Origin of the sequence: Roseburia hominis A2-183 (assembly GCF_000225345.1) — a bacterium.
Classification (GTDB): domain Bacteria; phylum Bacillota; class Clostridia; order Lachnospirales; family Lachnospiraceae; genus Roseburia; species Roseburia hominis.
Genome location: NC_015977.1, coordinates 1,152,843 through 1,210,513 on the forward strand (window position 1 = coordinate 1,152,843; position 57,671 = coordinate 1,210,513).

53 protein-coding genes and 1 riboswitch (2 of these 54 cut by a window edge) are annotated in these 57,671 nt (G+C 50.1%); of the genes, 50 read left to right on the forward strand and 3 right to left on the reverse strand.

Going from position 1 to position 57,671, the window contains the following annotated elements:
• From hisA to RHOM_RS05235, 10 genes are all read left to right on the forward strand, one after another.
• On the forward strand, positions 1–702 hold the 3' portion of the coding sequence (gene hisA / locus RHOM_RS05190; protein ID WP_014079220.1) for a phosphoribosylformimino-5-aminoimidazole carboxamide ribotide isomerase. 72 nt of this gene lie to the left of the window's left edge; 702 of the gene's 774 nt are visible here — the last part of the coding sequence; its start codon lies beyond the left edge, outside the window; the stop codon is at positions 700–702.
• 193 nt (positions 703–895) lie between these two features.
• Complete coding sequence (gene glnA / locus RHOM_RS05195) at positions 896–2,227, forward strand: type I glutamate--ammonia ligase (protein WP_014079221.1); 1,332 nt, start codon at positions 896–898, stop codon at positions 2,225–2,227.
• A gap of 24 nt (positions 2,228–2,251) precedes the next feature.
• A complete protein-coding gene (locus RHOM_RS05200) occupies positions 2,252–2,797 on the forward strand; it encodes an ANTAR domain-containing response regulator (protein ID WP_014079222.1) in 546 nt (181 codons plus the stop codon).
• Positions 2,798–3,069: 272 nt separating this feature from the next.
• Positions 3,070–4,284: an LL-diaminopimelate aminotransferase gene (locus tag RHOM_RS05205; RefSeq protein ID WP_014079223.1), complete on the forward strand. Its 1,215-nt coding sequence runs from the start codon at positions 3,070–3,072 to the stop codon at positions 4,282–4,284.
• A 163-nt stretch (positions 4,285–4,447) separates the two neighbouring features.
• Entirely contained in the window at positions 4,448–5,950 is a 1,503-nt protein-coding gene (locus RHOM_RS05210; RefSeq protein ID WP_014079224.1) for an MBOAT family O-acyltransferase, read from the forward strand.
• 9 nt (positions 5,951–5,959) lie between these two features.
• The gene (locus tag RHOM_RS05215) at positions 5,960–6,919 is read left to right on the forward strand and encodes a hypothetical protein (protein ID WP_014079225.1); all 960 of its coding nucleotides are present in this window, start codon (positions 5,960–5,962) and stop codon (positions 6,917–6,919) included.
• 271 nt (positions 6,920–7,190) lie between these two features.
• Positions 7,191–8,045, forward strand: a complete 855-nt coding sequence (locus RHOM_RS05220) for a putative manganese transporter (protein ID WP_014079226.1) — start codon at positions 7,191–7,193, stop codon at positions 8,043–8,045.
• Positions 8,046–8,351: 306 nt separating this feature from the next.
• A complete protein-coding gene (locus RHOM_RS05225; RefSeq protein WP_014079227.1) occupies positions 8,352–8,762 on the forward strand; it encodes a Fur family transcriptional regulator in 411 nt (136 codons plus the stop codon).
• A 71-nt stretch (positions 8,763–8,833) separates the two neighbouring features.
• Entirely contained in the window at positions 8,834–9,880 is a 1,047-nt protein-coding gene (locus tag RHOM_RS05230; RefSeq protein ID WP_014079228.1) for a M23 family metallopeptidase, read from the forward strand.
• Between the two features lie 67 nt (positions 9,881–9,947).
• Positions 9,948–11,633, forward strand: coding sequence for an ABC transporter substrate binding protein (locus RHOM_RS05235; protein ID WP_014079229.1), 1,686 nt, complete (start codon positions 9,948–9,950; stop codon positions 11,631–11,633).
• A gap of 42 nt (positions 11,634–11,675) precedes the next feature.
• Here the strand turns inward: RHOM_RS05235 and typA are convergent, their stop codons facing one another.
• Positions 11,676–13,514, reverse strand: a complete 1,839-nt coding sequence (typA, locus tag RHOM_RS05240) for a translational GTPase TypA (protein WP_014079230.1) — start codon at positions 13,512–13,514, stop codon at positions 11,676–11,678.
• Between the two features lie 256 nt (positions 13,515–13,770).
• Between typA and RHOM_RS05245 the strand changes: the two genes are divergently transcribed.
• The 13 genes from RHOM_RS05245 (at position 13,771) to RHOM_RS05305 (ending at position 28,636) form a co-directional block, all read left to right on the forward strand.
• Positions 13,771–14,400 (forward strand): single-stranded DNA-binding protein, encoded by a 630-nt coding sequence (locus RHOM_RS05245; protein ID WP_014079231.1) that lies wholly within the window; start codon positions 13,771–13,773, stop codon positions 14,398–14,400.
• A gap of 64 nt (positions 14,401–14,464) precedes the next feature.
• Positions 14,465–14,639, forward strand: a riboswitch (Lysine riboswitch).
• 145 nt (positions 14,640–14,784) lie between these two features.
• Positions 14,785–15,675, forward strand: coding sequence for a 4-hydroxy-tetrahydrodipicolinate synthase (gene dapA, locus RHOM_RS05250; RefSeq protein WP_014079232.1), 891 nt, complete (start codon positions 14,785–14,787; stop codon positions 15,673–15,675).
• A 119-nt stretch (positions 15,676–15,794) separates the two neighbouring features.
• A complete protein-coding gene (gene dapB, locus RHOM_RS05255) occupies positions 15,795–16,571 on the forward strand; it encodes a 4-hydroxy-tetrahydrodipicolinate reductase (RefSeq protein WP_014079234.1) in 777 nt (258 codons plus the stop codon).
• 188 nt (positions 16,572–16,759) lie between these two features.
• Entirely contained in the window at positions 16,760–18,724 is a 1,965-nt protein-coding gene (locus RHOM_RS05260; RefSeq protein ID WP_014079235.1) for a fructose-bisphosphatase class III, read from the forward strand.
• A 133-nt stretch (positions 18,725–18,857) separates the two neighbouring features.
• Positions 18,858–19,286, forward strand: a complete 429-nt coding sequence (gene tnpA, locus RHOM_RS05265; RefSeq protein ID WP_014079236.1) for an IS200/IS605 family transposase — start codon at positions 18,858–18,860, stop codon at positions 19,284–19,286.
• Between the two features lie 134 nt (positions 19,287–19,420).
• Entirely contained in the window at positions 19,421–20,248 is an 828-nt protein-coding gene (locus tag RHOM_RS05270) for a deoxyribonuclease IV (RefSeq protein WP_014079237.1), read from the forward strand.
• A gap of 607 nt (positions 20,249–20,855) precedes the next feature.
• A complete protein-coding gene (locus RHOM_RS05275) occupies positions 20,856–22,325 on the forward strand; it encodes an aminotransferase class I/II-fold pyridoxal phosphate-dependent enzyme (RefSeq protein WP_014079238.1) in 1,470 nt (489 codons plus the stop codon).
• Positions 22,326–22,429: 104 nt separating this feature from the next.
• The gene (gene speE, locus RHOM_RS05280) at positions 22,430–23,290 is read left to right on the forward strand and encodes a polyamine aminopropyltransferase (RefSeq protein ID WP_014079239.1); all 861 of its coding nucleotides are present in this window, start codon (positions 22,430–22,432) and stop codon (positions 23,288–23,290) included.
• A gap of 121 nt (positions 23,291–23,411) precedes the next feature.
• Positions 23,412–24,671, forward strand: coding sequence for a saccharopine dehydrogenase family protein (locus RHOM_RS05285; RefSeq protein WP_014079240.1), 1,260 nt, complete (start codon positions 23,412–23,414; stop codon positions 24,669–24,671).
• A 39-nt stretch (positions 24,672–24,710) separates the two neighbouring features.
• Positions 24,711–25,907: a carboxynorspermidine decarboxylase gene (nspC, locus tag RHOM_RS05290; RefSeq protein ID WP_014079241.1), complete on the forward strand. Its 1,197-nt coding sequence runs from the start codon at positions 24,711–24,713 to the stop codon at positions 25,905–25,907.
• Between the two features lie 56 nt (positions 25,908–25,963).
• Positions 25,964–27,157 (forward strand): agmatine deiminase, encoded by a 1,194-nt coding sequence (aguA, locus tag RHOM_RS05295; protein ID WP_044024861.1) that lies wholly within the window; start codon positions 25,964–25,966, stop codon positions 27,155–27,157.
• A 39-nt stretch (positions 27,158–27,196) separates the two neighbouring features.
• Positions 27,197–28,075, forward strand: coding sequence for an N-carbamoylputrescine amidase (aguB, locus tag RHOM_RS05300; protein ID WP_014079243.1), 879 nt, complete (start codon positions 27,197–27,199; stop codon positions 28,073–28,075).
• Positions 28,076–28,162: 87 nt separating this feature from the next.
• Positions 28,163–28,636 carry a MarR family transcriptional regulator gene (locus tag RHOM_RS05305; protein ID WP_014079244.1) on the forward strand — a complete coding sequence of 158 codons (474 nt, stop codon included), beginning with the start codon at positions 28,163–28,165 and terminating at the stop codon, positions 28,634–28,636.
• 91 nt (positions 28,637–28,727) lie between these two features.
• Here the strand turns inward: RHOM_RS05305 and RHOM_RS05310 are convergent, their stop codons facing one another.
• Positions 28,728–29,429: a lytic transglycosylase domain-containing protein gene (locus tag RHOM_RS05310; protein WP_014079245.1), complete on the reverse strand. Its 702-nt coding sequence runs from the start codon at positions 29,427–29,429 to the stop codon at positions 28,728–28,730.
• 82 nt (positions 29,430–29,511) lie between these two features.
• Here RHOM_RS05310 and RHOM_RS05315 point away from each other — a divergent pair, with 82 nt between their 5' ends.
• From RHOM_RS05315 to thiI, 10 genes are all read left to right on the forward strand, one after another.
• Positions 29,512–30,267: an AzlC family ABC transporter permease gene (locus RHOM_RS05315; RefSeq protein ID WP_014079246.1), complete on the forward strand. Its 756-nt coding sequence runs from the start codon at positions 29,512–29,514 to the stop codon at positions 30,265–30,267.
• Positions 30,258–30,590, forward strand: coding sequence for a branched-chain amino acid transporter permease (locus RHOM_RS05320; RefSeq protein ID WP_014079247.1), 333 nt, complete (start codon positions 30,258–30,260; stop codon positions 30,588–30,590). The genes RHOM_RS05315 and RHOM_RS05320 overlap by 10 nt, the downstream gene beginning before the upstream one ends.
• Positions 30,591–30,608: 18 nt before the next feature.
• On the forward strand, positions 30,609–31,886 hold the full coding sequence (locus tag RHOM_RS05325; RefSeq protein ID WP_014079248.1) for a diaminopimelate decarboxylase: 1,278 nt from the start codon (positions 30,609–30,611) through the stop codon (positions 31,884–31,886).
• A gap of 43 nt (positions 31,887–31,929) precedes the next feature.
• A complete protein-coding gene (locus tag RHOM_RS05330) occupies positions 31,930–32,679 on the forward strand; it encodes a hypothetical protein (protein WP_014079249.1) in 750 nt (249 codons plus the stop codon).
• A gap of 100 nt (positions 32,680–32,779) precedes the next feature.
• The gene (locus RHOM_RS05335) at positions 32,780–34,342 is read left to right on the forward strand and encodes an ABC transporter substrate-binding protein/permease (protein WP_014079250.1); all 1,563 of its coding nucleotides are present in this window, start codon (positions 32,780–32,782) and stop codon (positions 34,340–34,342) included.
• Positions 34,332–35,072 carry an amino acid ABC transporter ATP-binding protein gene (locus RHOM_RS05340; protein WP_014079251.1) on the forward strand — a complete coding sequence of 247 codons (741 nt, stop codon included), beginning with the start codon at positions 34,332–34,334 and terminating at the stop codon, positions 35,070–35,072. The genes RHOM_RS05335 and RHOM_RS05340 overlap by 11 nt, the downstream gene beginning before the upstream one ends.
• Before the next feature lie 208 nt (positions 35,073–35,280).
• Positions 35,281–36,267, forward strand: a complete 987-nt coding sequence (prmA, locus tag RHOM_RS05345; RefSeq protein WP_014079252.1) for a 50S ribosomal protein L11 methyltransferase — start codon at positions 35,281–35,283, stop codon at positions 36,265–36,267.
• Positions 36,268–36,373: 106 nt separating this feature from the next.
• Entirely contained in the window at positions 36,374–37,144 is a 771-nt protein-coding gene (locus RHOM_RS05350) for a 16S rRNA (uracil(1498)-N(3))-methyltransferase (RefSeq protein ID WP_044024863.1), read from the forward strand.
• A gap of 42 nt (positions 37,145–37,186) precedes the next feature.
• The gene (locus tag RHOM_RS05355) at positions 37,187–38,341 is read left to right on the forward strand and encodes a cysteine desulfurase family protein (RefSeq protein WP_044024864.1); all 1,155 of its coding nucleotides are present in this window, start codon (positions 37,187–37,189) and stop codon (positions 38,339–38,341) included.
• An 11-nt stretch (positions 38,342–38,352) separates the two neighbouring features.
• The gene (gene thiI, locus RHOM_RS05360) at positions 38,353–39,537 is read left to right on the forward strand and encodes a tRNA uracil 4-sulfurtransferase ThiI (RefSeq protein WP_014079255.1); all 1,185 of its coding nucleotides are present in this window, start codon (positions 38,353–38,355) and stop codon (positions 39,535–39,537) included.
• A 106-nt stretch (positions 39,538–39,643) separates the two neighbouring features.
• Here the strand turns inward: thiI and RHOM_RS05365 are convergent, their stop codons facing one another.
• Positions 39,644–39,874: an HPr family phosphocarrier protein gene (locus tag RHOM_RS05365; protein ID WP_014079256.1), complete on the reverse strand. Its 231-nt coding sequence runs from the start codon at positions 39,872–39,874 to the stop codon at positions 39,644–39,646.
• 137 nt (positions 39,875–40,011) lie between these two features.
• Between RHOM_RS05365 and mtaB the strand changes: the two genes are divergently transcribed.
• From mtaB to RHOM_RS05455, 17 genes are all read left to right on the forward strand, one after another.
• On the forward strand, positions 40,012–41,316 hold the full coding sequence (gene mtaB / locus RHOM_RS05370) for a tRNA (N(6)-L-threonylcarbamoyladenosine(37)-C(2))-methylthiotransferase MtaB (protein WP_014079257.1): 1,305 nt from the start codon (positions 40,012–40,014) through the stop codon (positions 41,314–41,316).
• 102 nt (positions 41,317–41,418) lie between these two features.
• Positions 41,419–41,682 (forward strand): IreB family regulatory phosphoprotein, encoded by a 264-nt coding sequence (locus tag RHOM_RS05375; RefSeq protein WP_014079258.1) that lies wholly within the window; start codon positions 41,419–41,421, stop codon positions 41,680–41,682.
• Positions 41,683–41,685: 3 nt separating this feature from the next.
• Positions 41,686–42,117, forward strand: coding sequence for a Holliday junction resolvase RuvX (gene ruvX, locus RHOM_RS05380; protein ID WP_044024618.1), 432 nt, complete (start codon positions 41,686–41,688; stop codon positions 42,115–42,117).
• A gap of 11 nt (positions 42,118–42,128) precedes the next feature.
• Entirely contained in the window at positions 42,129–42,386 is a 258-nt protein-coding gene (locus tag RHOM_RS05385) for a DUF1292 domain-containing protein (RefSeq protein WP_014079260.1), read from the forward strand.
• A 27-nt stretch (positions 42,387–42,413) separates the two neighbouring features.
• Positions 42,414–44,087: a ribonuclease J gene (locus RHOM_RS05390; RefSeq protein ID WP_014079261.1), complete on the forward strand. Its 1,674-nt coding sequence runs from the start codon at positions 42,414–42,416 to the stop codon at positions 44,085–44,087.
• 6 nt (positions 44,088–44,093) lie between these two features.
• Positions 44,094–44,588: an MltG/YceG/YrrL family protein gene (locus RHOM_RS05395; RefSeq protein ID WP_014079262.1), complete on the forward strand. Its 495-nt coding sequence runs from the start codon at positions 44,094–44,096 to the stop codon at positions 44,586–44,588.
• Positions 44,585–45,226, forward strand: coding sequence for an O-methyltransferase (locus RHOM_RS05400; RefSeq protein WP_014079263.1), 642 nt, complete (start codon positions 44,585–44,587; stop codon positions 45,224–45,226). Before RHOM_RS05395 ends, RHOM_RS05400 begins: the two co-directional genes overlap by 4 nt.
• Before the next feature lie 105 nt (positions 45,227–45,331).
• Positions 45,332–46,555 (forward strand): peptidase U32 family protein, encoded by a 1,224-nt coding sequence (locus RHOM_RS05405; protein ID WP_014079264.1) that lies wholly within the window; start codon positions 45,332–45,334, stop codon positions 46,553–46,555.
• 14 nt (positions 46,556–46,569) lie between these two features.
• The gene (locus RHOM_RS05410) at positions 46,570–47,631 is read left to right on the forward strand and encodes a lactonase family protein (protein ID WP_014079265.1); all 1,062 of its coding nucleotides are present in this window, start codon (positions 46,570–46,572) and stop codon (positions 47,629–47,631) included.
• A 682-nt stretch (positions 47,632–48,313) separates the two neighbouring features.
• Positions 48,314–49,444: a sporulation integral membrane protein YtvI gene (gene ytvI / locus RHOM_RS05420; protein WP_014079268.1), complete on the forward strand. Its 1,131-nt coding sequence runs from the start codon at positions 48,314–48,316 to the stop codon at positions 49,442–49,444.
• A 58-nt stretch (positions 49,445–49,502) separates the two neighbouring features.
• On the forward strand, positions 49,503–50,594 hold the full coding sequence (gene trpS / locus RHOM_RS05425; RefSeq protein WP_014079269.1) for a tryptophan--tRNA ligase: 1,092 nt from the start codon (positions 49,503–49,505) through the stop codon (positions 50,592–50,594).
• 45 nt (positions 50,595–50,639) lie between these two features.
• Positions 50,640–52,151 carry an amino acid adenylation domain-containing protein gene (locus tag RHOM_RS05430; RefSeq protein ID WP_330364894.1) on the forward strand — a complete coding sequence of 504 codons (1,512 nt, stop codon included), beginning with the start codon at positions 50,640–50,642 and terminating at the stop codon, positions 52,149–52,151.
• Positions 52,148–53,344 (forward strand): diaminopimelate decarboxylase family protein, encoded by a 1,197-nt coding sequence (locus tag RHOM_RS05435; protein ID WP_014079271.1) that lies wholly within the window; start codon positions 52,148–52,150, stop codon positions 53,342–53,344. The genes RHOM_RS05430 and RHOM_RS05435 overlap by 4 nt, the downstream gene beginning before the upstream one ends.
• Positions 53,345–53,361: 17 nt before the next feature.
• A complete protein-coding gene (locus tag RHOM_RS05440) occupies positions 53,362–53,592 on the forward strand; it encodes an acyl carrier protein (RefSeq protein ID WP_014079272.1) in 231 nt (76 codons plus the stop codon).
• Position 53,593: 1 nt separating this feature from the next.
• Positions 53,594–55,183: an MBOAT family O-acyltransferase gene (locus RHOM_RS05445; RefSeq protein ID WP_014079273.1), complete on the forward strand. Its 1,590-nt coding sequence runs from the start codon at positions 53,594–53,596 to the stop codon at positions 55,181–55,183.
• Positions 55,184–55,192: 9 nt separating this feature from the next.
• Complete coding sequence (locus RHOM_RS05450; RefSeq protein ID WP_014079274.1) at positions 55,193–56,143, forward strand: SGNH/GDSL hydrolase family protein; 951 nt, start codon at positions 55,193–55,195, stop codon at positions 56,141–56,143.
• A gap of 172 nt (positions 56,144–56,315) precedes the next feature.
• Positions 56,316–57,671: the 5' portion of a glutamine--tRNA ligase/YqeY domain fusion protein gene (locus tag RHOM_RS05455; protein ID WP_014079275.1), read on the forward strand. The gene runs 333 nt beyond the window's last position; 1,356 of the gene's 1,689 nt are visible here — the first part of the coding sequence; it begins with the start codon at positions 56,316–56,318; the stop codon falls past the right edge of the window.

The window sequence follows — 57,671 nt, forward strand, 5'->3', positions numbered from 1 at the left end:
GAGGGAGACCGGGCAGTGGAGAATTTTGTCGCCGGAGCGGATGCTGCGTATTATGCACATCTATATAAGGAAGCGGGACTTCGCGGCGGACATATCATTCTGTTGAATTCGCGAGACAGTGCGTACTATGAGGCGACAAAGGCACAGGCCCTGCAGGCGCTTGCGGAGTATCCGGGCGGACTTCAGATCGGAGGAGGCATTGATGCTGCGAACGCAAAGCAGTTTCTGGATGCGGGCGCAAGTCATGTGATTGTCACCTCCTATGTGTTTCGTGACGGAAAAATTGACTATGAACGGCTTGCAACATTGAGGAAAAATGTCGGAAAAGAACATCTGGTTCTGGATCTAAGCTGTGCAAAGCGGGCGGATGGTTATTATATTGTGACCGATCGCTGGCAGAAAGATACGAGGGAACGTGTGACAACAGAACTTTTGGAACGCCTCGGCAGTGAGTGTGACGAGTTTTTAGTACATGCGGTCGATGTGGAGGGTAAGGCAAACGGTATTGAGAGAGAACTTGCAAGTCTGCTTGGCTCCTGGGGCAGGATACCGGTTACCTATGCCGGCGGAGTGCGGGACTTTGATGACCTTGCACTTTTGAGAGAGCTTGGATGTGACAGGCTGAATGTGACGATCGGAAGTGCACTGGATTTGTTCGGAGGATCGATGCCTTTTGAAAAAGTTACAGAATATTGCAGATAGCAGGAGAAGAATCGCGACAGTGAGAAAAGATCACGGCAGTGAGGAAGGAACTTGACAGTGAGAAAAGATCACGACAGTGAGGAAAGACCGTGACAGTGAGAAAAGATCACGACAGTGAGGAAAGACCGCGACAGTGAGAAAAGATCACGGCAGTGAGGAAAGATCATGGCAGTGGAAGATGGAGGAGAAGAAAATGAGCAAGTACACAAAGCAGGATATTATCCGAATCGTGGAGGAAGAGGATGTGGAGTTCATCAGGCTCCAGTTTACCGATATGTTCGGGACACTCAAGAATGTGGCAATCACGTCCAGCCAGCTTGAGAAAGCATTGAACAATGAATGTATGTTTGACGGGTCCTCCATTGAGGGATTTGTGAGAATTGAAGAGTCGGACATGTATCTGTATCCGGATCTGGATACGTTTGTAATCTTTCCGTGGCGGCCACAGCAGGGAAAAGTTGCCAGAATCATCTGTGATATTTATACCGCAGACCGCAAACCGTTTGAGGGAGATCCGCGGTATGCTTTAAAGAAGGCGGTGGCAGATGCGGAATCTATGGGATACCGTTTTGATGTCGGGCCGGAATGTGAATTTTTCCTGTTTAATCAGGATGAGGATGGACAGCCGACAACGATGAGCACGGAGCGTGCCGGATATTTTGATCTGGGACCGGTTGATCTCGGGGAGAATGCAAGAAGAGATATGGTGCTGACATTAGAGGATATGGGCTATGAAATAGAGGCGTCCCATCACGAGGTAGCACCGGCGCAGCATGAGATTGACTTTAAATATGACGAGGCGTTAAAAACAGCGGACAATATCATGACATTCAAGCTTGCGGTAAAGACCATTGCAAAGCGGCACGGCATGTTTGCAAGCTTTATGCCAAAGCCGAAGTACGGGGTGAATGGTTCCGGAATGCATGTGAATATGTCGCTTTCCAAGAATGGTCGGAACATTTTTGACGATCCGGACGGGGAGAACGGACTGAGCAGGGAAGCTTACTGGTTTATCGGCGGCATTATGAACCATATGAGAGCCATGACTGCAATTACCAATCCGCTTGTCAATTCCTATAAGCGTCTTGTCCCGGGATATGAGGCGCCGATTTATATCGCATGGTCCATGACAAACCGCAGTCCGCTGATCCGGATTCCGGTATCGCGCGGCAGCAGAACCAGAGTGGAACTGCGCTGCCCGGATTCGGCAGCAAACCCGTATCTTACGCTCGCGGTGTGTCTGGAAGCCGGACTGGATGGAATCCGCCGGCAGATCGATCCGCCGGCTGCCGTGACTGAGAATATATTCGAGATGCGGCTGTCGCAGATTAAGAAGCAGGGAATCGAATCACTTCCGGCGGATCTGGGAGAAGCGGTCGAAGCATTTAAGGCAGATCCTTACATTCGGGAAGTACTTGGCGAACATATCAGCGAGAAGTACAGCGAGGCAAAGATGGCAGAGTGGGCAGATTATCGTGCGCAGGTGACAGGCTGGGAAATTGACAATTACCTTTATAAAATATAGAGCCTGGATGCAAAGGGGATAGAATTGACAAATATTATTGTTGCATTTCCCAAACAGGATAATGCCCGCAATATCAAAAAAATACTGATGCAGAACGGTCATCATGTCGATGCAGTCTGCAGCACCGGAGCGCAGGTGTTACAGAGCGCCGGTGAACTTGGCGGCGGGATTGTCGTGTGCGGGTATCGTTTTGTGGATATGATGTACACAGAACTGCACGAATATCTGCCGGTACAATTTGAAATGCTGTTGGTTGCGTCTCCTGCAAACTGTGGAAACCGGGATGTGGAGAATCTGGTCTGCCTTGCCACGCCGCTTAAGGTAAACGAGCTGTTAGATACGGTGGAGATGATGGAATATACCATCACCAGGCGCAGAAAAAAGTTGAAGCAGATTCCGAAGGAGCGCACGAAGGAGGAACAGGAGCTGATAAATGAGGCAAAAGCACTTCTGATGGAACGTAACAATCTGTCGGAGGAAGAGGCGCATCGGTACATACAGAAACGCAGCATGGATAATGGAACCGGTCTGACAGAAACAGCCCAGATGATTTTAAGTTTGCTTGCCTGATGAGTGAGAGAGAGGATTGCCGCAGATGCGGCGGTCCTTTTTTTGTAATAGGAAATATCGTTCCTGTTATACAAAAACGCTCCGCGGGGATGCATACCCGTGCGAATAGGAAAAGTCGCAGACAGGAGAATTTTGTTTACCAGGAATCAAAAAGTGCTTGCGGATTGGATTTAAGTATGAGATAATGGGTGACAGAGAGTGGCAATGCGTTGTGTCGTTGGCGACATTTTGAAAGAGAACGAATTCTGCATGGAAGGAATAAGGAGAGAGACATGTACAAGATCAATGATAATTATCAGAAACTTCCGGGAAGCTACCTTTTCAGTACGATTGCAAAGAAGGTAAATGCCTACAGCGAAGCAAATCCGGACAAAAAGATTATCCGCCTTGGCATCGGTGACGTGACACAGCCGATTGCACCGGCAATTATTGAAGCTATGCATAAAGCCGTCGATGAGATGGGGCATGCGGAGACTTTTCACGGATATGCACCGGATCTGGGATATGAATTTCTGCGCAGCGCAATCGTGAAGAACGATTATCAGGCAAGAGGATGCGATATTACGGTTGATGAAATTTTTGTATCGGACGGAGCAAAGAGCGATTCCGGTAATATTCAGGAGATTTTTGCACAGAATAACCGCATTGCAGTGTGTGATCCGGTCTACCCGGTATATGTGGATTCCAATGTTATGGCGGGACGTACCGGTACTTATGATCCGGAGACGGAGATGTGGAGCGATGTGATCTACATGCCGTGTACGATGGAGAATAATTTTGTGCCGGAGTTTCCGAAAGAGACACCGGATATCATCTATCTGTGTCTGCCGAACAATCCGACCGGTACCACCATCACAAAAGATCAGCTGCAGGGCTGGGTAGATTATGCAAATAAGAACAAAGCGGTCATTATTTACGATGCAGCGTATGAGGCTTATATTTCAGAGGAAAATGTGGCGCACTCCATCTATGAGTGTGAGGGTGCCAAGACCTGTGCGATTGAACTGAAGAGTTTCTCTAAGAATGCCGGTTTTACCGGGGTGCGTCTGGGTTATACGGTTGTTCCGAAGGAATTAAAGTGCGGTGAGGTATCGCTGAATGCTATGTGGGCAAGACGTCACGGAACCAAGTTCAACGGTGCGCCGTACATTGTGCAGCGGGCAGGAGAGGCTGTTTATTCCGAGGCAGGAAAGACACAGTTAAAAGAGCAGGTTGCTTACTATATGAAGAATGCGAAAGCGATCAAGCAGGGATTAAGGGATGCCGGTTACACGGTGTTCGGTGGTGTGAATGCGCCGTATATCTGGCTGAAGACACCAGGAGAGATGACATCCTGGGAATTCTTTGACGATCTGCTCGCACGCGCCAACGTGGTTGGAACACCTGGTTCCGGATTCGGACCGAGCGGTGAGGGATATTTCCGGTTGACGGCATTCGGAAGCTATGAGAATACACTGGCAGCGTTAGAGCGCATTAAGATGCTGTAGGAACATCACAACAAAAAGCATTAGACAGAGGAGACATGGCAAGTGAAGACCGTGTCTCCTTTTTGCAAATACAAAGAACGCCGGATTGAGAAAATTTGCTGACGGGTATTGCGTCAAAGGATTTTAGGAAAGGCATCTGTTGATTTCATGAGAGGAGAATTAAGTGCTGTTTCATTCGTTTTCATTCCTTTTGTTTTTCCCGCTGGTGACGGGAATGTATTTTCTGATACCAAAGAGGGCAAAACAGTTATGGCTGCTTGTGGCGAGCTATTATTTTTATATGAGCTGGAATGTGCAGTATGGCTGTCTGATTCTGCTTGTGACCGCAATCGGTTATGGGGGCGGACTTTTGCTGGCACAAAATAAAGTACGACAAGGGAAGAGACGTCTGGCGGTGCTGACCGGCAGCGTGCTTGTGTGTGTCGGAATCCTCTTTTTTTTCAAATATTCTGCTTTTGCAGTGCAGAATATCAACGAATTGCTCCGTGCGGTGGGAAGCGTGCGGGCGTTAAGGGTGCCGGATCTCATTCTTCCGGTCGGAATATCTTTTTACACGTTCCAGACCATCGGGTACCTGATCGATGTCTGGAAAGGGAAGACAGAAGCGGAAAAAAGTTTCCTGCGTTTTGCGCTGTTTGTGTCATTTTTCCCGCAGCTTGTTGCGGGGCCGATCGAGCGGAGCAGCAGTCTGCTTGCACAGCTGCGGGAGCCGGCAGAGTTTGACTATGACAGGGTAAAGGACGGACTGCTTCTGATGCTGTGGGGGTATTTTGAAAAAATGTGGATTGCGGATCGTGCTGCGATTCTGGTCGATCAGGTCTATCAGGATTACCGGAATTATTCCTCCGGCATGCTTGTGTTTGCCACGGTGCTGTTTGCGGTACAGATCTACTGTGATTTCGGCGGTTACAGCCATATTGCCATCGGGGCGGCGCAGGTGCTTGGCATCCGCCTGATGGATAATTTCCGACAGCCCTATTTTGCAGTGAATTGCCGGGAATTCTGGAGACGATGGCATATCAGTCTCTCGAGCTGGTTCCGCGACTATCTGTATTTCCCGCTGGGAGGAAGCCGCGGCAGCAGTGGGAGAACCGCTGTAAACCTGATGATAACATTTCTTGTCAGCGGGCTCTGGCATGGCGCAGGCTGGCACTATGTGGTGTGGGGAGCAATCCATGGAAGCTATCAGGTGGCTGGCAGAGGCATCAGATATGTAAGTGAGGCCGCGCAAAAGAGGCTGCCGGAGAAAAAGATACGTTTTTTTTCGGAAAAAATGCAGGGACTGACGCGCGCTGCCCGGATTTGTGTGACATTTATCCTCACGGATTTTGCGTGGCTTTTTTTCAGGGCAGATCATCTGGGACGAGCTGTGGCGATGCTTCGGCGGATTGTGCAAAACGGTAACTGGCTGGGACAGTTTACCGATGGCACATTATTTGGCATGGGGCTTTGCAGACTGGAGGTGTATCAGCTGGCATTTACCATCGGAGTTCTGCTTGTAGTGGATATCCTGCATGAATCCGGGATTTCCATACGTGCCTGGCTTGCAAAGCAGGTGCTTGTGATTCGCTGGAGTATTTACATGCTGGTTCTTCTGGGATTTGTCGTGCTGTTGCTGCAGAATTACGGAAGAGCGGCGGCGGAGTTTCTTTATTTTCAATTTTAGGAGGAAGGCATGAAGCGTTTTACAAAAAAGTTGATCGCCTTTTTAGGAATATTTGCGGTACTGCTTCTGACCTTTGATCTGTTGTCGGCGACGGAGAGATTTCGCGGTGTGTTTGCCGCGTTGACGGACAGCAGTGATTACGAGGAGGGAGCCGAGCGGGAAGTGGCTGCGTATCTTGCAAAGAGCAGAACGCCGGGCAGTTACACGAAGCTGTTGGTCGGTGACAGTGTCTGCGCACAGATGACGGAAGCGTTTTATGATTGTAATCAACAATACTGTCTGGTCGGAAATAATCGCGCGCTGACCATGGCGGGGGAATATCTTCTGGTAAAAGAATTTCTGGAGACGCATGAGAATGTCTCGGAAGTCTGGCTGATGGCGGGACCGGATCTGCTTCAGACGTCGATTGATGCCACATACAGCTATTCTTATGTGGTTCTTCCGTTTTTGCAGGCGGATCTGCTGGGCGAACTTGACGAGGAGACCGCAGAGGAAATGGAGGAGACGTTCGGAAGCTTTTTCCTGAAAAAGCCGGTGGCAGAACTGATCGCCGGTTCGGCGGTAAACCGCAAGCTGTATTTGAATTATGTGAAGGAGCGGGAGGAAGCGGCGAAGAAGGGGAAAAGCGGAGATGACCGGACAGACGGCATGTCTGATCTGGCAGAGCGCTATCTGCGGAAAATTTACGAATTGTGCGACACGCAGGGGGTGGCATGCTATCTGATCCCCGATCCGCTGGCAGATACACCGGCGCGCCGCAAGCAGGTGGAGCAGATCCGGCAGGATTTTGAAACACGGGGATTGGAGCGGCTTTTCCCGGATTATTTTTCTGAAATTACCTATTATCCGGCGGACCAGTTTTCGGACGGAATTCATTTTGGCAGACCGTACAATACAAAGGAAGTGTACCGCGAAAAATTAAGAGAACTGTATCTGGACAGAGGGTATCTGGATGGATTTCAAATATGAGCCTGAACGGAGTCTGCTTCCTGTTTTGTGTAGAATGCAGCACAAAGAATGGATGGAATTATAGCCGGGCAGCAGTGTGGTGCCAAATATGGCACTCGAAAGAAATACGATAAAAAGCTTGACAAAACACGATATCAATGTATAATACAAAATGCAAATGAGTTGCAAATGCATGCAGGTTGCAAAAACGAATGATTTGCAAAAGTGTGCATCATGCAGGGAAGACAGTATATCAGGCGGCGATGCTGCATCGCCAGGGAGGAATGATTTTATGCTGGATGTATTATTGGATACAGTGCTTGACAGCGTCAGGCTTTTGCCGTTTTTATTTTTGACCTATCTTTTTATGGAGGCATTGGAACATCATACGGGAAGCAGGCTGAGCCGGAAGATACAGTCCGCTGGAAAATGGGGACCTGTGTGGGGCGGTCTGCTCGGTGTGATTCCGCAGTGCGGGTTTTCGGCAGCGGCATCGAGTCTTTTTGCCGGAAGAGTCATTACAGTCGGAACGCTGGTCGCCATCTATTTGTCCACTTCGGATGAGATGCTCCCGATTCTGATTTCGGAGTCGGTGCCGGTGGCGACGATTGTGAAAATTCTTGGCAGTAAGGTGATCATTGCCGTGTTGTCCGGTCTGATCGTGGAACTGGTATATGTGAGACTTTTGAAGAAGCAGGAAAAAGAGATGGATATTCATGTCGTGTGTGAGGAGGAGCATTGTCATTGCGAGGATGGGATTGTGGTTTCCGCGTTTAAGCATACGGTAAAGATCTTTTGTTTTATTTTCCTGATTTCACTGGTATTAAACGGTGTGATCGGGCTGATCGGAGAGGAAACGCTGGCGGGACTGTTTTCCGGACTTCCGGTTGTGGGAGAGCTGATTGCTGCCCTCGTGGGGCTGATCCCGAACTGTGCGTCGTCCGTTGTAATCACACAGTTGTATCTGGATGGAATTATCCGGTCGGGCGCCATGATGGCAGGACTTTTGGTGAATGCCGGTGTGGGATTTCTGGTACTGTTCCGGCTGAACCGCGACTATAAGCAGAATGCGGCCATCATCGCTACCATGTATGTGCTCGGTGTGCTCTGGGGTGTCATGATTGAAGCATGTGGAATTGTATTTTAGGAGACAGGGATATGGTTTCACAGACTTTTGCCGAAGCGTAAAAATGTGATATAATGTTCGCGAAGGCAAAAGTGAGCATGGAGCAAAGACGGACGCGCATGCTTGCATGCGTCGGGCGGATATGTTCCATGTGAACATGCCCGCGAGTCCGGGAAAACGGAGTTTTTCCGGACTTTTGCCGAAGCGTAGTTGATATAATGAACTCTGACGAGTTCATATTAGAAGTTCCTGCGGAACTTCGGATGCGCAGAAGTCGGCGCAGAAAAGATGATATAATGAAAATAGATGCAGTTGCGGAGGGATGAGATGGCAGGAAGTGGATATGCGACAAACAGCCGCAGAAAGATTCTTGATTTTTTAAAAAGCAACAGTGACCGGACCGTGACAGCGGCGGATATCGATCAATATCTGAAGCGAAATGGCGATGCCGTCAATATCACGACGATTTACCGTTATCTGGATAAGCTTGCCACAGATGGTACCGTCATGAAATATGTGGCGGAGGCGGGAGGCAAGGCAGTGTATCAGTACGTGGAACTGGGACAGCACTGCGATGAGCATCTTCATCTGAAATGTGTCAAATGCGGATGTATCATTCATCTCGACTGCGGATTTATGGATGAGATTGCAGAGCACATTCAAAAGGATCACGGATTTCAGCTGCAGTGCAAAAATTCCATATTATACGGTATCTGTAAAGATTGCAGACAGGAATAGTCTGCAGTCTTTTTTTATATAATGAACAAAATGACCATGACAGTGAGGAATGGAAAACGGAGCAGAAAGGAATGGAGAAAAGCAGGCGGATACGCTCGGCAGTGATCCTTGAGGCGGCACTGCTTTTTCTGATGGGAGTAATCCTCTGGGAGAATGGAAAACTGCCGGAAAAATCAGTCGTGGAGACAACGGCGGACGGCTATATCAAATGGGTAGATTTTAACGTGTCCTATGAGGCATTGTCCAGGGCATATGATTATGACGTAAGTAGTTACGGAGAAAAGCAGCATCTTGACTGGATAGATCTTCTGGCGTACGCCGGGGCAAAGAACGGCGGAGATTTTGGAGCCGGAGCAACGGAGGACATGCGTACCGCTGCTGAAAAAATTCTCTGCGGGGAGGATACAATGGAGCATATGACCGCGGATATGAAGATGTTTTCCTACTACAGGGAGGCATACGGAGCGGTTTTTGGCGGTATGGTCGGTGAATATGAGATACAGGAAAAGGAGGGGGGAGCATATGTAAAAAAGTATGGTCTGAAAGCATTTTCACCGATCGCCAAAGGATTTGAGTACAGTGATTATGATGATTTCGGAGTGTCAAGAAGCTATGGGTATCAGAGGCAGCATCTGGGGCATGATATGATGGGGCAGGTCGGAACCCCAATCATCGCCGTAGAATCCGGCTACGTAGAAGCGATCGGCTGGAACCAGTACGGCGGATGGCGCATCGGCATCCGCAGCTTTGACGGGAAGCGTTACTATTATTATGCGCATCTGCGCCAGAACTATCCGTACCGGGAACAGTTGAAGGAGGGGGATGTCGTGACGGCAGGGGACGTGATCGGCTATATGGGGCATACCGGGTACAGCACGAAGGAAAATGTCAACAACATAGACACGGTTCATCTGCATTTCGGGCTGCAGCTGATCTTTGACGAGGCGCAGAAAGAGGGAAACAACGAGATCTGGGTGGACTGCTATAATCTGACGCGCTTTTTATATAAGAACCGTTCCGCGGTGCAGAAAGTGGGGGAAAGCAGGGAGTGGAAGAGGACGCTGCAGATGACGGATCCGGCGGTTGTAAAATATCAGAAAACCGTAAAAAAACAGTGAAAAAATATTGACAATAGAAGCGGGAGGGTGGAAAATTTTGATATACGGATAGGGAGGAGGAGTGTCTGTGATAGAACGTCGATGGATTCAAAAAGGGTACCGGATTTTTTTTGCTATTGCACTTCTTATCTGTGTGGGAGGCATTCCGGCATATGCAGAAGAACTGGTGCCGGACGCTGGGGAAATCACCGGCAGGGTATTATTTATCAGTTCCTATTCCTATGCATGGGAGACGGTTCCGGAACAGATTCGCGGTATAAAAGAAGCATTGGGCGCTGGTGTACAGCTGGATTATCAGTTTATGGATACCAAAAATGTCGAGACGGCGGAGAGTGAACAGCTATTTTACCAGACGCTAACATACTATCTGAAGATGGTTCCGGCGTATGATGTTGTGATTGTAGGAGATGATGCGGCGTTTCAGTTTGCAATGACGTATCGGGATGAGTTGTTTGCGCAGACGCCGGTTGTTTTTGAGGGAGTTAATAATAGGGAACTGGCGAAGAAAGCGGCAGCAGATCCGCTTGTGACGGGCGTGGTTGAGACGCTCTCTTATGAGAATACGATCACGCTGGCAAAGAAGCTGTATCCGGATGCAAGACAGGTGGTAGGAATACTGGATGATACGGTGACCGGAGAGGGCGAACGCAAGGAATTCCAGTATTACGATACTGTTTTTCCAGAGTTGGACTTTGTAGAGATCGACGCTTCAAAGCTCTCCCAGGAAGAATTAAAAAGACAGGTTGCTGCGCTGGGGGAGGAGAGCATTCTGGTCTATATTATGTGCAGCAGGGATGGCGACGGGAATGTGTACGCGGCGGCGGAAGCGATCCAGATGCTGAGTGATGTGGCGCAGATTCCGATGTTTTCAATTGTCTCGCACGGTATGGGAAAAGGATTTTTAGGCGGCGAGATTGTCTCGCAGGAACAGATGGGAAAAAGGGCAGGAGAAATGGCGGTGCAGATACTGGAGGGCACGGATTGTGCAGGGATCTCCATTGTGATGGAGCCGCCGAAGGTATATTGCTTTGATGAAAATGTGATGCGCAGGTTTGGAATCAGTGCATCAAAGCTTCCCGGGGATGCAGTCATCATCAATCACAGGGAGACCTTCTGGGAAAAGAACCGGGATACGATCAGGGCAACGCTGGTGATTGCTGCCGTGGCGTTGGCAATGGTGGCATGGCTGGCGGTGGACAATATGCGCCGACGCAAAATGAACGAAGTGATTACCAGGGCAAACGAAAAACTGTCTTACAGTGCACATTATGATGTACTGACACACCTTAAGAACCGTAGTGTCTTTATGGAAGATATCAGGCAGCGGATTGCCTCCGGGGAAGAATTTACGGTTTTTATGTATGATCTGGATAATTTTAAGCGGGTGAACGACACCTACGGACACAATACAGGGGACGAGGTGCTGCGCGAAGTGGCACTTCGGTCGCTGGCGGTGGAGGATGGCCATTTCACACCGTACCGCCTGGCAGGAGATGAGTTTGTAGCACTGATCGACTGCGGCGATTACAGGGTCATAGAGCGATATGCATCTGGTTTGATGGAACGTCTGCAAAAGCCGTGCAGAATGGGAGAGGCGGACGAGACACTGGGAGTCAGTCTCGGAATCGCGGTGTGGCCGGAACACGGAGCGGATGCAACGGAACTTCTGGCAGCGGCGGATGCTGCGATGTATACAGTGAAGAAAAACGGAAAAAATGGATATGCATTTTATAAGGAGCCATGTGCACCATAGGAAACGGTGCACATGGCTCCTTTTTAAGAGTAGAAATACGACTTATTTTTTCATGCCGGCGCGTTTTCTTAAGGTTGGATCAAGAATACGCTTGCGGATACGAAGACTCTCCGGTGTAACCTCCAGGAGCTCGTCGACATCGATGAAATCGAGTGCCTGCTCCAGACTTAAAATCTTAGGCGGAACCAGAGTCAGTGCCTCGTCCGCAGAAGAGGAACGCGTGTTGGTCAGGTGCTTTTTCTTGCAGACATTCAATTCGATATCCTCGGCTCTGGAAGATGAACCAATGACCATGCCGGCGTATACCTTTTCGCCAGGTCCAATAAAGAGCGTACCGCGATCCTGTGCGGAAAACAGACCGTAGGTTACGGACTCACCGGTCTCAAATGCGATCAGGGAACCGAGCTTGCGGTAAGCGATCTCGCCCTTGTACGGTGCATAGCCGTTGAAAATGGTGTTGATGATACCGTTACCCTTGGTATCCGTCATAAATTCACCACGGTAACCGATCAGGCCGCGGGACGGGATGTTGAACTCCAGACGTGTGTAACCGCCGGTAATCGGTTTCATGTTCAGCATTTCGCCCTTGCGCTGGCTTAACTTTTCGATGACGGCACCGGTAAATTCATCCGGTACATCGACATAAGCAAGCTCCATCGGCTCTAACTTCTTGCCGTTCTCATCCGTGTGGTAGAGAACTTCAGCTTTGCTGACGGCAAACTCATAACCCTCGCGGCGCATGTTCTCAATCAGTACGGACAGATGAAGCTCACCGCGGCCGGATACTTTGTAGGAATCCGGGCTGTCCGTTTCCTCGACACGCAGAGAAACATCGGTGTTTAATTCGCGGAACAGACGGTCTCTTAAATGACGGGAGGTAACGAATTTACCCTCCTGTCCGGCGAGCGGGCTGTCATTTACGATGAAATTCATGGACAGTGTCGGCTCGGAAATTTTCTGGAACGGAATGGCAACCGGATTCTCAGGTGCGCAGATGGTATCACCGATATGGATATCTGCAATACCGGAAATAGCTACGATGGAACCGATCTTTGCCTCTGTGACATCCACCTTGTTCAGACCGTCAAACTCGTAAAGCTTGCTGATGCGGACGCGTTTCTGCTTGTCAGGCTCGTGGTGGTTGACAACAACCGCCTCCTGATTGACTTTTAAGCAGCCGTTGTCGACCTTTCCGATACCGATACGTCCGACATATTCGTTGTAATCGATGGTGCTGATCAATACCTGGGTGTTGGCGTCCGGATCGCCCTCCGGTGCAGGGATATAGTCAAGGATCGTGTCGAACAGCGGAGTCATATCCTTTTTGTTGTTCACCAGATCGTCAAGCTCGCGGACTGCGTAGCCGTCTCTTGCAGAAGCAAAAAGGAACGGGCAGTCAAGCTGCTCCTCGGAAGCGTCCAGATCCATGAAAAGCTCAAGCACTTCGTCCACAACCTCGTTCGGACGTGCCTCCGGACGGTCGACTTTGTTGAGACACACGATAACCGGAAGAGAAAGCTCGAGCGCTTTCATCAGAACGAACTTGGTCTGCGGCATAACGCCCTCGAAAGCGTCAACGACCAGCACAACGCCGTTTACCATCTTAAGGACACGCTCAACCTCGCCGCCGAAATCAGCGTGGCCAGGGGTGTCGATGACGTTGATCTTAGTTCCTTTATAAGTAATCGCTGTATTTTTGGAAAGAATCGTGATACCACGCTCTCTCTCAATATCATTAGAGTCCATGACACGCTCCTGAACCTCCTGGTTCTCACGGAACACGCCGCTCTGTTTTAACAATTCATCGACCAGAGTGGTCTTGCCGTGATCGACATGGGCGATAATTGCAATGTTACGGACATCTTCACGTTTCATTTTCATATACAAAATCTCTCTTTCCTGTGTGAAACCTAGTCTAAAAAAGTAACCAATCTATTTTATCATATTTTCGGAGATGCGCAAGTGGTACTTGCGACAAAATCCGCCATTTCATTCCCTTTGTTATCGACATGTTGCATGAAAATTCTGGCACCGGACGTGATAAAAATAATGTGTCAGGCAGATCATACCAGCAGAACGGAACGAAAAAGAAGAACAACGCAAAAAAGAGTATGGTCGTAAGAAGGGAGAAAGATTCATGGCAGATAAAATTTTTGAAAACAACCAGGTGTCAATTATGGGAGAGATTGTATCCGATTTCCGGTTCAGTCACGAAGTGTACGGAGAGGGATTTTATATGGTGGATGTGGCAGTGAACCGCCTGAGCAATTATCTGGATTACATTCCGCTAATGATATCCGAACGGTTGATTGACGTAAATGCAGATTACATAGGACAGATCATTTATGTGAACGGGCAGTTCCGTTCGTTTAACCGGCATGAGGAGAAAAAGAACCGCCTTGTCTTATCGGTGTTCGTGCGGGAACTGGAGTTTTTGGAGGAGCTGCAGGAGGATATGAAGAGCAACCAGATTTTTCTGGACGGATATATCTGCAAGGAACCGATTTACCGGAAGACGCCGCTGGGACGGGAGATTGCGGATCTTCTGATCGCCGTCAACCGTTCCTACGGAAAATCAGACTATATTCCATGCATCTGCTGGGGTAGAAACGCCCGGTTTGCCTCCGGCTTTGAGGTGGGAGGACATGTGCAGGTATGGGGCAGAATCCAGAGCCGGGAATACGTCAAAAAGATCTCGGAGCTTGAGACGGAAAAACGGGTGGCTTACGAGGTGTCCGTCAGCAAGGTGGATTTTTTAGAGGAATAATCGAAAGTTCCGTTATTGACAACCGTTGTTGATAGTGCTATGTTAATTTTAACTATATGATACATATTTTGATAGAGGTTGCGTGCTTTAAGAGTAGTTTTCCGGATGTGACAGGCACAGGGGAAGGGAAGCAAAAGGAAAGCATGCCGAAAGAGCAAGGCACCTGCTGCCCTGGTTCTTGGGCATAAAGCTAAGAACTTTATGACTGTCATCTTTGCAGATGGGGCGCTATCGGTTCTGTATAATGGCATGCAGATATGCGGCAGAAGAATCAGACCGGCTCATCGAGCCGGCTTTTTTTTACTTTTTTATTCTGACTCTGATCTGACAGGGGCAAAATTGTACCATGGGCATATATTAACATAGGAGAAACGGAGGATTGACATGGCGATATTCAAGGGCGCTGGTGTAGCGATTGTTACACCCATGAAGGAAAATGAAGAGGTAAATTACGACAAGCTGGAGGAACTGGTCGAATGGCAGATTGAGCAGGGAACGGATGCGATTGTGATTGTGGGAACGACCGGAGAGAGTTCGACGCTCACTACGGAGGAGCATTCCGATGTGATCCGGGCAGCAGTGCGTTTTGCAAAGCATCGTGTTCCGGTCATTGCCGGCACCGGTTCCAACTGCACCAGAGAGGCGATTCACCTTTCCGAAGAGGCGGAAAAGGCAGGAGCAGACGGACTTTTGGCTGTGACCCCGTACTACAACAAAGCGACACAGGGCGGATTGATCCGTTACTATACAGAGATTGCCGAGGCGGTAAAGCTTCCGATTATCATGTACAACGTTCCTGGACGTACCGGCTGCAATATTCTGCCGGAGACCGCAGCCACACTCTTTAAGAACGTGGAGAACATTGTGGGTATCAAGGAGGCGACCGGCAGTCTGGCTCAGGCATCCAGGCTGATGTACTTAACGGACGGCAAGATTGATTTATATTCCGGCGAGGACGGCATCGTGGTGCCTCTGATGGCAATCGGTGCGATCGGTGTGATTTCCGTGTGGTCGAATGTGGCGCCGGCGGATGTGCACGATATGTGCGCGGCTTTCTCCGCGGGGGATCTTTTGCGCGCGAGAGAACTGCAGTTAAAGGCACAGCCGCTTGTGGATGCGCTGTTTTCCGAGGTAAACCCGATTCCGGTGAAGAAAGCATTGAATCTGATGGGACTGGAAGTGGGACCGCTTCGTTCCCCGCTCACGGAGATGACACCGGAGAATGCCGCGAAGCTTGCAGAAGCGATGAAAAATTACGGAATAAAGTTAGCATAAAAGAACAGATGACTCCGGCGGAAGGGAGCCGTAAGGCCATCCGCCGGAGTATGTGTCTGCACCGCTGGCTGCATGCGGCACGCGGAGCGGGCAGTACAGAGAAGAGAGGATAACGTACGATGATTAAGGCAATCATGAATGGATGCAATGGTAAAATGGGACAGGTCATCTCCGCAATCTGCAAGGAGGATCCGCAGATTGAGATCGTGGCGGGAGTGGATCTCTATGACGGGATCAAAAATGACTATCCGGTATTCCCGAATATTTCCGTCTGCGATGTGAAGGCGGATGTCATCATCGATTTTTCCAATGCGAAGGCCGTGGACGATCTTCTGGTCTATAGTGTGGATAAAAAGATTCCAGTGGTTCTGTGCACGACGGGATTGTCGGAGGAACAGATGGAGCAGGTAAAGGCGGCATCGGGGCAGGTAGCAGTATTAAAGTCCGCGAATATGTCGCTGGGAATCAATCTGCTGATGCAGCTTTTAGCGCAGGCGGCAACGATTCTTGCGCCGGCAGGATTTGACATGGAGATCGTGGAGAAGCATCACAACCAGAAGCTGGATGCACCGAGCGGCACAGCGCTGGCGCTGGCGGACTCCATGAATGATGCGCTGGGACATGTCTATGAATACAAATATGACAGAAGCAGCGAGCGCAAAAAGAGAGATCCGCACGAGATCGGAATCTCGGCAGTGCGCGGAGGCAGCATCGTCGGGGAGCATGAGGTCATCTTCGCGGGACTCGACGAGGTCATTGAGTTCAAGCATACCGCATATTCCCGCAGCGTCTTTGGAAAAGGGGCTGTGGAGGCGGCAAAGTTCCTCGCCGGGAAAGAGGCAGGATTTTATGATATGCAGGATGCGATCCGGGCAACGATGGAACAGGCAGACTGATTGGACAGGCAGACGGATAAGGCAGATTGAAAGCAGATACAGATGGATCGAATGGGAACAGGAGCGTGGAAACGTTTTCTGTTCCCATTTTTATACAGGGCAGAAAACGAACAAAATCTGGTCAGCAGTGCGCGGATATGTTACTATTTGAGAGGTATCTTCGATTTTGATATTCTGAGGGGGAACATATGGAAAAATATATGGAAACAGATCTGCGGTATTTAAAAAGTCTGGCAAATCAGTATCCGACCGTGGCTGCGGCAGCGACGGAGATCATTAACCTGCAGGCGATTTTAAGCCTGCCAAAGGGAACAGAACATTTCATTACAGATATTCACGGCGAGTACGATCAGTTCCAGCACGTGATCCGGAACGGTTCCGGAGCGATTAAGCGCAAGATCGAGGAAGAATTCGGGAATGCGATCAGTGCGGGAGAGAAGAAAGTGATTGCGACCCTGATCTATTATCCGGAGCAGAAGCTAGAGCAGGTGTTAAAGACAGAAGAAAATATGGAGGACTGGTATAAGGTCTCCCTATACCGGCTGATCCGCATCTGCAAGAGCGCTTCGTCAAAATATACCAGATCCAAGGTGCGAAAAGCGCTGCCGAAAGATTTTGCGTATGTGATCGAGGAACTGCTGACCGGCAGACCGGATGTCTCCGATCAGGAAGCTTATTATAATGAGATCATCCGGTCTGTGATCCGCACAGGCAGGGCGCCGGAGCTTGTGATTGCGTTCTGCAATCTGATCCGCAGGCTTGTGGTGGATCATCTGCATGTGGTGGGAGATATTTTCGACAGGGGACCGTACCCGAATCTGATTATGGATACCTTGATGCAGCATCATTCCGTGGATATTCAGTGGGGGAACCACGATATATACTGGATGGGAGCGGCGGCGGGAAGCAGACCCTGCATCTGCAACGCGATCCGTATCTCTGCCAAGTACGGCAATCTGAACCTTTTAGAGGACGGATACGGCATCAATCTGGTGCCGCTCGCCAGACTTGCCATGAGCAGATACGACAAGGATCCCTGCACCTGCTTTAAGCTGGATTACCGGGAGGATGAGTACGATGTGCGTGACGCCATGCTGGATGAGAAAATGCACAAGGCGATTACGGTGATCCAGTTCAAGCTGGAGGGACAGATGATCATGCGTCACCCGGAGTTCGGGATGGATGAGCGGCTTTTGCTGGACAAGATCAATATCGAAAAAGGAACGGTGTGTGTGGAGGGGAAGGAATACCCGATGAAGGATCTGAACTTCCCGACGATCGACTGGAAGCATCCGTATGAACTGTCATCGGAGGAGGAGGACGTCATGGAGCGGATCACGCAGGCGTTCTTGAACTGTGAAAAATTACAGCGTCACGTCCGTTTTCTGTTCACACAGGGCAGCCTGTACAAGGTCTACAACGGGAACCTGCTCTACCACGGCTGTGTGCCGATGAACGAGGACGGAACCTTTACCAGAGTAAATGTGTACGGAAAAGAATATTCCGGCAAGGCGCTCTACGATGTGCTGGAGAATTACGCGAGAAAAGGGTACTACGCGATTGATCCCGGGGAGAAGAAAAAGGGGCTGGATATCTTGTGGTTTATCTGGGAAAACCAGAATTCCCCGGTGTTCGGAAAAGCAAAAATGACGACGTTTGAGCGCTATTTTATCGCGGACACAGCGACGCACCAGGAGCCGAAGAACCCGTACTACCGCCTGCTGGAGGAGGAAGAGGTGGTCAACCGCATCCTCTCGGAATTCGGGCTTGAGGGCGCGGAGGCACATATCATCAACGGCCATATTCCGGTGGAGGCGAAGCGGGGAGAGTCCCCGGTAAAATGCGGCGGGAAGCTGCTCATTATTGACGGCGGATTCTCCAAGGCCTACCAGCCGAAGACGGGGATTGCGGGATATACGCTGATCTATAATTCCTACGGTCTGGTGCTTGCGGCGCATGAACCGTTTGAGTCGGTCGAAAAGGCGGTGCAGGACGGAAGCGATATCGCGTCGCATACGATTCTGGTGCAGCATGTCGTGCGACGCAAGCTGGTGGCGGATACGGACATTGGAAGGGAGCTGCGCGCTTCGATCCGTGATCTGGAGGCGCTGCTGCAGGCATACCGGGACGGCATCCTGGTGGAGAAGATTTAAATGAAAAGCCTAATCCCCCAGCTATGCTGGGGAGAATGGAATAGTTGGAAACGGTGAGGATAAAAAAGAAAAACCTCCTGTGGTATATTGAGAATGGTGTCGCAAGCCAAACTCAACACAGGAGGTGGTCCAAGTGGACAATAAAAGCATATCACACACTAGATGGAAATGCCAATATCACATCGTTTTCATTCCAAAATATCGGAAAAAGGTATTGTATGGGAAGGTAAGGGAGGATGTACGTGAAATCTTAAATACACTATGCAAATATAAAAATGTAGAAATAATTGCAGGAGCAGTTTGTGCAGATCACGTGCATTTAAGTGTCGCAATACCACCGAAATTAAGTGTCTCAGATTTTATGGGATATTTAAAGGGTAAAAGCACCCTAATGCTATACGATCGTCACCCAGAGTTGCAGAGTAAGTGGGATAAAGCATTTTGGGCAAGAGGATATTATGTGGAAACAATCGGTAATATCACAGACGAGGCAGTACAGAAGTATATAAAAGAACAAGCAGAAGAATCAAGAAAAGAAGATTCAAGAAGTACCGCTTTATAGCGGACCAGTAAAAATGCTTGTGACACCGCCCTTTGGGGCGAGCAGTAACATAGCCCTTTGGAGGGCTTATAGCAAACCACCAGTTGAACTGGTGGTTGCTGACTTAGAAAGATAGAAGGAAGCAGGAAAAGAATATGTATATCGGAAATCATCTCTCGGCGTCAAAGGGCTATGCGGCGATGGGGCGGATGGCAGTGAAGCTGGGAGCAAATACATTTGCATTTTTTACAAGAAATCCGAGAGGCGGTGCGGCAAAAGCGATTGATCCGGCGGATGTGGAAAAGCTGCTGGAACTGATGCGGGAGCAGCAATTTGGAAAACTGGTGGCGCATGCACCTTACACGATGAATCTGTGCGCGGCGAAGGAGGATATCCGCAAGTTTTCTAAGGAGATGATCGCGGACGATCTGCGCCGGATGGAGTACACGCCGGGGAATTACTACAATTTTCACCCGGGTTCCCATGTCGGACAGGGGGCGGATGCCGGAATCGAATGGATTGCGGAGGCACTTAACGAGGTGCTCACGCCGGAGCAGACGACGACGGTTCTGCTCGAGACGATGGCGGGAAAAGGCAGTGAGGTGGGCAGAAGCTTTGAGGAACTGCGCGCGATTATTGACCGTGTAGAGCTGTCCGATAAGCTTGGCATCTGTCTGGATACCTGTCATGTCTGGGATGCTGGATATGATATTGCGGGAGATCTGGATGGTGTCCTGGAGGAATTTGACCATGTGATCGGTCTGAACCGCCTGTGCGCGGTACATTTTAACGACAGCATGAACGACCGCGGTTCGCACAAAGACCGCCATGCCTGCATCGGCGAGGGAAAGATCGGGCTGGATGCGATGCGGCGTGTGGCGACGCATCCGCTGCTTTCGGACAAGCCGTTTATTCTGGAGACTCCGAATGACGATGAGGGATACCGCAGAGAGATTGCACTTTTCCGGGAGTGGAGGGAGTAGATAAGAATCCGGAGAAATACATTGCTTTTTAGAAGTGTGTGTGTTATACTTCAAATCACATGAATGCGAAAGCTTTTTCATGCAAATATTTGCCCACCAAGAGATTGGTTAAGCCCATACGGACAGGCGGGGCAGCTGCCGATGGTGGAGAGATCCACGTTATTGATTGAGTTAGAAGCTCAAATTTTATAAGTTGATGACGACTGCAGGCGAAGGACTGCAGGACCCTGAATCGTATGCGATAGAGATATCACTTGTGAAACGGTCAATAAGAGTAGTAATAGCAAATATTTGCTGGCGAAGATGCCAACGTAGACTCTGATAATAGTTTTTGCAGCATGTAGGACAGATTACATAAAGTATGACTATGAGAATGTGACAAGGCAGGTGATGTGTGCGCAGCATATAGGCATCTGTCTTTTTTTTGTGTAATAGGAAACTTCGTCCCTATTACATAAAAACGCTCCGGGCAGGATTCTTTCTTGTGCTACAGAAGATGCCATGTTATGCGAAAGCATGAAAGTCATGCTTCCTGTAGAGCCAAAAGCTCTGCCGGACGGCATGCATACCGCATCAGGGAGCATCAAAACAGAATGTGAGGAGAATCATGGAAGCAGGATCCCAGAAGCGCGCTCCGGTCTACGAAGCGCTGGAACAATTAAAAAAGAGAAGAGTCGTTCCTTTCGATGTGCCGGGGCACAAGAGAGGGCGTGGCAACCCGGAGCTCGTGGAACTTCTGGGGGAGAAATGTGTGAGTCTGGATGTGAATTCCATGAAGCCGCTTGACAACCTGTGCCATCCGGTGTCGGTCATCAAAGAGGCGGAGGAACTGGCGGCGGAGGCTTTCCGGGCAGATCACGCGTTTTTTATGGTGGGAGGAACAACGTCCTCCGTGCAGAGCATGGTGTTGTCGGTCTGTCGTGCCGGGGATAAGATCATCCTGCCGCGCAATGTACATAAGAGTGTGATCAATGCACTGGTACTCTGCGGCGCTATTCCGGTCTATGTGAATCCGGAGGTGGACAAAAAGCTTGGCATTTCACTCGGTATGGAGATCTCGGAGGTGGAGCGGGCGATTCTGGAGAATCCGGGCGCGGTGGCGGTTCTTGTGAACAATCCGACTTATTACGGAATCTGTTCCGATCTGCGCTCCATCGTGAAGCTGGCACATGAACACGAGATGCTTGTGCTTGTGGATGAAGCGCACGGCACCCATCTGTATTTCGGGGAGGACCTTCCGGTCTGCGCGATGGATGCCGGTGCAGATATGGCGTCCGTCTCCATGCACAAATCCGGAGGAAGCTTAACACAGAGTTCCCTGCTTTTAACCGGCAAAAATGTCAACTGGGAGTATGTCAGCCAGATTATCAACCTCACACAGACGACAAGCGCGTCTTATCTTCTGATGTCAAGTCTCGACATCTCGCGGAGAAATCTGGCGCTGCGCGGAAGGGAATCGTTCCGCAAAGTGGCGGAGATGGCGGAATATGCCAGGGCGGAGATCAACGACATCGGCGGATATTATGCTTACGGCAAGGATATGGTGAACGGCGGAAGCGTCTATGACTTTGATGTGACGAAGCTCTCAGTCTATACGCGGGGAATCGGTCTGGCAGGAATCGAGGTCTATGATCTGTTGCGGGATGAGTACGATATCCAGATTGAGCTGGGGGACATTGCCAACATCTTAGCCTACATTTCAATCGGCGACCGCATCCAGGATATCGAGCGGCTGGTGGGAGCGTTGGCAGACGTCAAACGCTTGTATTCCAAGGACCCTGCACAGATGTTAAATACAGAATATATAAATCCGACTGTTCTTGTTTCACCGCAGGCGGCTTTTTACGCAGAGAAAAAATGCATGCCGATCCGGGAGACGGCAGGAAAGATCTGCGGAGAGTTTGTGATGTGCTATCCGCCGGGAATTCCGATTCTCGCGCCGGGTGAGATGATTACGCCGGAGATCATCGAATATATCATCTATGCCAAGGAGAAGGGCTGCTCCATGCAGGGAACGGAAGATCCGGCGGTGGAGCACTTAAATGTCTTAGTGGATGACCGGCAGGTGTGGAAATAAGACCGCCGGAAGAATAGCTCTTAAGGAAGAGCATACAGTCAGGAAGAACAGGCGTAAGGAAGCAGCAGACCGTGCGATACGGTCTGGGGAAGGTGGAAGAGAGCGTGGAGTTATGGTTTTCGGATAATCAGACCGATCATGTGAAGGTGTCGGTCAAAGTGGAGAAGCAGCTGTTCGGGGAGCAGACGGATTTTCAGAGGATCGACGTGTTTGAATCCAGGGAATTCGGCAGATTTTTAAGCTCCGATGGCAGTATCGTCTTCTCAGAAAAGGATGAGTTCATCTACGATGAGATGATTGTGCATGTGCCGATGGCGGTGCATCCGCATGTGAAAAAAGTGCTGGTCATCGGTGGCGGAGACGGCGGTGTGGCGAGAGAACTTTCCTATTATGAGGAGATCGAGCAGATCGACGTCGTGGAATCCGACCGGACATTCGTGGATGTGTGCAGGAAGTTTTTCCCGGACAACGCCTGCGGACTGGAAGATCCGCGCGTCAATATCTATTACGAGGATGGACTGCGCTTTCTGCGCACAAAGCATGATGCCTACGATCTGATCATCAATGATGCGATCGATCCGCTCGGGCATACGGCGGGATTGTTCACCAAGGAATTTTATGGGAACTGTTACCGCGCATTAAAAGAAGACGGCATTATGGTCTACCAGCACGGCAGTCCTTTTTATGACGAGGATGAGGAGTCCTGCCGCGTGATGCACCGCAAGGCGAGTCACAGTTTCCCGATCAGCCGTGTGTATCAGGCGCACATTCCGACCTGTTCCTCCGGGTACTGGCTGTTCGGATTTGCGTCAAAAAAATATCACCCGCTAACGGATCTGAATGTGGAGCGCTGGAAAGCGCGCGGGATCAAGACCTGGTATTATACGACCAATCTTCATAAGGGAGCGTTTATGCTGCCAAAATATGTCGAGGATATGCTTGAGGAAGAGGAAGGCAGAAGGTAGATGGCAGATGCGGGACAGAACGGACTCTGACGGGACAGTCAGCGGAGCGTTCTGTCATCCGTTGGCAGAATGATATAATAGAAAATACAGCCGCAGGACGGCAGAATGAGAGGATAAGTAGATGGGAAGATTATTGATTATCGGATGTGGCGGAGTAGCAGGGGTGGCAATTCACAAATGCTGCCAGAACAGCAAGACTTTTTCGGAGATCTGCATTGCAAGCCGCACAAAAGAAAAATGTGACGCGTTAAAAGAAAAGCTGCAGGGAACGACGGATACAGTGATCACGACAGCGAAGGTGGATGCGGATAATGTGGACGAACTGATCGCACTGATCCGTGACTACAAGCCGGATGCCGTGTTAAATGTGGCGCTGCCTTACCAGGATCTGACGATTATGGATGCCTGCCTGGCATGCAAGGTGGACTACATCGATACCGCGAACTACGAACCGGAAGATACCGACGACCCGGCGTGGCGTGCAATTTATGAGAAGCGCTGCAAGGAGGCGGGCTTTACCGCGTACTTCGATTATTCCTGGCAGTGGGCATATCAGAAACGCTTTACAGATGCCGGCATCACGGCGCTTCTTGGCAGCGGCTTTGACCCGGGCGTGACGAGCGTGTTTACCGCCTATGCGCTGAAGCATTATTTCGATGAGATCGAGTACATCGATATCTTAGACTGCAACGGTGGAGACCACGGTTATCCGTTCGCCACCAATTTCAACCCGGAGATCAACCTCCGCGAGGTATCCGCAAACGGCTCCTACTGGGAGGACGGACACTGGGTAGAGACAAAACCGATGGAAATTAAAAGAGAATATAATTTCCCACAGGTTGGCGAGAAAGACATGTATCTGCTTCATCATGAGGAGATCGAGTCTCTGGCAAAGAATGTGCCGGGAGTCAAGCGCATCCGTTTCTTCATGACCTTCGGTCAGAGCTATCTGACTCATATGCAGTGTCTGGAGGATGTCGGAATGCTCTCCACTTCCCCGATCCAGTATGAGGGAAGAGAGATCGTGCCGATCCAGTTCTTAAAGGCATTGCTTCCGGATCCGGCGTCACTGGGTCCTAGAACCGTTGGCAAGACGAACATCGGTTGTATTTTTACCGGCAAGAAGGATGGCAAGGAAAAGACGATCTATATCTACAACGTCTGCGATCACCAGGAGTGCTACAGGGAGGTTGGCTCACAGGCGATCTCCTACACGACAGGAGTTCCGGCAATGATCGGTGCAGCACTTGTTGTAGATAAGGTGTGGGATAAGGACGGCGTCTTCAATATCGAGGAGTTTGATCCGGATCCGTTTATGGATATGCTCAATCAGTACGGACTGCCGTGGGTTGTCGATGAGAACCCCAAGACGGTGGCGTAGCCGTTCGTAAAAAGAGCCGGACAGGGAGAGACGAGAGCAATGAAGTGGAATGAACTTCCGACACCATGCTATGTGGTGAATCAGAAAAAATTAAAAGAGAACTTAATAATATTGCATAATCTGGAGCAGGATACGGGATGCCATGTCCTGCTGGCGCAGAAAGCGTTTTCCACATATGCGCTCTATCCGTTGATCGGACAATACATCAGCGGTACCACAGCGAGCGGACTCTACGAGGCGCGTCTCGGCGCAGAGGAGATGGGGCGTGAGAACCATGTGTTTGCTCCGGCGTACAAGGACAGCGATATGGAGGAACTGGTCACGCTCTGCGACCATGTGATTTTTAATTCCTTTGCGCAGTATGTCAGACATAGGAAGAAGGTGGCGGCGCAGAATGCCGCCAGTGGTACGGAGCACCGTGTCAGCATCGGACTTCGGATCAATCCGGAGTATTCCACGCAGGAGGGACATGCGATCTATGATCCCTGCGCGCCCGGTTCCAGACTCGGCATGACAAGAGAGGCGTTTGAGAAAGGACTTGCCGGACTTGGCATGAGACGGCAGGAGGATGGAAGCTATGAACTGCCGGAGGATGTGGAGGGACTCCATTTTCACACGCTCTGCGAGCAGGACGCGGATGATCTGGAATGCACGTTTTATGCGTTTGAGGAGCAGTTTGCTTCTTATTTAAAACAGGTCCGGTGGCTGAATCTGGGCGGAGGACATCATATTACCAGACCGGGTTACCAGATAGAGCGTTTAAAGAAGCTTATCGGCTATATCAGGGAGACCTACGGACTTGCCGTGTATCTGGAGCCCGGCGAGGCGGTTGCCTTAAATGCGGGATATCTGGTAACGGAAGTGTGCGATATTGTACACAACGGGATGGATATTCTGATTCTGGATGCGTCTGCGGCGTGTCATATGCCGGACGTTCTTGAGATGCCGTATCGTCCACCGCTTCGGGACGGATTTGCGGCGGGGGAGCAGAAATACACCTATCGGCTGTCCTCGCTCACCTGTCTGGCGGGGGACGTCATCGGGGACTACAGTTTCACACATGAGATTCAGATCGGCGACCGTCTGGTGTTTGAGGACATGGCAATCTACTCGATGGTGAAGAATAATACCTTTAATGGAATTCCGCTTCCGTCGATCGCAATGCTCCGGGAAGACGGGGAGGTTGAGATGTTAAAGCAGTTCGGCTATGAAGATTTCAAAGGGCGGTTGTCATAACCGGTTTTGAAAGACATCCGGGACAAGGGAAGATGACTTGGATGAGGGTAGAGGAAATGGAGAAAAAGATGCAAAAGTGTGCAGAAGATCCAAAAGAGAGAATGACAACGCCGCAGGCGGACGGATTTTTTATGCCGGGGGAGTACGAACCGCATGACGGCTGTATTCTGATCTGGCCGTCGCGCCCGGGTTCCTGGATTTACGGCGCACGCGATGCGCGGATTGCATTCCGGGATGTGATTGCAGCGATTGCGCAGAGTGAAAACGTATATGTGGCAGCCGGGCGGGATGCCATTGACTCCGCGCGAGAGATGCTGATCGGTGAGGACGCGCCGTGGAAAAAGCGGGTGACGGTCTTTGAACTGGAGACAGACGATGCCTGGGCAAGAGATGTGGCGCCGACCTTTGTGAAAGACGGCGCCGGCAGGATGCGGGCAGTGAATTGGTCATTTAACGCCTGGGGAGGATCGGTGGACGGACTGTATGCATCCTGGGCGTTGGACGATGCGTTTGCAAAGGCGTTTGCCGCAAAGTATGGCTATGCGTGTTACGATGCCGCGCCGTTTGTACTGGAGGGCGGATCGATTCACAGCGACGGTGAGGGGACGCTTCTGGTGACGGAGGCGTGCCTTTTGAGCGCGGGGCGCAATCCGGGGCTTACGCGCGGGGAGATCGAGGAGAAGCTTAGAACTTATCTTGGCATAGAAAAAGTGCTGTGGCTGCCGCGTGGAATCTATCAGGATGAGACGAACGAACATGTGGATAACGTCTGCGCGTTCCTGCGCCCGGGCGAGGTGGTGCTTGCCTGGACGGACGATGAAACAGATCCCCAGTATCCGCTATCACAGCAGACGCTTGCGTACCTGGAGGGCGAGACGGATGCGCGCGGAAGAAAGCTTGTCATTCACAAGCTTCCGATTCCCGATCATCCGGTCTGCATTACAGAGGAGGAACTGGCAGGTTATTCGTTTGCCGAAGGGGAGGATGAGCGGGAGGCGGGAGAGCGTCTTGCGGCATCCTACGTGAACTTTTATTTTTCCAATGAGGCAGTTATTCTTCCGGCGTTCGGCGGGGAGAATGAGGAGAGTGACAGGCGCGCTGCCGCACTGCTTGCGCAGTGGAATCCGGGGCGGAAGATTATTTCGGTGCAGGCGCGTGCAATTTTAGTCGGCGGCGGGAATATCCACTGTATTACACAGCAGATCCCGGCGGCAAAAATGCAGCAGCAAAACGCAGCAGCAAAAATGTAGCAGCGGTAAAGTGGACAGAGACAAAAAGAGGAAAAGAGCATGAACAGAGTGAAAGTGGCGGCAATTCAGATGCGCTGTGCGGCGTCTGTGGAGGAGAATTTAAAAAAGGCGGAAGCCATGGTGCGAAAGGCGGCGGCAGAGGGAGCAAACGTGATCCTTCTGCCGGAACTTTTTGAGCGGGAATATTTTTGCCAGCAGCGCCGGTATGACTTCTATCATTATGCAAAGCCTGTGATGGAGAACGATGCGGTGCGCATGGGCATGCGGCTTGCCGCGGAGCTTGGTGTGGTGCTCCCGATCAGCTTTTATGAGCGGGATGTGAACAACCTGTACAATTCCATCGCCTGTATCGACGCGGACGGAACAGTGCTCGGCGTTTATCGCAAGACGCATATCCCGGATGATCATTACTATCAGGAAAAGTTCTATTTTACGCCGGGGGATACCGGATTTCAGGTATTTTCTACGCGCTACGGCAGAATCGGCGTGGGAATCTGCTGGGATCAGTGGTTTCCGGAGAGCGCGCGCTGTATGGCGCTTGCAGGGGCGGAGCTGCTTTTTTATCCGACGGCGATCGGATCGGAACCGATCTTAGAGTGCGACAGTATGCCGCACTGGAGACGCTGTATGCAGGGACATGCGGCAGCCAATCTGATGCCCGTTGTTGCGGCAAACCGGATCGGGGAGGAGACGGTAGAACCCTGTGAGGAAAACGGCGGACAGCGTTCGGCGCTTGTTTTTTACGGATCGTCTTTCCTGACCGATGAGACCGGAGAAATTCTGGCGGAGGCAGGGCGCGACGAGGAAGAGATACTGGTGCAGGAATATGACCTGGACGAGCTGGATGCCAGACGGCTGGAGTGGGGGCTGTTCCGCGACAGGCGCCCGGAGTGCTACGGCATCATCAGCGGCAGGTAAAAGAAATATATTGTTGACATGGAAACAATAATGAGATACAGTAGGAACTGGGAACAAAATACCATGTTAGAAAAAGGAAGAGTCTGCATGAAAGATCGGGAAGAGCTGTTAAAAGAAATCGCGCTCATGCTGGAGCGGCAGGATATGCTTTCCAAACTGACGGAAAACCAGTGTCTGGATGAATACGGCTATTCGGAGACACACTGTATCGACTATATCGGAAGACTGGAACTGCCGAACGTCACGAAGGTGGCGGAGCACATGGGGATGACGCGCGGCGCGATCAGCAAGATGACCAAGAAGCTTCTTGCCAAAGGGCTGATCGAAAAATATACGCTGGAGACGAACAAAAAGGAAGTATATTTCAAGCTCACGGATCAGGGCAGGCTTTTGTTTGATGAGCATGCGAAGCGGCATCAGCGATGGGAGAAGCGCGATATGGAATTTCTGGCGCGCTATTCCGTCGAGGATGTGAGGACGGTGAGCCGTTTTATGACGGAGTTCAACGGCTATCTGGAAGAGCAGATCGAGACGATTACAGGGACGCAGGCAGAAGGATGATATTATGTAATAGGAACGAAGTTTCCTGTTACACAAAAAAGAATCCTGCAGGCAGGATTCTCATGTGTTACTGTTGTATGAAATGTAATTGTTAAGCGTTTAACACTTCAAGAAGCGTAAGCAGCTTCTCTACCGTATCCTGGCTGATGTTGTTTGCCGCGATAAAATTGCTTACCGTCGTTGCAACATCTTCGGAAGTCTCTGCAGTGGATGCGGATGCAACGGTGTTCGTATCGCTTCCCATATAGGAGAGAACCTTCTGGACATAATTCTGTGTCTCGCTAAACGGTGGAATACCGCCGTATTTATCGACATTTGCACTGCCGGCGTTGTATGCCGCAAGCGCAAGAGAGGTATCGCCGTTGTACTTGGCAAGCAGCTGGGAGATCAGATTCGCACCGCCCATGATATTCTGGTAGGCATCGTAGGAATCTGTGACACCGAGAGATGCTGCGGTGGCAGGCATCAGCTGCATAATACCGACAGCACCGGCGCTGCTGACAGCGCTTGTATTAAAATTGGACTCTGCTCTTGCGATTGATTTTAAAAGAGTGGAGGAGACGCCGTAGGTGTTCGCCGCTTCATCAAAGATGGCGGAAAGGTCTCCGGAGCAGGTCGTGCTGCCGGAGTAGGCGTCGGTGGCATTCGTTAAAACGGAAGAAAAGTCAGAACTTGCAGCCTGCGCTTTTGCAGCTTCGGCGGCAGCTCTCTCCGCTTCAGCGCGGGCAGCAGCTTCGGCGTTGATCTGATCCACAAATGCCTGATCGTGATAATTTAAGATCGTAATACTCATTGGTAACTCCCTTGAAAACAACTTCACTGAATGTATAACTAGAAAAAGTATAGCATAATTTGCGGGATTAGGAAAGAAAAAAATGAAAACCAAACAAGTCGAGCGGAAAGGAACATATTTACGTGCATTTCGGGCAGCGTTTCCCTACACGGTACCGGTGCTCACCGGCTATCTGTTTATCGGGATGGCGTTCGGAGTGATGATACAGGAAAAAGGTTACAACTTCTTGTGGGCGATGCTCATGAGTCTGGTGATCTATGCGGGCAGCGGACAGTATCTTGCAGTCAACTTTTTCGCGCCGGGCGTCAGCCTCCTCAATGTGATTTTCATGGAATTTATGGTGAATATCCGCCATATTTTTTATGGACTGTCACTGCTGGAACGATTTTCTAAGATGGGGAAAAAGCGGCTTTACATGATCTTTTCCCTGACGGATGAGACCTACTCGCTTTTCTTCGTCACAAAAGTGCCGAAAGATGTGAAGGAGGAGCAGTTCTTGTTTGCGATTGCCGTGCTCGACCAGAGTTACTGGATCATCGGCTCCGGCATCGGCGCCCTGCTTGGAAATGTGCTCCCGTTCTCCACGGAGGGCATTGACTTTGCAATGACGGCATTGTTTGTGGTAATCATGGTGGAACAGTGGATGGAGAAGCAGAACCGTCCGAGCGTGGTGATCGGGCTGGTATGTGGACTGGTGTGCAGGCTGGTGTTCGGAGCGGACAATTTTATCCTTCCGACCATGATATGCGTCATGGTCATCCTGCTTTCCTGCAAAAAAATATTCGATAAAATGATTCCGGAGGACGGAAAGGAAGGAGGCGAGCCGGAGTGCCAGTAAGTGTTGGAAGATCGCTTGCGATCATATTTACCGTGGCGGGAACGATATTTTTTACCAGGCTGATTCCGTTTCTGTTTTTCCCGAAAGGAAAAGAGATTCCGCCGATCATCCGGTATCTGGGGAGAGTGCTGCCCCCGGCGGTCATCGGAATGCTGGTGATCTACTGCCTGAAAAACGTGTCGGTGCTTGCGGCGCCTTTCGGCCTGCCGGAATTTATTGCCGTGGCGGCGGTCATCATGCTTCATGTATGGAAGCGCAACAATCTGCTCAGCATTGGTGCCGGAACGGCACTTTATATGTTTTTGATACAAGTCGTATTCTAGGAAGAAAGGAAGAACCGTATGAAGAAGAAACCATTTGTAACCAAAGAACAGTTAGAGGAAATCGTAAAAAAATACCCAACGCCTTTTCATCTCTACGATGAAAAAGGAATCCGCGAAAATGCGAAGGCAGTGAAGGAAGCATTTGCATGGAACCCGGGATTCCGGGAGTATTTTGCGGTAAAGGCAACGCCGAACCCGTTCATTCTTGACATTTTAAAAGAATATGACTGCGGATGTGACTGTGCGTCGCTGACAGAGCTGATGCTTGCGGATTCCCAGGGCTTCGATGGAAAACACATCATGTTTTCCTCCAATGATACGCCGGCGGAGGAATTTGCATTTGCCAATGAGCTTGGTGCGATCATTAATCTCGACGATTTTACACACATTGATTTTCTGGAAAAAACGATCGGCAGGATTCCGGAGACGATCAGCTGCCGGTACAATCCGGGAGGCGTCTTTAAGATGAGCAACGGCATCATGGATAATCCGGGCGATGCAAAGTACGGTTTTACCCACGAGCAGATCATTGAGGGATTCAAGATCTTAAAGGAGAAGGGAGCCAAGCATTTTGGCGTACATGCGTTTCTTGCCAGCAATACCGTGACAAACGAATATTACCCGAAGCTTGCGAGAGAACTGTTTGAACTGGTTGTGGAACTGCGCGATAAGACGGGATGCGATATCCGTTTTATCAATCTCTCCGGCGGTGTCGGTATTCCGTACACACCGGATCAGACGCCGAACGACATCCGTGTCATCGGAGAGGGCGTCCGGGTGGCATATGAGGAGATCTTAGTTCCGGCGGGACTTGGCGATGTCGCAATCTACACGGAGATGGGACGTTTTATGCTGGGACCGTACGGCTGCCTGGTGACAACGGCCATCCATGAGAAGCATACCCACAAGGAGTACATCGGTGTGGACGCGTGTGCCGTGAACCTGATGCGCCCGGCAATTTACGGGGCATATCACCATATTACGGTGATGGGCAAGGAGGATGCGCCGTGCGACCACAAGTATGATGTGACAGGCTCACTTTGCGAGAATTGCGATAAGTTTGCGATTGACCGGATGCTGCCGAAGATCGACATGGGAGATCTTCTGGTGATTCATGATACCGGTGCGCATGGTTTTTCCATGGGATACAACTATAACGGAAAATTAAAGTCAGCGGAGGTGCTGCTGAAGGAAGACGGATCGACACAGCTGATCCGTCGTGCCGAGACGCCGGAGGACTATTTCCGCACGTTTGACTGCTTTGATATCTTAAAGGATATGAAGCACCCGAAATAAGCGGCAGATCATTCCGGAAAAAGCACAGCAGCGAGGATGAGATATGTGCATTGATACAGAACGTTTTGAGCGTGCCAGGGGCAGAGTCATTGGAATCGAGCGGCAGAGGCTTGGAATCGGCACACTCTCGGAGAAGACGGTACATGCAGTGCTCAAGAATTATTATGCACCGGATGAGGATATGCATGAGATCCCGATTGAGAATTTTGTTGCGGATATTTTTGACGGGGAGGCAGTGATCGAGATTCAGACGCGGTCGTTCCAGAATATGCGGCGGAAACTTGCCGCATTTCTGCCGTTGTACCCGGTGACCATCGTCTATCCGATTCCGCATGTGAAGTGGCTTCACTGGATGGATGAGGAGACGGGGGAGATCTCTCCCGGGCGCAAATCGCCCAAGAAGGGAAATGCATACCAGGCATTCATCGAATTGTATAAGATCCGGCCGTTTCTGAAAGATCCGAATCTGAGACTACGGCTGGATCTCATTGACATGGAGGAATACCGTCTGTTAAACGGCTGGAGCCGGGACAAAAAGAAGGGAAGCGACCGCTTCGACCGGATACCGCTTACCTTCGTGGAGGAAGTGCGTGTGGACCGGAGGGAGGACTACATGCAGTTCATCCCCTATGAGATTCCGGAGGAGTTTACTGCAAAGGATTTTGCGGCATGCGCGAAGATTCCGGTGCGGCTGGCACAGACGGTGCTCCTGCTCCTGACGGATCTATTGATTGTGGAGCGGATTGGAAAGCAGGGAAGAAGTTATCTCTACCGGATCTGCGAGATTGAATGAATCTCTTCCCAAGCGGGGCGTTCTGTGTTATACTGACTGCCGGATGTATATTTATGCAGTATCTATGTGAGAGATAAGGAAGCATGAGGTAGATAGTACGATGAAAAACACAGCAATCAAATTATCCGGCATACTGCTTGCCGGAGCGGTCTTTTTTTCGACGCTGTTAGGTTACGGCACACAGGTTGCCGCGGCGACGGCGATAGGCAGCGACACGGAGGCGGGACAGGCATCCGGCGACGGTTCTGTTACGTCGGTTGCGGATCTTCCGGGAAAGCATATCGGTGTACAGCTCGGCACGACCGGAGATATCATGGTCAGCGACTATGAGACGGACGGCTCGGGCACGGTAGTAGAGCGTTACAATAAGGGCGCGGATGCCGTGCAGGCATTAAAGCAGGGAAAGTTAGACTGCGTGATTATTGACGAATTGCCGGCGCTGGCATTTGTGGAGCAGAACGAAGGGCTTAAGATTCTCGAGGAGAACTTTGTTGAGGAGGACTATGCGTTCGTAATCGCAAAGGGTAACGAGGCACTTGTGGATCAGGTCAATGAGACGCTGCGCGAACTGAAGGACGAGGGTGTTCTCGATAGCATTGCGAAGAATTATACCGGAACGGACGAGGAGATTGGAAAGTATCCGTATGAAATTCTGGATGTGGAACGCACGAACGGCACGCTTACCGTTGGTACGAATGCGGAGTTTCCGCCGTATGAATACTATGAAGAGGGAAAGATCACCGGAATCGACATGGATATTATGCAGGCGGTCTGCGACAAACTCGGCATGGAGTTAAAGATCGAGGACATGGCGTTTGATTCCGTGATTCCTGCGGTGTCCACCGGAAAAGTCGACATCGGTGCATCGGGTTTTACGGTGACGGAGGAACGCAAAAAGAATGTGAATTTCACGGATACCTATGCAAAATCCAAGCAGGTCATCATCGTGAGAGATACATCTGTCACAGCAGAGAAGACAGGGATAGCAGAGAAGTTTTATGATAACTTTATCAAGGACAGCCGATATACCTATTTGTTAAAGGGACTTTTAAATACACTCATCATCACCGTGTTTGCGGTAATGATCGGTATTGTGTTTGGATTTTTGATCGCGATTGTAAGAACCAACCACGACAGAAACGGCGGGCTTACGATCTTAAATGCACTCTGCAAGGCATACCTTGCCGTTGTGCGCGGTACGCCGGTCATGATTCAGCTTCTGATTATTTATTATGTCATTTTCCAGAGCGTCAATACGGGAAAACTGTTCGTGGCAGTCATTGCGTTCGGACTGAACTCGGCGGCCTACGTGGCGGAAATCGTCCGGTCCGGTATTATGGCGGTGGACATCGGACAGTTTGAGGCGGGAAGAAGCCTTGGATTAAATTATAAGCAGACGATGTTAAGCATCATCCTGCCGCAGGCAGTCAAAAATATTCTGCCGGCACTCTGCAATGAGTTTATCAGTCTGTTGAAGGAGACTTCGATCAGCGGTTACATCGGGCTGATGGATCTGACCAAGGGCGGAGACATCATCCGAAGCGTGACGTACGAGGCGTTCATGCCGTTAATTGCGGTCGCGGCCATTTATTTCCTGATTGTCATGGGACTGAGCAAGGCAGTCGGACTGTTGGAAAGGAGATTGAGAAGCAATGAGCGATAATACGGTAATTCTGGAAGTAAAAGAGCTTCACAAGTCTTTTGACGGTCATGAAGTGTTAAAAGGAATCTCGACGACGATCAAAAAGGGCGATGTGCTGGCGCTGATCGGACCGTCCGGCTGTGGTAAATCCACGTTTTTGCGCTCCTTAAATCTGCTGGAGATTCCGACGGCGGGACATGTGCTGTTTGAGGGAACCGATCTGACGGATCCGTCGGTGGACATCAATCATGTCCGGGAGAAGATCGGCATGGTGTTTCAGCAGTTCAATCTGTTTCCGAACATGACGATTCTGGAAAATATCATGCTTGCCCCGGTAAAACTCGGCAAGATGACAAAAGAGGAAGCGAATACGCGCGCGATGGAGCTGTTAAAGCGCATCGGTCTGGCGGATAAGGCGGGCGCGTATCCCGCGCAGCTTTCCGGCGGACAGAAGCAGCGCATTGCCATCGTGCGGTCGCTGGCGATGGACCCGGACATCATCCTGTTTGACGAGCCGACCTCGGCGCTTGATCCGGAGATGGTCGGCGAGGTGCTCGCCGTGATGCAGGAACTGGCGGAGGATGGCATGACGATGGTGGTCGTGACACATGAGATGGGATTTGCCAGAGAAGTTGCGAACCGTGTGATGTTTATCAACGACGGCGTGATCCAGGAGGAGGGAACCCCGCAGGAGATTTTTGGCAATCCAAAGAGTCAGAGACTGCAGGAGTTTTTATCAAAGGTATTGTAAGAAGAAATAAGGACGGGCTGTCCGGCGCAAAAGAGGTGCCGCGGCCCGTTTTTTGTGCAACAGGCAAAGAATGTGTTTTGTATACTGCATCAGGAATACCTCCCGCAGGCGGAGAGCGGGGCGGAACATCGTTTGCAAGATGTGCGATTGTATGATAAGATAAATAACGATTTTTAGGAACGGAATCGTAAGGGAAGGAAGAACGCATATGAAATGGAATAAATACACGATAGAGACAACGACGGCGGCGGAGGACTACATGAGTGCGATGTTAGCCGACCTTGGCATTGAGGGAGTGGAGATTGAGGATAACATTCCGCTGTCCAAGGAAGATCAGGCGGATATGTTCATCGATTTTCTGCCGGAGCTTCCGCCGGATGACGGTGTGAGCCACGTCAGCTTTTATCTTGAGGATGACGGCGAGGACCGCACCGAACTGTTAAAGCAGGTAAAAGAGGCGTTGGAGGACTTAAGAAAAGTCGTGGATGTCGGAAGCGGCGTGATCACCTCCGACCAGACGGAGGATCTGGACTGGATCAACAACTGGAAGAAATTCTTCAGTTCCTTCTATATTGATGACATCCTGATCAAACCGACCTGGGAGGAATTAAAGCCGGAGGATGCCGACAAATTTTTAATCGAGATTGATCCGGGTGTGTCGTTTGGAACCGGCAAGCATGAAACGACGCAGCTGTGCATCCGCCAGCTGTTAAAGTATATCCGCGGGAACGATGCGTACACACCGGAAAACCGCACGCCGAAGGTACTCGACGTCGGCTGCGGAAGCGGCATTTTATCGATTGTGGCGTTGAAGCTTGGCGCGTCCGCGGTAGTCGGAACGGATCTCGATCCGGACTGCATGACCTCCACACATGAGAATATGGAAGTGAACCATCTCGATCCTTCGCTTGGCACATTTTATGTCGGCAATCTGATCGATGATGCAGCACTGCAGGAGAAAGTCGGCACGGAGGAATACGACATTGTGGTTGCCAACATTCTGGCAGACGTCATTATTCCGATGGCACCGGTGATTCCGGCACGCTTGAAACGCGGCGGTTATTTTATCACCTCGGGCATCATCGATTTCAAGGAGAACGCGGTAAAAGAAGCGATCGAAGCGGCCGGACTTACGGTGGTGGAGATCAATCATCAGGGCGAGTGGGTGAACATTACGGCGAGAAAGCCGGAATAAGGAAGACGATCCGGAAAAAGAAAAGACGATCTGGAATAAGGAAAGACGATCCGAAAAAAGGAAGATGATCCGAAGGAATGGCAGGCAGCCCGGAAATGAGGAGTTTATGTATCAGTTTTTTGTGGAAGACGAGCAGATTGCAAATGATCTGGTGATAATTGAGGGAAGCGATGTAAATCACATCCGCAATGTCCTGCGCATGAAATGCGGGGAAAAAGTGCGCATCAGCAGCACATCCGGCAGGAATTTCTTCGGCACGATTGACCGGATCGCAGAGAACGTGGTGGAGGTGTGCATCACGGAGGAGACGGCTTTAGATACGGAACTGCCCTGCCGGATCTGCCTGTTTCAGGGACTTCCAAAGAGCGACAAGATGGAGCTCATCATCCAGAAGGCAGTGGAGCTTGGCGCTGCGGAGATGATCCCGGTGGCGATGAAGAACTGCGTCGTAAAACTGGATGCAAAAAAAGCGGCGGCAAAGACGGCGCGCTGGCAGGAGATTGCAAAGAGTGCGGCAAAACAGTCAAAGCGCAGCAGAATTCCGGTGGTGAGAGAACCGGTGAATTACCGGGAGGCAGTCGCATTGGCGGGAGAACTCGACGTGGTGCTGCTGCCGTATGAGAATGAGCGCGGCATGGCGGCCACAAGGGAAGTGATGGAGCGGATTGCACCGGGGCAGAGCGTCGGCATTTTTATCGGACCGGAGGGCGGATTCGATCCGTCGGAGATTGCGCTGGCAAAAGAGGAGGGGATGCATCTGGTGTCCCTCGGAAAAAGAATTTTGCGCACGGAGACGGCGGGACTTGCAACCCTTTCTATTCTGATGTATCATATCGAGAGTGTGTCGGAAGCGGAAGAAGAGCGGGATCAGCCGTGATTCTGCGTCGGCGTTTGTTAGAAAGGCATGGTTTTAAAACAGATGGAAGCATATTTGGATAATTCTGCCACCACCCGGTGCAGTGAGCGCGCCAAAAACAAGATGGTGCAGATCTTAACGGAAGATTACGGCAATCCGTCCTCCCTGCACAACATGGGAAAGACGGCGGAGGATTATATTAAAGAAGCAAAAGAGCAGATCGCGAAGACGCTCCGCTGCGATGAGAAGGAGATCGTCTTTACGTCGGGCGGCACGGAGTCGAACAATATGGCGCTGATCGGCGGAGCGCTGGCAAACAAGCGCCAGGGAAAGCATATCATCACGACAGCGATTGAGCATGCGTCGGTACAGGCGCCGCTTGCCTACTTAAAAGAACTCGGCTATGAGATCACGGAATTGTCTGTGGATCATGACGGTATTATTTCGCTGGAGGAACTGCGGGATGCAGTGCGGGAAGATACGGTGCTGGTGTCCATCATGATGGTGAACAACGAGATTGGTGCGGTTGAACCGGTCGAGGAAGCGGCGAAGGTCATCAAGGCGAAGAATCCGGACACGCTGTTTCATGTGGATGCGATTCAGGCGTACGGCAAATTCCGCATCTGCCCGAAAAAGATGGGGATTGATCTGCTCTCGGTGAGTGGACACAAGATCCACGCGCCGAAAGGAACCGGATTTTTATATATTCGCGATAAGGTAAAAGTAAAACCGATCATCTACGGCGGCGGTCAGCAGAAGGGAATGCGCTCCGGTACGGAGAACGTTCCGGGCGTGGCTGCACTCGGCGAGGCAGCGGCGGAGATCTATGAGAATTTTGACGCGAAGACCGGTCATATGTATGAGATCAGGCAGAGGTTCATCGATGAGGTGACACAGATCCCGGGAGTGACGGTAAACGGTAAAACGGGACGGGACTCTGCGCCGCAGATTGTGAGTGTCACGATCGAGGATGTGCGCAGTGAAGTGATGCTCCATTCTCTGGAAGAATACGGCATCTATGTGTCGGCGGGAAGCGCATGCTCGTCCAATAAGCCGGCACCGAGCCGCACCTTGCAGGGCATCGGTCTGCCGAAGCAGAAGTTAGAGTCCACGATCCGGATCAGCTTCTGCGTCAACACAACGGAAGAAGAAGTGGATTATGCGGTCGAAAAAATGAAAGAGATCATTCCGTTCCGCAGAAAGTTCACCAGAAAGTAAAGGAGAGAGCCATGACATATAAAGCATTTTTGATTAAATATGCAGAGATTGCCATCAAGGGGAAGAACCGTTATCTGTTTGAGGATGCGCTGGTGAGCCAGATGAATCATGCCTTAAAGAAGGTGGACGGCACGTTCCATATCCGCAAGGAGCAGGGCAGAATCTACGTCGAGATGGAGGGCGAATACGATTACGATGGAGCTGTGGAGGCACTGCAGCATGTGTTTGGCATCGTGGGAATCTGTCCGGTCGTACTGCTGGAGGACGAGGGCTTTGATGCGCTGGCGGGGGAAGTCATCCGCTATATCGACGAGGTATACCCGGACAAGCATTTTACGTTCAAGGTCAATGCGCGCCGCGCGAGAAAGAATTACCCGTTGGAGTCGATGGAGATCAATGCCCAGATGGGCGAGCGGATCTTAGAGGCGTTCCCCGAGACGAGCGTGGATGTCCATAAGCCGCAGGTGATGTTTAATATCGAGATCCGCAACCAGATCAATGTGTACTCGACGGTCATTCCGGGACCGGGAGGTATGCCGGTCGGAACAAACGGAAAAGCCATGCTGCTCTTATCCGGCGGAATCGACAGCCCGGTGGCAGGCTACATGATTGCAAAGCGCGGTGTTACCATCGATGCGACCTATTTTCATGCGCCGCCTTATACGTCGGAGCGCGCCAAGCAGAAGGTCGTGGATCTGGCAAAGATCATTTCCAAATATACCGGACCGATCAATCTGCATGTGGTCAATTTTACGGATATCCAGTTATATATTTACGAACAGTGTCCGCATGAGGAACTGACGATTATCATGCGGCGCTACATGATGAAGCTGGCGGAGCATTTTGCAAAAGAGAACAAGTGTCTCGGACTGATTACGGGGGAGAGTATCGGACAGGTGGCGAGCCAGACCATGCAGTCGCTCGCGGCAACCAATGAGGTATGTACGATGCCGGTTTACCGTCCGCTGATCGGATTTGACAAGCAGGAGATCGTGGAGATCTCGGAGAAGATCGACGCTTATGAGACATCCATCCTTCCTTACGAGGACTGCTGTACGATTTTCGTGGCAAAGCACCCGGTGACAAAGCCGAGCTTAAACGTGATTCACAATGATGAGAGAAAGCTTTCCGAGAAGATCGATGCGCTGATGCAGGAAGCCATCGATACGGTGGAGGTAATCCACATCGAGGCGTAGATGTGCATCCTCGCGGTGCGGGTTTATGTAATAGGAACGAAGTCTCCTGTTACATAAAAAAACAGCCGCGGGAAATCCCGCGGCGTGTACCCCTGTCATGTATGAATTAGATTAAGTATGGCTTTAAAGTCTCCATAATCTCGTCCATGTTGTTCTCTGCATGGATTGCAAGGTCGATAGGCTTGGATAAATCTAAACTGAAGATACCCATGATGGACTTTGCATCGATGACGTATCTGCCAGAGATCAGATCAAAATCATATTCATACTGCGTAATTGCATTGACGAAGGACTTTACCTTGTCGATCGAGTTAAGGGAAATCTGTACTGTTTTCATGATAAAAAACCTCCTTAGGATTATCTGTTTCAAGATAGTTTTATAGTAATAGTTTTTCGTGGAAAAGTCAACACAAAAAGCGGATGAAACCATAAGAAAGCGTGAACAAAAAGCAATACAGAAATGAGGAAACAAGAATGAAAGCAGCATTGCATAATTTGGGTTGTAAAGTGAATGCATATGAGACGGAAGCCATGCAGCAGATTTTGGAGGAGGCGGGATATGAGATCGTGCCGTTTTCGGAGTATGCGGATGTCTATGTGATCAATACATGCTCCGTGACCAATATGGCGGACCGCAAGTCCAGACAGATGCTGCACCGGGCGAAAAAGCAGAATCCGGATGCGATTGTCGTGGGAGCCGGATGCTATGTGCAGACCAAGGAGGCACAGGCTCTCGTGGATGAGTCGATTGACATCGTGATCGGGAATAATAAAAAGCATGAGCTGGTGCCGCTGCTTCGGGAATACGAAGCATCCCACCGCAAGATGGCGTGTGTGGCGGACATCAATCACGAGAAGCAGGCATACGAGGAATTGTCGCTTTCGCGCACGGCAGAGCACACCCGGGCGTTTATCAAGGTGCAGGATGGCTGCAATCAGTTCTGCACATACTGTATTATTCCGTTTGCGAGAGGGCGTGTCAGAAGCAGGGAGCTTCCGGACGTCTTACAGGAGATACGGACGCTGGCAAAAAGCGGCTACCGTGAGGTGGTGCTCACCGGAATCCATCTGAGTTCCTACGGTGTGGACAACGGGGAGTCGCTGCTGCATCTGATCGAGGCGGTACATGAGCTGGAGGGGATCGAGCGGATCCGCCTGGGAAGCCTGGAACCGCGTATCGTGACGGACGCGTTTGCAAAAAGACTCTCGGAGCTGCCGAAGATCTGCCCGCATTTTCACCTGTCATTGCAGAGCGGCTGCGATACGGTGTTAAGCCGCATGAACCGGCGGTACGATACGGCGGAATATGAGGCGGGCTGTGCGCTGCTGCGCAGGTATTTTGAACATCCGGCAATCACAACGGATGTCATTGTAGGATTCCCGGGGGAGACGGACGAGGAATTTGAGACGACGGAGCGTTATCTGGAGCGGATTCATTTCTATGAGATGCATATTTTCCAGTATTCGAGAAGAGAGGGAACGAAGGCGGCGGCAATGCCGGATCAGGTGCCGGAGGCGGTAAAAAAGGAGCGCAGCGAAAAACTGCTTGCACTCGGTCACAGGATGTCGGAGGAGTTCCGCCGGTATTATCTCGGCAGACAGGTGACGGCGCTTCTGGAGGAAGAGTTTTTATATGATGGAAAGCGTTACTACACCGGGTACACAAAAGAGTATGTGAAAGTGGCGGTAGAGACAAAAAAAGACCTTTCCAACACGTTTGTGACGGGCACCTTAAAGACACAATTAACAGAAGACGTCTATCTTTTAGTTGAATTTTAAGACAAACTATATTAGAATAAAAACAGCAATGCTTTTTCGACAAGAGAGCGGTGGCTGGCAGCACCGCTTTAAAGTCCGGGCAGATATAAGGGCGTGACAAATATGCAGGAGATCAATAACACACAATATTTTAAAGTGGAAAAAGGACCGGAACTTCGCGTGAGCGACGTGCTCGCGATTGTTTATCGTGCGCTTATGGAGAAGGGATACAATCCGGTGAATCAGATTGTTGGATATATTATGTCGGGAGATCCTACTTATATCACCAGTCATAATAATGCAAGAAGCCTGATCATGAAAGTAGAACGTGATGAGCTGGTAGAGGAGATGCTGAAGGCTTACATCAGGAATAACAACTGGGAATAGAAGATGCGGATATTAGGTTTGGATTTTGGCTCGAAGACTGTCGGTGTGGCAGTCAGTGATGAACTTATGTTGACGGCGCAGGGACTGGAGATCGTGAGAAGACAGTCTCCGAACAAGCTGCGTCAGACGCTGGCAAGAATAGAACAGATTGTAACAGAATATCAGGTGGAGCGCATTGTGCTCGGCTATCCCAAGAATATGAACAATACCGAGGGAGAGCGTTGCGAGAAGACGAAAGAGTTTGCACAGATGCTGGAGCGCCGCACCGGGCTTTCTGTCGTCCTGTGGGACGAGAGACTTACGACGGTTGCAGCAGACCGGCACATGATGGAGAGTGGAATACGCAGAGAGAATCGCAAACAGTATGTGGATGAGATCGCGGCAGTGTTTATTCTGCAGGGATATCTGGATTCACTCGCGTTTCAGAAACATTGAATGGAGTAAATATGGAAAAAGTAAAGTTTGTGGATCCGGACACCGGAGAATCGCTCGCGTTTTTCGTGGTTGAGGAGACAAAAGTTGGCGGCACGCACTACCTTCTGGCGACGGAAGAGGAAGACGGCGACTGTGATGCGTATATTTTAAAAGAGGTGGAAACGAAAGACGAGGAATCTGTCTACGTGCTTGTGGAAGACGACACGGAGCTTTCTGCCATCGGAAAAGTGTTTGCAGAGCTGCTCGACGACGCGGACATTGCATTTTAAGAGACAAATAATAATGGAGGTAATATTTTGAAAAAAGAAAAAAAAGAGAATAGTGGAAAGCTCAAAATCATTCCGTTAGGAGGATTGGAGCAGATTGGTATGAACATTACTGCCTTTGAATATGAGGACAGTATTATTGTTGTGGACTGCGGTCTGTCTTTTCCGGAGGATGACATGTACGGAATCGATCTGGTCATCCCGGATATCACCTATCTGAAGGACAACATTGACAAAGTCAAGGGATTTTTTATCACACACGGTCATGAGGACCACATCGGAGCAATCCCTTATGTGTTAAGAGAGATCAATGTGCCGATCTATTCTACCAAGCTGACGAACGGTATCATTGAGCACAAGTTAAGAGAGCACAATATGCTCACCAAGGTAAAGCGCAAGGTCGTAAAATACGGACAGCATATCAATCTCGGCTGCTTCCGTGTGGAATTCATCAAGACGAACCACAGTATTCAGGATGCGGCGGCGCTTGCCATCTACTCCCCGGCAGGCATTATTGTGCACACCGGAGACTTCAAGGTGGATTACACACCGGTATTCGGAGATGCTATCGATCTGCAGCGTTTCGGTGAGATCGGAAGAAAAGGTGTGCTGGCGCTGATGTGCGACAGTACAAACGCTGAGCGCCCGGGATTTACCATGTCGGAGAAGACGGTCGGCAAGACATTTGATGAGATTTTCGCGGACAACAAGAATCACCGGATCATCATTGCGACTTTTGCATCCAATGTCGACCGTGTGCAGCAGATCATCAATACGGCGTATAAGAACGGTCGCAAAGTGGTGGTCGAGGGACGAAGCATGGTCAACATCATCGGAATTGCTTCCGAACTTGGATATATCAGTATTCCGGACAATACGTTAATCGACATTGAGGAGCTGAAGCGTTACCCGGATGAGCAGACCGTCATCATCACGACGGGAAGCCAGGGCGAGGCGATGGCAGCACTGTCCCGCATGGCAAGCGGCGTGCACAAGAAAGTGACGATCAAGCCGAACGATACGATCGTTCTTAGTTCCAACCCAATTCCGGGAAATGAAAAAGCTGTATCGCGCATTATCAACGAGCTGTCGATGAAGGGTGCCAACGTGATCTTCCAGGATGTCCATGTTTCCGGACATGCCTGCCAGGAGGAAATCAAGCTGATTTATTCCCTGGTGAAGCCGAAGTATGCGATTCCGGTACACGGTGAGTACCGCCATCTGATTGCGCAGGCGAAAGTTGCGGAGGAGCTGGGAATTCCGAAAGAGAATATTTTCCTGCTCTCCTCCGGAGATGTGCTTGAGTTAAACGATGAGGCAGCGGCAGTGACAGGACGCGTACACACCGGAGCCATCATGGTGGACGGTCTCGGCGTCGGCGACGTCGGCAATATCGTGCTGCGTGACCGCCAGCATCTGGCAGAGGACGGTATCATTATCGTCGTGCTCACACTGGAGGGCGGTTCCGGACAGGTACTTGCCGGACCGGATATCGTATCGCGCGGATTTGTCTATGTCCGCGGCGCAGAGGGACTGATGGACGATGCCAAGCATCTGCTTGATGATACAATGCAGCACTGTATGGATAAAGGCATTACAGACTGGGGCAAGATCAAGACGGAGATCAAGGATTCTCTGGGGGATTTTGTTTGGAAAGAGACGAAGAGACGCCCGATGATTATGCCGATAATTATGGAAGTGTAGAAGATTATGAAATGGAACAAAGTCGTTTTCAAATTTGTCAGTATCAGCTTTTCCATCCTGGTTGCACTGCTTGTTGTGGTGGGACTGATTGAACTTGGCTCCTACTGCTATGACTTCGGATACCGGGTGTTTACCGAGAGCCCGGTGGACGAAACTCCGGGCAGGGATGTGACCGTATCCGTGACGGCGGATATGTCGGAGCATGATATCGGAAAGATGTTAAAAGAAGAGGGGCTGGTGGAGGATGCGAATCTGTTCTATGCCCAGCTGAAACTATCTGCTTACTCCGGAAAACTCAAACCGGGTGTTTACACGTTAAATACCTCGATGACTGCGCGGGAGATGTTCGTGATCATGGCAGCGGATGCCGGTGATACGGAAAGTACCGAGGACACCGAGGATACCGCAGACACCGGGAATACCGGGGCGGCGGATCTGACAGATGAGACGGACGATACACAGACCGCAGAAGATGCAGGGGATGCAGAGGAGACACCGTGATAGTAGATGAGAGACTTGTGACCTATATCAATTCTCTGGATGCGGGAAATACTGCGATGCTCGATCAGATTGAGCGGGAAGCGACAGCCGATTACGTGCCGATTATTCGGAAGGAGATGCAGAGCTTTTTGAAGTTTCTGCTTGCCATGAAGAAGCCGGCACGTATTTTAGAAGTTGGGACTGCGGTGGGATTTTCCGCCATCCTTATGGCGGAGTACGATCCTGTGCCGTGTCAGATTACAACGATCGAGAATTATGAAAAGCGGATTCCGATTGCCAGGGAGAACTTTAAGAGAGCCGGGAAGGAAGCGCAGATTGCGCTGCTGGAGGGCGATGCCGCGGAAGTGTTAAAGACGCTGGAAGATCCGTATGATTTTATTTTTATGGACGCGGCAAAAGGGCAGTACATTCATTTCCTGCCGGAGATTCTGCGCCTTCTGGCGAAGGACGGCGTGCTGGTGTCGGACAATGTGCTGCAGGACGGCGATGTGATCGAATCACGGTTCGCGGTTACAAGGCGGAACCGCACGATTCATAAGCGCATGCGGGAATATCTGTACACGCTGACGCACAGTGAAGAACTGGTGACCGCGGTGCTCCCGGTGGGAGATGGCATCACCTTGAGCACAAGGCGTTAAGGACGGCATGGATTACGCAGGATGGGAAGATGGCGGAATCCGTGCGGGATTACATGAAGCATGAAGATGCGATGCATGCGTGTGAGAATAGAGAGGAACGAGAATATGAGAAGACCGGAGTTACTGATACCGGCGAGCAGTCTGGAAGTATTAAAAATTGCTGTGATCTACGGAGCAGACGCAGTATATATCGGAGGCGAAGCGTTCGGACTCCGCGCGAAGGCGAAGAACTTTTCCATGGAAGAGATCAAGGAGGGGATTGCTTTTGCGCATGCCCATGATGTGAAAGTATACATTACCGCCAATATCCTGGCGCACAACGGAGATCTCGACGGTGTGAGAGAGTATTTTGCCGAGCTTCGGGAGATAAAGCCGGATGCGCTGATCATTTCCGATCCGGGGGTCTATATGATTGCTAAGGAAGTCTGTCCCAAGATCGAGCGCCATATCAGTACGCAGGCAAACAACACCAATTACGGCACCTACCGGTTCTGGTATGAGCAGGGGGCAAAGCGCGTGGTGTCGGCGAGAGAGCTTTCGCTGGCTGAGATCAAGGAAATCCGTGCCAATATTCCGGACGATCTTGAGATCGAGACGTTCATTCACGGAGCAATGTGCATCTCCTACTCGGGAAGGTGCTTACTGTCCAATTACTTTACCGGACGAGATGCCAACCAGGGAGCGTGCACACATCCGTGCCGCTGGAAATACGCGGTTGTGGAGGAAAAACGCCCGGGAGAATACCTGCCGGTCTATGAGAATGAGCGCGGTACTTATATTTTCAATTCCAAGGATCTTTGCATGATCGAACATATTCCGGAATTGATGGAGTCGGGTATTGACAGTTTTAAAATTGAGGGTAGAATGAAGACAGCACTGTATGTTGCCACGGTGGCGAGAACATATCGAAGAGCCATTGATGACTACAAGCAGTCGCCGGAGCTTTACAGGGAGCATATGGCGTGGTATCAGGAGCAGATTTCAAACTGCACCTACCGGCAGTTTACGACTGGATTTTTCTTTGGCAAACCTTCGGACGAAGCGCAGATTTACGACAACAACACCTATGTGAAGGAGTACACGTATCTGGGCATTGTCGGAGAGCGGAACGAAGAGGGACTCTACCGGATTGAACAGCGCAATAAGTTTTCTGTCGGGGAGAGCATTGAGGTCATGAAGCCGGACGGTGCCAATATCACGGTGACTGTGCAGCGAATCGTGGATGAAGAGGGGAATGATATGGAGTCCGCGCCGCATCCGAAGCAGGTGCTTTATATCGACCTTGGACAGCCGCTTGCCATGTATGACATTTTGCGAAGAAAAGAATAGGATGGTGGAAGACGATGAAGCAGGAGAAGTATGTTGCATATGTAGGAACTTATACACACGAGAACAGCGTAGGAATCCATATCTATGATGTAGACGTTGAGGCGGGAAAACTGACGGAGCGCAAGGTGGTTCCGATCAACAATCCGTCGGATCTGGTTGTTTCCAAGGATCGCAGATTTCTGTATTCCATTGCGGATGAGGGCGTAGAATCCTTCCGTATCGAGAAGGACGGTGATCTTACTTCGATCAACAAGCAGTGGATCGGCGGAATGAGAGGCTGCTATGTGGAAGTGGATGATGGCAACCGCTATCTTTTCGTGGGCGGACATCATGACGGCCGCGTGAGCATGATGCATCTGGAAGCGGACGGAAGCATCGGTGGAATCGCGGACGGCATTTTCCACAAAGGAATCGGAAGAAGTATTGCACAGCGCAACTTCGTACCGCACGTGGACTGTGTGAAACTGACACCGGATCAGAAGTTTCTGTGTGCGGTCGACAACGGACTGGATCAGGTAAAAGTCTACCGCGTGGATTATGAGAATGGCAAGCTGGAACTGATTGACATTATCCGTGGACCGCTCGAGTCTGCCCCGCGTATGATCCGTTTCTCAAGAGACGGCGAATATGCATATATTCTCTATGAACTGCTCAATATTGTGGAGGTATATCATTATTCTGTGCAGGATAATGAGCCGGTATTTGAGAAGATCCAGACCATCAGCACTTCCCCGAAGAAGGAGGAAGATATCTGTGCAGCATCGGGTATGGAGATCTCGAAGAGCGGTAAGTATCTGTTCTGCAGCAACGCAGGCGTGAACTCTGTCGTGTGCTATGAGATCGAGGAGAAGACGGGAATGCTTACCCCGGTATTTACGACGAAGGTGAACAGTGATTATCCGAAGATGCTTGCCATCTATCCGGACGAGAAGCATTATCTGACATTGAACAACAATTCCAACGACATTTTCAACTACACGATCGATTACAAGGATGGTTATTCGCTTGAGACCGGTTCCCCGGTGAAGGTAGACAAACCGAACTGCATCTATATGCTGAAGCTGGAGGCGGAATAACAAAATAAAGTGCGAATCAGGAATTGCCGCAATAAGCATAGAGCTCTTTGGGCGATAAGTAATATTACAAGAAATAGATACTTAAAAGTTCCAGATAAACATGCGGCGGCAAATTCTGACCGCAAAATCCGGTATTTCTAACCATGCCGCAGCTGGCATCCGTGATGATCCATGTCTTTCCAAGTTTGGAGCACTCCACGGACTGTGTCCGCAGGCCAGCAGACAATTTTAGAACTTTTGTGTGTGTCCCTTATGGTCACCTCTGAACAAAACATAACCGCGCGAAGCCGCTGTCTGAGTCGCATCTGCCCTATTTTCAATAGCAGATGCCGGCGAGTTCGGTTCGCGCGGTTTTATATTGTCTGTGAAGAGGTGCCATTAGGGACACCAGAAAGTCCGCTCATTGTCTGCGGCTTGTCGGACACATTCCGGGAGTGTTCAAACGTGGAAGAGACACGGAATGGGATGCCAACCACGGCATGGAAGAAATACGTGAATTTTGCTTCAAAGAATTTGCCGCCGTCTGTTTATTCTGGAACTTTTTTGTCCTCTGGCTTCTAATAATATTACTTATCAAAGCAAAGTGCGATATGCTTATTGCGGCAGTTCCTTTTCTGGAAAGGAATGTGCGGACGTCGTGCATGGAATCGCTTCCCGGTGGATATAGTTATTAGGAGAAAACATGACGCGGAGGATTGCCATGGAGCGGGAAGAGCGGATCAGACATCAGAAAGAATTCCTTATTAAGTTTGCATACTGGGCGGTGTGGGGTGGACTTGTCCTCGCGGCGGTAAAAATGATCGGACCGGTGCTCCTACCGTTTATTGCGGCATTTTTTGTGGCGTGGATTCTTTCGTTTCCGGTGGCGTTTGCGACAGAGCGCATGCATATAAGGCGCAGGATTGCAGCGGTGACGGTCGTTCTGCTGTTTTACGGACTGGCGGGACTGGTGATCGGATTCCTTGGAAACCGCATCATGCTTTTGGGACAGGAACTGCTCGGGGAAGTGGTGCGGTTTGTCTCGGAGACGATTTTTCCGATGATGAAGCATTTCTGCGCGTGGACGGCAGGTTTGACTGGAGAGACGGTGGGAGGAGAGGTGCTGCGGACGGCGGGTACGGAGTCGGCGGAGGCGGTCAGCCGGGCAGGGGAGCTTCTGACCGGAATGTCCGGCACCCTGCTGCAGCAGGTCTCCGGCATTGCGGTGAATATTCCGGGGATGTGCTTTAAATTGCTGCTCGCGGTCATATCGACGGTGTTCATGGAACTGGATTTCCCACAGATCATGCATTTCCTCGAAAAGATCATACCGGAAAAATGGAAGGAGACGGTGTCTGCCGTCAAAAAGGGAACCTTCGGAACGATGGGAAAATGTGTGGCGGCGTACGTTTTCATCTTTTTGATGACGTTTGCGGAACTTGCGGCAGGTCTGCTTCTTCTGCAGATCGAGGGTGCTTTCGCGATTGCGTTTCTGATCGCGGTGTTAGATATTCTGCCGGTGCTCGGCACGGGAACCGTGCTGCTTCCGTGGGCGGTGATTGCGTTTGCCGGCGGCAATGCCAGAATGGGAATCGGGGTCATGGGGCTGTATCTGATCATCACGGTGGTGCGCAACATTGTGGAACCGAAGCTGGTGGGAAAACAGATGGGGCTCTCGCCGGTTGTGATGCTGCCGTGCATGATTCTAGGGCTTCACTTTTTCGGAATCCTTGGACTGTTCGGAGTGCCGCTTCTGGCATCGTTTTTGAAAAAACTTTACAGCGACGGCTATTTTTCTGAAAAACTTTCCGGGGATTGTCAAAAGAAAAATTGAACTTGTCCCGCAAAACATGTATAATAGAGCAAGAATATGTTTGACAGGGGAAATGACAATGGCAGAAAAGATTATTTTGACAGGCGACCGTCCTACCGGCAAGCTGCATGTGGGACATTATGTGGGTTCTCTGAAGCGGAGAGTGGAACTTCAGAATTCGGGAACGTTTGATAAGATTTTTATTATGATTGCGGACGCACAGGCATTGACGGACAACGCCGACAATCCCGCAAAGGTGCGCGACAATATTATGGAGGTGGCGCTCGACTACCTTTCGGTCGGAATCGATCCGGCGAAGTCTCATATTTTTATCCAGTCCTACGTGACGGAGCTGACGGAGCTGACCTTCTATTACCAGAATCTGGTTACGGTCTCCAGATTACAGCGCAACCCGACGGTTAAGGCGGAGATTCAGATGCGCAACTTCGAGGCGAGCATTCCGGTCGGATTTTTCAATTATCCGATCAGCCAGGCGGCGGACATTACGGCATTCCATGCGACGACGGTTCCGGTCGGCGAGGATCAGATGCCGATGCTTGAGCAGACCAAGGAGATTGTACATAAGTTTAATGCGGTGTATGGCGAGACGCTCACAGACCCGCAGATTTTACTCCCGGATAACAAGGCCTGCTTAAGACTTCCAGGTACCGACGGAAAGGCCAAAATGAGCAAGTCGCTCGGCAACTGCATCTATCTCTCGGAGAGCGAGGCAGATGTGAAGAAGAAGATTATGTCCATGTTCACGGACCCGGATCACATCCGGATCGAAGATCCGGGAAAGCTCGAGGGCAATACCGTATTTACCTATCTGGATGCATTCTGTACGGACGAGCACTTCGTGGAGTATCTGCCAGAGTATGCGAACCTGGATGAGCTCAAGGCACATTACAAACGCGGTGGCCTAGGCGATGTCAAGGTGAAGAAGTTCCTGAATAACGTCATGCAGGAGGAGTTGTCTCCGATCCGTGCGCGCAGAAAGGAATACGAGCAGCGCATCGGCGATGTGTATGATATTTTAAAGGCGGGAAGCGAAGTGGCAAAGGAAGCGGCTGCAAAGACACTTTCTGAAGTAAAGCATGCCATGAAGATTGATTATTTTGATACACCGGAGTTCCTGGAGGAACAGGTGAAGAAGTATCTTGACAGATAAGAAGCGGCAGGAACAGGGAAAGTAGAGGACAGAAAATTGAATTGTGTGTTGGATCGTTTGGAAGCGACGGTAAGCAGGTATAAAGAGCGGGCGGCGGTCGATGACGGGAGCGTTTCTTACACGTGGGGAGAACTGCTGGAGCTTGCGCAACGCATCGGGTCAGCTTTATGCAGGAAACACGTCATACGAAAGCCTGTCGCTGTCGTGATGGATAAATCAGCAGATACCCTGGCTGCATTTCTGGGAGTTGTATATGCAGGGGCATTTTATGTGCTGATTAATCCGGAATATCCTAATGTGCGGATTGAAAAAATTCTCGCCACACTACAGACGGATCAGATGATTCTGGATGTGCAGTATGAGGAGAAGATGCGTGCATGTGGCTATCAGGGAAATATGGTTCCAATCGAAGCGGCAAAGCAGACTGACATTGATTCTGTGTCGTTGGACCGGGTGAGAGCACAGAGTTTGGATCAGGATCTCTTATATGGGATTTTTACATCGGGATCCACAGGGATGCCAAAAGGAGTGATTGTAAATCAGCGTGCGGTGGTTGATTTTATCGAGCAGTTTGCGAAAACGTTTGATTTCTCGGAGTGTGATGTGATCGGCAATCAGGCTCCGTTTGATTTTGATGTGTCGGTGAAGGATATATATACATCCATTTTTACGGGAGCAAAGCTTGTTCTGATCCCAAAGCAGATGTTTTCCATGCCGCCATCGCTTCTGGATTTCCTGTGTGAGAAGCATGTGACATCTCTGACCTGGGCGGTTTCCGCACTTTGCATGGTGACGACACTGCGCGGATTTGAGTACCGTGTGCCGTCGGAGGTACGCCGGGTGCTTTTCAGCGGGGAAGTGATGCCATATAAGCATCTGAAAGCCTGGCGGGAGGCACTGCCGGCGGCAGAGTTTGTCAATCTGTATGGACCTACGGAGATTGTGTGTAACTGTACCTATTACCGGGTAAGAGGCGATGAACCGGAGGATGCGGCACTTCCGATCGGAAGTGCGTTTGGCAATCGTCTGGTATTTCTGTTGGATGATCAGAACTGTGTGATCAGAGATGCCGGGATACAGGGCGAGATCTGCGTGGCGGGCACTTCCCTGGCAAGTGGGTATTACAATAATCCACAGGCGACGGAGAAGAGCTTTGTACAGAATCCAGAGAATCAGAGTTATCCGCAGGTAATCTACCGCACAGGAGATATCGGTACTTATAATGATGAGGGGCTGCTGTGTTTTGCAGGACGCAGGGATTTTCAGGTTAAGCGTATGGGACACCGCATTGAGCTGGAGGAGATTCAGTTGACATTGGATCAGACGGAAGGTGTGACACGCAGTTGCTGTATCTACGGGGAGCAGGAGCAGAAACTGGTGGCATTTTACGTTGGAGAGATCGATAAAAAAGAGTTGCGTCGAAAAGTAAAGGAACAGATGCCGGCGTTTATGCTGCCGGATAAGTTTTTACATATGGATGAGATGCCGATGACAAAGAATGGAAAAATTGACCGCGCGGCTCTCTGGAATCATTACAGGGAGGAGAAGAGAAGATGAGACAGGAAGTGCTGGCAGAAGCTGCCGGAGAATTTCAGACTCCCTGCTACGTGTTTGACCTCGATCGTCTGAGAGAGGATGTCGCGGAAATGAAGACATTACTTGCAGACCGTGTGGGACTTTGTTTTGCGATGAAGGCAAATCCATTTCTGACAGAGGATATGGCAGAAATGACGGACTATATTGAAGTCTGTTCTCCGGGGGAACTGCGGATCTGTATCGAGCAGAAAATTCCGGCAGAGAAGATGATTCTTTCCGGCGTATTAAAAGAAGAACAGGATATCAGGGAACTTCTGGAAAAGGAGAAGTTGCCGCATTTTACGGCAGAATCAATGGATCAGGTAGATCTTTTTTTGTGTCTATCCAGAGAATATGGACGAAATGTGGAGCTGTTGCTGCGTCTTACGAGTGGAAATCAGTTTGGAATGGATGAGGACGTTTTGCTTGAGTCGGTCGATAAGATTCTACAGCAGAAGTATGTGCAGTTCGCAGGGATCCATTTTTTCTCGGGAACGCAGAAGAGAAAAAGTGAACAGATCCGCAAGGAACTGGGACAGCTCGCGGAGGTATGTGACAGGATCTGGGAACGGTTTGGTCTTAAAGTGCCGCGGCTCGAATATGGACCTGGATTTGGCGTGGAGTACTTTAAAGGTACAAAGAAATGGGGAAGAGAAGAGGCACTGGCGATGCTTTCTGATGCGGCGGACTGTGTCACAGAACTTCATTTTCCGGGAACGGTCACATTTGAGATGGGAAGATTCCTTGCAGCAATGTGTGGCAGCTTTGTCACAAAAGTGCGGGAAGTAAAGGAGAATCAGGGGACGAGGTATTGTCTGGTGGATGCTGGCATGCATCACCTGAACTACGATGGACAGGTTATGGCGATGAAAACACCGTTCTGCACGCCGCTTTTTGCACGTGAGGGGGAAGAAGAGCAGAATTACTGCATCTGTGGTGCACTCTGCACGGCAAATGATATTCTGATCCGCCAGTATCCTTTAAAAGGTGTTCGCCCGGGGGATCTTCTGGTATTTGAGCGCACGGGTGCGTATTCCATGACGGAGGGAATGTCACTTTTTTTAAGCCGGGATCTTCCGGCGGTGGTAAGCTACTGCAAGACGGAGGGCTTTCGGGTGCTGCGGAGCAGAATGCCGGTTTATCCGCTTAATAAAGCGGCAGATAGAATTTTATAAAGAGGGAGAAATGAAGAATGGAAGAATTATTGGAGATTTTAGAGGAGATTAATCCGGATGTGGATTATAGTACATGTACAACACTGATTGATGATCATTTGCTGGATTCGTTTGCAATCCTCTCGCTGGTATCAGAGATCGGGGATACATTTGATGTGCAGATCGCACCAGGAGATATGATTGCAAAGAACTTTAATTCTGCAGAAGCTATCTGGGCAATGATACAGAGACTGGAGGAAGAAGGCTGATATGGCATATCATACAATGCTGTTTCTGCTGGTATTTCTGCCACTCATTCTGATCTGTTACCAGATTGCCGGAACAAAATACCGTCCGTATGTGCTGCTGGCGGCAGGATACATTTTTTTTGCTTCTTTCAGTGGGATACTTCTACTGTATCTGTTTGGGGCGACGGTTATCATGTATGCGGCAGGACTCTGGATCGATCACATCGGACAGGAGTTCAAAGAAAAGAAAAATGGGCTTGCACGCAGTGAGGTAAAGCAGCTCAAAAAAAAGTTTACCGGAAAAAAGCGGGCAGTACTTTGCGGCAGTCTTGTGCTTCTGGTCGGGGTACTGTTTATCGTGAAGTATTATAATTTTTTCGCGGAGAATCTTTCAGCAGTATTTCGCCTTCTGACCTTGCCTATCTGCCTGAAGAGTATTCGGTTTCTACAGCCGATAGGTATTTCCTTTTACACACTGCAGGCGGTCAGCTATGTGGTAGATATCTATGAGGGGAAGAACAGGGCTGAACGACAGTTTGGAAAGGTTGCGTTGTACATGGCATTTTTCCCACAAATCATGGAGGGACCGATCAGCCGGTTTGATCAGACGGCGGATCAGCTGTGGAAGGGAACAGCAATTAGCAGCGAAAATCTTACCATGGGTGCGCAGCGTGTACTGTGGGGATTATTTAAAAAGATTGTGATTGCAGACCGGCTGGATCGGGCAGTAGGAGTTGCCTTTTTGAATTACCAGAGCTATGATGGTGCAATTCTGGCTCTTGCCGCAGTGGCATATACCGTGCAGCTTTACAATGAATTTTCAGGATGTATGGATATTGTGATTGGCGTGGCAGAGATGTTTGGTGTTGTGCTGCCGGAAAATTTCAGGCAGCCATTTCTGTCAAAAAATGTATCAGAATTCTGGCGCAGATGGCATATCACACTTGGCGCGTGGCTGAAAGACTATATTTTTTATCCGGTATCCCTTACCGGATGGGTACAGAAGCTTGGAACCAGAGCTAAGGCGCGGTTTGGAAAGCATGGCGCTAAAGTAGCGGTATCCGCAGCTGCTCTTTTTCCGGTATGGCTGCTCAATGGACTGTGGCACGGGCAGCACTGGAATTATATTTTTTTCGGTATGTATTACTTCGTTCTGATTATGGCAGGAATTCTTTGTGAACCGCTGATTGCGGTATTCTATGAAAAATGCGGCAGACTGGTGAAAAGTAAGGGGTATGCAGTTTTTCAGATCGTGCGTACCAGTGTGCTGGTGGTGATCGGTGAGATGATCTTTCGGGCAAACGGGGCAAAAGCTGCGATTGTTATGCTAAAGACCGTATTCGGACATTCCCACATGACGGCTTTGGGACAGATGGATCTGCCGTCTTTCGGGATTGATAGGGCAGATATCGCGATCGTTTTGTGTGGTGTTATACTGGTAACTGTGGTGGGGCTGCTCCATGAGCGGGGGATCTCTATCCGGCGGAAGATTGTCACACTGCCGACACCGGCACGTTGGTGTTGTTATTATGTAATGATCCTGCTTCCACTTATCTTTGGGGCCTTCGGAGACGGATATCTGGAAGTGGAGTTGATCTATGCGAATTTTTAGGAGGATCAGATGAACAGAGTGAAGAAAATAGTAAGGTATCTTTTGTTTTTTGGGATACTTGCAGTGATTTTTCTGGGATTGTCACGGGTCTTCTATCCAAAGGATAATTCAGTAGAGGCGGGAATGCCGCCGCGTGATGTAAAGGTCAACGGAATCTTTGGGGCAGAGAACAATTCGCTGGACGTTATTTTCTTTGGAGACAGTATCACGTTTACATCGATAAAACCGGTGCAGATATGGGAAGAGCAGGGGATTGCGTCGTATGTGTGCGGGCAGTCCGGTCAGATTATACCGGAAGCGTATAACTGGCTGAAACAGATTCTGGAGAAGCAGTCTCCGGATATTGTTGTATTAGAGACGAATCTGATCTATATGGATGGCAGTATGGCAGATCAGCTTAATCATGCGCTCGAGCTGCAGCTTGCAAGTGATCTTCCGTTTTATAAATATCACAACCGCTGGAAGAATATGGATGAGTCAGACTGGAGCAGGCAGCCGGAGGAACCGAAGCCCGATTTTACGATGGGATATGAGAAAAAGACAGCGATAGTGCCTTACACAGGTGGTGACTATATGCAGACGGAATCGGCAAAGGAGCCTCTGGCTTTTGTACCGGAAAGCTATCTTGACGCAGTGCACAGACTTTGTGAAAAAAATAACATTCAGATGATGCTGGTAAGTATTCCGTCTCCACAGAGCTGGAACGGATCACGCCATGATGCGGTAACAGAATATGCACAGGAGCATGATGTGCTATATCTGGATCTGAATTTGTATGCAGAAGAACTCGGGATCGACTGGAAGTCTGACACACTTGATGGGGGAGATCACCTGAATGAAGCCGGCGCCACGAAGGTATCAAAATATCTGGGGACTTTTCTGAAGGAAAGGTATGGTTTGACAGATCATCGTGGAAATGCTGCTTATACAGTGTGGGATAGACTGGTGGAAGATCAGTAAAAACATAGAAATAAAATAGTATTAGCAAATAAAGGCAATTCATGTTATATTATACTTGCACCTTGACGGTGTATCATGTATGATATTTCATGAGTTGCTTTCTCTTTTTTTGACAGGGAAAGCAGATCGGACGGCAGGCTGTCCGGATTGTAATTGAGGAGGATGCGACATTATGGAAAACGAAAATGTCTCAAAGAATTTTATTGAGCAGATGATTGATAAGGACATCGAGGAAGGGCACTGCAAGGTTGTTCATACCAGATTTCCACCGGAACCGAATGGCTATCTGCATATCGGCCATGCGAAGTCCATTCTTTTGAATTATGGTCTGGCACAGAAGTATGGCGGAAAGTTTAATCTGAGATTTGATGATACAAATCCTACCAAGGAGAAGACCGAGTTCGTGGAGGCGATCACGGAGGACATCAAGTGGCTTGGCGCGGACTGGGAAGGCAGACTTTTCTTCGCATCCGATTATTTCGATCAGATGTATGAGTGTGCCGTAGAGCTGATTAAAAAAGGAAAAGCTTATGTCTCCGATCTGTCTGCGGAGCAGATCCGTGAGTACCGAGGAACTCTGACGGAGCCGGGCAAGGAAGATCCGTACAGCGGCAGAAGTGTCAAGGAGAACTTAAAGCTGTTTGAGGAGATGCGGGAAGGAAAGTACGCGGATGGTGAGAAAGTGCTCCGCGCACGCATCGATATGAGTTCTTCCAACATCAATATGAGAGATCCGGTCATTTACCGTGTGGCGCATATGACACACCACAGAACCGGCGATAAATGGTGCATCTATCCGATGTATGATTTTGCACATCCGCTCGAGGATGCGATCGAGGGAATCACGCATTCCATCTGTACGCTGGAGTTTGAGGATCACAGGCCACTTTATGAGTGGGTCATCAACGAGGTGGGCGCACAGATTATTCCGGATAAGGATGAGATGCCGCCGAGACAGATTGAGTTTGCAAAGCTGTATCTGACCAACGTGGTAACCGGCAAGCGTTACATCAAGCGCCTGGTTGAGGAAGGTATTGTGGACGGATGGGATGATCCGCGTCTGGTATCCATCGCAGCGCTGCGCAGAAGAGGATTTACACCGGAATCGTTAAAGATGTTCGTGGAACTGTGCGGTATTTCAAAGGCAAACAGTTCCGTTGACTATGCAATGTTAGAGTACTGCATCCGCGAGGATCTCAAGATGAAGAAGTCCCGTATGATGGCAGTCCTTGATCCGGTGAAGGTTGTGATTGACAACTATCCGGAAGGACAGACTGAGTATCTGGACGTTGTGAATAATCTGGAGAATGAGGCGCTCGGTTCACGTAAGATTCCGTTCTCAAGAGAACTCTATATCGAGCGTGAAGACTTCATGGAGGAGCCACCGAAAAAGTATTTCCGTATGTTCCCGGGCAATGAAGTGCGCCTGATGAATGCATATTTTGTAACCTGCAACAGCTTTGAGAAGGATGCAGACGGCAACGTGACGGTGATCCATTGTACTTACGATCCGGCGTCCCGCGGCGGC

What these genes read in the sequence shown, in the direction of transcription:
- RHOM_RS05310 (WP_014079245.1), bottom strand. Translation starts at nt 29,429, where the DNA reads ATGAGTATTACGATCTTAAATTATCACGATCAGGCATTTGTGGATCAG.
- ytvI (WP_014079268.1), top strand. Translation starts at nt 48,314, where the DNA reads ATGACGCGGAGGATTGCCATGGAGCGGGAAGAGCGGATCAGACATCAG.
- nspC (WP_014079241.1), top strand. Translation starts at nt 24,711, where the DNA reads ATGAAGTGGAATGAACTTCCGACACCATGCTATGTGGTGAATCAGAAA.
- RHOM_RS05220 (WP_014079226.1), top strand. Translation starts at nt 7,191, where the DNA reads ATGCTGGATGTATTATTGGATACAGTGCTTGACAGCGTCAGGCTTTTG.
- RHOM_RS05275 (WP_014079238.1), top strand. Translation starts at nt 20,856, where the DNA reads ATGGAAGCAGGATCCCAGAAGCGCGCTCCGGTCTACGAAGCGCTGGAA.
- RHOM_RS05270 (WP_014079237.1), top strand. Translation starts at nt 19,421, where the DNA reads ATGTATATCGGAAATCATCTCTCGGCGTCAAAGGGCTATGCGGCGATG.
- RHOM_RS05375 (WP_014079258.1), top strand. Translation starts at nt 41,419, where the DNA reads ATGCAGGAGATCAATAACACACAATATTTTAAAGTGGAAAAAGGACCG.
- RHOM_RS05260 (WP_014079235.1), top strand. Translation starts at nt 16,760, where the DNA reads ATGGAAAAATATATGGAAACAGATCTGCGGTATTTAAAAAGTCTGGCA.
- RHOM_RS05385 (WP_014079260.1), top strand. Translation starts at nt 42,129, where the DNA reads ATGGAAAAAGTAAAGTTTGTGGATCCGGACACCGGAGAATCGCTCGCG.
- RHOM_RS05405 (WP_014079264.1), top strand. Translation starts at nt 45,332, where the DNA reads ATGAGAAGACCGGAGTTACTGATACCGGCGAGCAGTCTGGAAGTATTA.
- RHOM_RS05285 (WP_014079240.1), top strand. Translation starts at nt 23,412, where the DNA reads ATGGGAAGATTATTGATTATCGGATGTGGCGGAGTAGCAGGGGTGGCA.
- RHOM_RS05410 (WP_014079265.1), top strand. Translation starts at nt 46,570, where the DNA reads ATGAAGCAGGAGAAGTATGTTGCATATGTAGGAACTTATACACACGAG.
- aguB (WP_014079243.1), top strand. Translation starts at nt 27,197, where the DNA reads ATGAACAGAGTGAAAGTGGCGGCAATTCAGATGCGCTGTGCGGCGTCT.
- RHOM_RS05350 (WP_044024863.1), top strand. Translation starts at nt 36,374, where the DNA reads ATGTATCAGTTTTTTGTGGAAGACGAGCAGATTGCAAATGATCTGGTG.
- RHOM_RS05435 (WP_014079271.1), top strand. Translation starts at nt 52,148, where the DNA reads ATGAGACAGGAAGTGCTGGCAGAAGCTGCCGGAGAATTTCAGACTCCC.
- glnA (WP_014079221.1), top strand. Translation starts at nt 896, where the DNA reads ATGAGCAAGTACACAAAGCAGGATATTATCCGAATCGTGGAGGAAGAG.
- thiI (WP_014079255.1), top strand. Translation starts at nt 38,353, where the DNA reads ATGACATATAAAGCATTTTTGATTAAATATGCAGAGATTGCCATCAAG.
- aguA (WP_044024861.1), top strand. Translation starts at nt 25,964, where the DNA reads ATGGAGAAAAAGATGCAAAAGTGTGCAGAAGATCCAAAAGAGAGAATG.
- RHOM_RS05230 (WP_014079228.1), top strand. Translation starts at nt 8,834, where the DNA reads ATGGAGAAAAGCAGGCGGATACGCTCGGCAGTGATCCTTGAGGCGGCA.
- RHOM_RS05450 (WP_014079274.1), top strand. Translation starts at nt 55,193, where the DNA reads ATGAACAGAGTGAAGAAAATAGTAAGGTATCTTTTGTTTTTTGGGATA.
- RHOM_RS05395 (WP_014079262.1), top strand. Translation starts at nt 44,094, where the DNA reads ATGAAATGGAACAAAGTCGTTTTCAAATTTGTCAGTATCAGCTTTTCC.
- RHOM_RS05205 (WP_014079223.1), top strand. Translation starts at nt 3,070, where the DNA reads ATGTACAAGATCAATGATAATTATCAGAAACTTCCGGGAAGCTACCTT.
- prmA (WP_014079252.1), top strand. Translation starts at nt 35,281, where the DNA reads ATGAAATGGAATAAATACACGATAGAGACAACGACGGCGGCGGAGGAC.
- mtaB (WP_014079257.1), top strand. Translation starts at nt 40,012, where the DNA reads ATGAAAGCAGCATTGCATAATTTGGGTTGTAAAGTGAATGCATATGAG.
- RHOM_RS05445 (WP_014079273.1), top strand. Translation starts at nt 53,594, where the DNA reads ATGGCATATCATACAATGCTGTTTCTGCTGGTATTTCTGCCACTCATT.
- RHOM_RS05340 (WP_014079251.1), top strand. Translation starts at nt 34,332, where the DNA reads ATGAGCGATAATACGGTAATTCTGGAAGTAAAAGAGCTTCACAAGTCT.
- RHOM_RS05315 (WP_014079246.1), top strand. Translation starts at nt 29,512, where the DNA reads ATGAAAACCAAACAAGTCGAGCGGAAAGGAACATATTTACGTGCATTT.
- ruvX (WP_044024618.1), top strand. Translation starts at nt 41,686, where the DNA reads ATGCGGATATTAGGTTTGGATTTTGGCTCGAAGACTGTCGGTGTGGCA.
- RHOM_RS05245 (WP_014079231.1), top strand. Translation starts at nt 13,771, where the DNA reads ATGGCAGATAAAATTTTTGAAAACAACCAGGTGTCAATTATGGGAGAG.
- RHOM_RS05325 (WP_014079248.1), top strand. Translation starts at nt 30,609, where the DNA reads ATGAAGAAGAAACCATTTGTAACCAAAGAACAGTTAGAGGAAATCGTA.
- RHOM_RS05365 (WP_014079256.1), bottom strand. Translation starts at nt 39,874, where the DNA reads ATGAAAACAGTACAGATTTCCCTTAACTCGATCGACAAGGTAAAGTCC.
- RHOM_RS05355 (WP_044024864.1), top strand. Translation starts at nt 37,187, where the DNA reads ATGGAAGCATATTTGGATAATTCTGCCACCACCCGGTGCAGTGAGCGC.
- RHOM_RS05440 (WP_014079272.1), top strand. Translation starts at nt 53,362, where the DNA reads ATGGAAGAATTATTGGAGATTTTAGAGGAGATTAATCCGGATGTGGAT.
- typA (WP_014079230.1), bottom strand. Translation starts at nt 13,514, where the DNA reads ATGAAAATGAAACGTGAAGATGTCCGTAACATTGCAATTATCGCCCAT.
- RHOM_RS05335 (WP_014079250.1), top strand. Translation starts at nt 32,780, where the DNA reads ATGAAAAACACAGCAATCAAATTATCCGGCATACTGCTTGCCGGAGCG.
- RHOM_RS05330 (WP_014079249.1), top strand. Translation starts at nt 31,930, where the DNA reads ATGTGCATTGATACAGAACGTTTTGAGCGTGCCAGGGGCAGAGTCATT.
- RHOM_RS05305 (WP_014079244.1), top strand. Translation starts at nt 28,163, where the DNA reads ATGAAAGATCGGGAAGAGCTGTTAAAAGAAATCGCGCTCATGCTGGAG.
- RHOM_RS05225 (WP_014079227.1), top strand. Translation starts at nt 8,352, where the DNA reads ATGGCAGGAAGTGGATATGCGACAAACAGCCGCAGAAAGATTCTTGAT.
- dapB (WP_014079234.1), top strand. Translation starts at nt 15,795, where the DNA reads ATGATTAAGGCAATCATGAATGGATGCAATGGTAAAATGGGACAGGTC.
- dapA (WP_014079232.1), top strand. Translation starts at nt 14,785, where the DNA reads ATGGCGATATTCAAGGGCGCTGGTGTAGCGATTGTTACACCCATGAAG.
- trpS (WP_014079269.1), top strand. Translation starts at nt 49,503, where the DNA reads ATGGCAGAAAAGATTATTTTGACAGGCGACCGTCCTACCGGCAAGCTG.
- RHOM_RS05215 (WP_014079225.1), top strand. Translation starts at nt 5,960, where the DNA reads ATGAAGCGTTTTACAAAAAAGTTGATCGCCTTTTTAGGAATATTTGCG.